At 70.1% G+C, this 46,339-nt stretch carries 33 protein-coding genes, 1 tRNA gene and 1 rRNA gene; 26 read left to right on the plus strand and 9 right to left on the minus strand.

Annotated elements, in window-relative coordinates; genetic code table 11:
• Nucleotides 1-76 (plus strand): 16S ribosomal RNA (locus tag HNQ61_RS27030); the annotation flags it as partial.
• 84 nt (nucleotides 77-160) lie between these two features.
• A tRNA-Ile gene (locus HNQ61_RS27035) sits at nucleotides 161-234 on the plus strand.
• 534 nt (nucleotides 235-768) lie between these two features.
• Here HNQ61_RS27035 and HNQ61_RS27040 read toward each other — a convergent pair.
• Nucleotides 769-1,776: a hypothetical protein gene (locus tag HNQ61_RS27040; protein ID WP_170038970.1), complete on the minus strand. Its 1,008-nt coding sequence runs from the start codon at nucleotides 1,774-1,776 to the stop codon at nucleotides 769-771.
• Between the two features lie 667 nt (nucleotides 1,777-2,443).
• On the opposite strand from HNQ61_RS27040, the gene HNQ61_RS27045 reads away from it, so the two are divergent.
• The 7 genes from HNQ61_RS27045 (at nucleotide 2,444) to HNQ61_RS27075 (ending at nucleotide 7,395) form a co-directional block, all read left to right on the plus strand.
• Nucleotides 2,444-3,529 carry a sensor histidine kinase gene (locus HNQ61_RS27045; protein ID WP_170038968.1) on the plus strand — a complete coding sequence of 362 codons (1,086 nt, stop codon included), beginning with the start codon at nucleotides 2,444-2,446 and terminating at the stop codon, nucleotides 3,527-3,529.
• Nucleotides 3,522-4,703, plus strand: a complete 1,182-nt coding sequence (locus tag HNQ61_RS27050) for a sensor histidine kinase (protein WP_170038966.1) — start codon at nucleotides 3,522-3,524, stop codon at nucleotides 4,701-4,703. Before HNQ61_RS27045 ends, HNQ61_RS27050 begins: the two co-directional genes overlap by 8 nt.
• A gap of 253 nt (nucleotides 4,704-4,956) precedes the next feature.
• Nucleotides 4,957-5,718 carry a LytR/AlgR family response regulator transcription factor gene (locus tag HNQ61_RS27055; RefSeq protein ID WP_170038964.1) on the plus strand — a complete coding sequence of 254 codons (762 nt, stop codon included), beginning with the start codon at nucleotides 4,957-4,959 and terminating at the stop codon, nucleotides 5,716-5,718.
• Nucleotides 5,719-5,833: 115 nt separating this feature from the next.
• Nucleotides 5,834-6,484, plus strand: coding sequence for a hypothetical protein (locus HNQ61_RS27060; RefSeq protein ID WP_170038962.1), 651 nt, complete (start codon nucleotides 5,834-5,836; stop codon nucleotides 6,482-6,484).
• A gap of 180 nt (nucleotides 6,485-6,664) precedes the next feature.
• Nucleotides 6,665-6,820, plus strand: coding sequence for a hypothetical protein (locus HNQ61_RS27065; RefSeq protein ID WP_170038960.1), 156 nt, complete (start codon nucleotides 6,665-6,667; stop codon nucleotides 6,818-6,820).
• A 237-nt stretch (nucleotides 6,821-7,057) separates the two neighbouring features.
• On the plus strand, nucleotides 7,058-7,204 hold the full coding sequence (locus HNQ61_RS27070) for a hypothetical protein (protein ID WP_170038958.1): 147 nt from the start codon (nucleotides 7,058-7,060) through the stop codon (nucleotides 7,202-7,204).
• A gap of 44 nt (nucleotides 7,205-7,248) precedes the next feature.
• Complete coding sequence (locus tag HNQ61_RS27075) at nucleotides 7,249-7,395, plus strand: hypothetical protein (protein ID WP_170038956.1); 147 nt, start codon at nucleotides 7,249-7,251, stop codon at nucleotides 7,393-7,395.
• Nucleotides 7,396-7,561: 166 nt separating this feature from the next.
• Here HNQ61_RS27075 and HNQ61_RS27080 read toward each other — a convergent pair whose 3' ends face one another.
• A complete protein-coding gene (locus HNQ61_RS27080) occupies nucleotides 7,562-8,185 on the minus strand; it encodes a TetR/AcrR family transcriptional regulator (RefSeq protein ID WP_170038954.1) in 624 nt (207 codons plus the stop codon).
• 130 nt (nucleotides 8,186-8,315) lie between these two features.
• Here HNQ61_RS27080 and HNQ61_RS27085 point away from each other — a divergent pair, with 130 nt between their 5' ends.
• Nucleotides 8,316-9,026, plus strand: a complete 711-nt coding sequence (locus tag HNQ61_RS27085; RefSeq protein ID WP_170038952.1) for an SDR family oxidoreductase — start codon at nucleotides 8,316-8,318, stop codon at nucleotides 9,024-9,026.
• An 82-nt stretch (nucleotides 9,027-9,108) separates the two neighbouring features.
• Here HNQ61_RS27085 and HNQ61_RS27090 read toward each other — a convergent pair whose 3' ends face one another.
• Nucleotides 9,109-11,112, minus strand: a complete 2,004-nt coding sequence (locus HNQ61_RS27090) for a PKD domain-containing protein (RefSeq protein ID WP_170038950.1) — start codon at nucleotides 11,110-11,112, stop codon at nucleotides 9,109-9,111.
• Nucleotides 11,113-11,782: 670 nt separating this feature from the next.
• Here HNQ61_RS27090 and HNQ61_RS27095 point away from each other — a divergent pair.
• Nucleotides 11,783-12,181 carry a hypothetical protein gene (locus HNQ61_RS27095; protein WP_170038948.1) on the plus strand — a complete coding sequence of 133 codons (399 nt, stop codon included), beginning with the start codon at nucleotides 11,783-11,785 and terminating at the stop codon, nucleotides 12,179-12,181.
• 329 nt (nucleotides 12,182-12,510) lie between these two features.
• On the opposite strand, the gene HNQ61_RS27100 is transcribed toward HNQ61_RS27095, so the two are convergent.
• Together HNQ61_RS27100 and HNQ61_RS27105 are read right to left on the minus strand one after the other, a co-directional pair.
• A complete protein-coding gene (locus tag HNQ61_RS27100) occupies nucleotides 12,511-13,266 on the minus strand; it encodes a LytR/AlgR family response regulator transcription factor (RefSeq protein ID WP_170038944.1) in 756 nt (251 codons plus the stop codon).
• Nucleotides 13,263-14,450 carry a sensor histidine kinase gene (locus HNQ61_RS27105; RefSeq protein ID WP_170038942.1) on the minus strand — a complete coding sequence of 396 codons (1,188 nt, stop codon included), beginning with the start codon at nucleotides 14,448-14,450 and terminating at the stop codon, nucleotides 13,263-13,265. The genes HNQ61_RS27100 and HNQ61_RS27105 overlap by 4 nt, the downstream gene beginning before the upstream one ends.
• Before the next feature lie 503 nt (nucleotides 14,451-14,953).
• Here HNQ61_RS27105 and HNQ61_RS27110 point away from each other — a divergent pair.
• From HNQ61_RS27110 to HNQ61_RS27120, 3 genes are all read left to right on the plus strand, one after another.
• Nucleotides 14,954-16,135 carry an acyl-CoA desaturase gene (locus HNQ61_RS27110; protein WP_170038940.1) on the plus strand — a complete coding sequence of 394 codons (1,182 nt, stop codon included), beginning with the start codon at nucleotides 14,954-14,956 and terminating at the stop codon, nucleotides 16,133-16,135.
• A gap of 177 nt (nucleotides 16,136-16,312) precedes the next feature.
• Entirely contained in the window at nucleotides 16,313-16,930 is a 618-nt protein-coding gene (locus tag HNQ61_RS27115; RefSeq protein ID WP_170038938.1) for a TetR/AcrR family transcriptional regulator, read from the plus strand.
• Between the two features lie 496 nt (nucleotides 16,931-17,426).
• Entirely contained in the window at nucleotides 17,427-17,810 is a 384-nt protein-coding gene (locus tag HNQ61_RS27120; protein WP_170038936.1) for a hypothetical protein, read from the plus strand.
• A gap of 241 nt (nucleotides 17,811-18,051) precedes the next feature.
• Here the strand turns inward: HNQ61_RS27120 and HNQ61_RS27125 are convergent, their stop codons facing one another.
• Together HNQ61_RS27125 and HNQ61_RS27130 are read right to left on the minus strand one after the other, a co-directional pair.
• Nucleotides 18,052-18,222 (minus strand): hypothetical protein, encoded by a 171-nt coding sequence (locus HNQ61_RS27125; RefSeq protein ID WP_170038934.1) that lies wholly within the window; start codon nucleotides 18,220-18,222, stop codon nucleotides 18,052-18,054.
• Between the two features lie 125 nt (nucleotides 18,223-18,347).
• The gene (locus HNQ61_RS27130; RefSeq protein WP_170038932.1) at nucleotides 18,348-18,647 is read right to left on the minus strand and encodes a hypothetical protein; all 300 of its coding nucleotides are present in this window, start codon (nucleotides 18,645-18,647) and stop codon (nucleotides 18,348-18,350) included.
• Between the two features lie 558 nt (nucleotides 18,648-19,205).
• Here HNQ61_RS27130 and HNQ61_RS27135 point away from each other — a divergent pair.
• From HNQ61_RS27135 to glk, 4 genes are all read left to right on the plus strand, one after another.
• Nucleotides 19,206-23,873 (plus strand): PAS domain S-box protein, encoded by a 4,668-nt coding sequence (locus HNQ61_RS27135; protein WP_170038930.1) that lies wholly within the window; start codon nucleotides 19,206-19,208, stop codon nucleotides 23,871-23,873.
• 1,032 nt (nucleotides 23,874-24,905) lie between these two features.
• Entirely contained in the window at nucleotides 24,906-27,944 is a 3,039-nt protein-coding gene (locus HNQ61_RS27140; RefSeq protein WP_170038928.1) for a SusC/RagA family TonB-linked outer membrane protein, read from the plus strand.
• Between the two features lie 26 nt (nucleotides 27,945-27,970).
• Nucleotides 27,971-29,467, plus strand: a complete 1,497-nt coding sequence (locus HNQ61_RS27145; protein WP_170038926.1) for a RagB/SusD family nutrient uptake outer membrane protein — start codon at nucleotides 27,971-27,973, stop codon at nucleotides 29,465-29,467.
• A gap of 142 nt (nucleotides 29,468-29,609) precedes the next feature.
• Nucleotides 29,610-30,656 (plus strand): glucokinase, encoded by a 1,047-nt coding sequence (gene glk, locus HNQ61_RS27150; protein ID WP_205762086.1) that lies wholly within the window; start codon nucleotides 29,610-29,612, stop codon nucleotides 30,654-30,656.
• On the opposite strand, the gene HNQ61_RS28390 is transcribed toward glk, so the two are convergent.
• Nucleotides 30,632-30,907: a hypothetical protein gene (locus tag HNQ61_RS28390; RefSeq protein WP_183685860.1), complete on the minus strand. Its 276-nt coding sequence runs from the start codon at nucleotides 30,905-30,907 to the stop codon at nucleotides 30,632-30,634. The two genes, glk and HNQ61_RS28390, sit on opposite strands and share 25 nt — an antisense overlap.
• A 298-nt stretch (nucleotides 30,908-31,205) precedes the next feature.
• Here HNQ61_RS28390 and HNQ61_RS27155 point away from each other — a divergent pair, with 298 nt between their 5' ends.
• A complete protein-coding gene (locus tag HNQ61_RS27155; RefSeq protein ID WP_420816141.1) occupies nucleotides 31,206-32,498 on the plus strand; it encodes a sugar MFS transporter in 1,293 nt (430 codons plus the stop codon).
• 5 nt (nucleotides 32,499-32,503) lie between these two features.
• On the plus strand, nucleotides 32,504-33,952 hold the full coding sequence (locus HNQ61_RS27160) for a glycoside hydrolase family 30 protein (RefSeq protein ID WP_170040451.1): 1,449 nt from the start codon (nucleotides 32,504-32,506) through the stop codon (nucleotides 33,950-33,952).
• A gap of 850 nt (nucleotides 33,953-34,802) precedes the next feature.
• Here the strand turns inward: HNQ61_RS27160 and HNQ61_RS27165 are convergent.
• The gene (locus HNQ61_RS27165; protein ID WP_170038924.1) at nucleotides 34,803-36,704 is read right to left on the minus strand and encodes a glycoside hydrolase family 3 protein; all 1,902 of its coding nucleotides are present in this window, start codon (nucleotides 36,702-36,704) and stop codon (nucleotides 34,803-34,805) included.
• A 159-nt stretch (nucleotides 36,705-36,863) separates the two neighbouring features.
• On the opposite strand from HNQ61_RS27165, the gene HNQ61_RS27170 reads away from it, so the two are divergent.
• From HNQ61_RS27170 to kduD, 6 genes are all read left to right on the plus strand, one after another.
• A complete protein-coding gene (locus tag HNQ61_RS27170) occupies nucleotides 36,864-37,745 on the plus strand; it encodes a glycoside hydrolase family 16 protein (protein WP_205762080.1) in 882 nt (293 codons plus the stop codon).
• Nucleotides 37,746-38,303: 558 nt separating this feature from the next.
• Nucleotides 38,304-40,166, plus strand: a complete 1,863-nt coding sequence (locus tag HNQ61_RS27175) for a hypothetical protein (protein WP_170038922.1) — start codon at nucleotides 38,304-38,306, stop codon at nucleotides 40,164-40,166.
• Between the two features lie 671 nt (nucleotides 40,167-40,837).
• Nucleotides 40,838-42,721: a hypothetical protein gene (locus HNQ61_RS27180; RefSeq protein ID WP_183685863.1), complete on the plus strand. Its 1,884-nt coding sequence runs from the start codon at nucleotides 40,838-40,840 to the stop codon at nucleotides 42,719-42,721.
• Nucleotides 42,722-42,754: 33 nt separating this feature from the next.
• A complete protein-coding gene (locus HNQ61_RS27185) occupies nucleotides 42,755-43,975 on the plus strand; it encodes an ROK family protein (protein WP_170038918.1) in 1,221 nt (406 codons plus the stop codon).
• An 882-nt stretch (nucleotides 43,976-44,857) separates the two neighbouring features.
• Nucleotides 44,858-45,199, plus strand: a complete 342-nt coding sequence (locus HNQ61_RS27190; protein WP_170038916.1) for a cupin domain-containing protein — start codon at nucleotides 44,858-44,860, stop codon at nucleotides 45,197-45,199.
• A 34-nt stretch (nucleotides 45,200-45,233) separates the two neighbouring features.
• Entirely contained in the window at nucleotides 45,234-45,995 is a 762-nt protein-coding gene (gene kduD, locus HNQ61_RS27195) for a 2-dehydro-3-deoxy-D-gluconate 5-dehydrogenase KduD (RefSeq protein ID WP_170038914.1), read from the plus strand.
• The last annotated feature ends 344 nt before the right edge of the window (nucleotides 45,996-46,339 follow it).

The following is a 46,339-nucleotide window of genomic DNA, read 5'->3' on the forward strand; positions in this document are numbered from 1 at the left end:
GAAGGCGAGCTCGATGACTGGGGCGAAGTCGTAACAAGGTAGCCGTAGGGGAACCTGCGGCTGGATCACCTCCTTTCTGGAGACAACGAGTAACCTTCTTCGGAAGACGAAAGTTTCTCACAGGTCGACTCGGACAGACATCCCGGACACACTGGTTGAAGGGCCTGTAGCTCAGTTGGTTAGAGCGCACGCCTGATAAGCGTGAGGTCGGCCGTTCGAATCGGCCCAGGCCCACTGCCCTAGGCAAAACCCCCGCAACGGTTTCCGTTGTCGGGGGTTTTGTTTTTCCGGCACTCCCGCACACCGCGGCTTCGTCGTTCGGGCATCGGTGTGCCTCTGAGTGCCGATCAGATCAGATCGGGGAAGGCGCTGGACCACGTGCTCTGCGCCGACGCAGGATCTCCGGCCGTCTGGCGTAATGATCGATCCGGAACTCAAACGGGTGAAACCGGTTCAGCGCGGCGGCTAGGACCTCGTTCACGCAGCAGGGGCGCACCAGGATCGCCCCGTCGCGGGCGCCGGAGAGAGGGCGCGTAGTGCTTCCACATGGCTGGGAAGCGGACGCTGCTTGAAGGTGCCGTGGTCGCAGGCATCGTTCGCCTCTCCCGCGGCGTCCCGGACGCCGATGAGTTCATGACTGATCTGCAGCGCGCGCGGGCGCAGGTGCAACGGCGTCCCGCGCAGAACTCCACAGGGACAAAACCGCCCCGGCTGCCAGCAATGGCGCCCGGGGCGGCTCTCTTCCGTTACTCTCTCACCACCGGGTGATTACCGCTCCGGCTTGAGCAGCACCGCTTCTTCCTTGCCGTCGGCGAGCGTGGCGAGGCCGAGGATCCACCCGTGGTTGTTGATGTCGAGCGCATTCGTCAGGCGCAGCCCGGCGTCCGCGGGGAGCAGTTCGTCCAGGTAGATTACCCGCCCGCCGTCCCACAGCACCGGCCGCCCCCTGCCTTCCATGGGGGAAACTTCGCCGACCACCTGCCCCGAGTCGTTGAGCGCCGCGGCCGAGGCCATCATTCCCGGCGGAGTGAGGTCCTTCATCCGGCCATTTTCCCAGAGAAAGGCGCTCACCAGGAGATCCCCCATCATCGATCCCACCACCTGTCCCCGCTCGTTCAGGTCGGACGGCATGTAGGTGCCGCCTGTGGACGGTGCCAGGTCCTCCACCCGGCCGTTGCGCCAAAGGACCGCGTGCAGCTCTCCGTCCGAGCCCTGTGCGGTTCCGAGGACCCACCCGGCATTGTTGATGGCGACGGCGCTCGCGAGCCCGCCGGTCACCAGAGGGGCAAGGATCCGCACCGTTCCGCCGCTCCACAACAGCGCTACGGGAGGTGCTCCCGGTCGCGCGCCGCTGCCGACCGCGTCGCCCCGCCCGTTGATCCCGAACCCCGTGCTCGTGAAGAACCCCTGGGGCACCGGCAGGCGCGTTGTCCGGCCCTCCTGCCACAGGTACGCGAAGGACCCCGACAGCGATTCCCGCCCCGTCCCCACCACCGCGCCCGCCTCGCTCACGCGGCTGGTTTCCCCGGCAAACCCCTCGAGATAACGAAACTCCCCGCCCACGTGCAGGAACGGCCGCGCGTGCATCATCCTCCCTTGCGTCCCCGCGACCCATCCGGAGTCGTTCATGCTCAGGTTGCCCAGGATGCTGACGTCGCCAAGGTCGCCGAAGTCGCCCAGCCGCTCGACCGTGTACCGAGGCGGGGGCTGCGACGCGGCGGCGGCCGGCGTGAGCGCCAGGAGGACGAGGAGGGAGCGGATCGAAGGCATGAGCATGATGGCCGGTCGGGAAAGGAGAGAATGAATTACGGCTGGATTTGACGCTCGCCACAGGTCGACGGCGCCGGGGGTGAACATCCATGGTGCCGGACGCGGGCGCAAGGTCCTTTGCTGGGTACCCGCGGCGGGGAAGTGGCTGCCGTCGCGGGAGACAGCACCGGGCGACGGTGGTCGCGCCACGCTGTGAGATCCTGATCTCAGGCGACGGCGGGCGAGCAGTTCCGCACGCCCCCGCTCGACGACTCGCCCGATCCCCGCACTGTCCGCCAAGCGTGCCCTGCCGCGGACTCCTCGCGCGAGGATCTCATGGCCAAGCGAGGCCGGCCGTTCGAATCGGCCCAGGCCCACTGCCCTGAGCGAGCAACCGCGACAGATTCCGTTGTCGGGGGTTTTGTTGTTCCGGCATCTTCGCGCACTCCGCGCCCGCCCGCCTCCGCCCGTTGCCACGAACCGTCCGCAACCAGATCGCTCTTCGGTCCGTCTTACCTACGATCATTCCTGGACCAGGCCGCGGCGTACGGGGTCTCTACAGGATTGCGGACGGAACAATGGAGGGTGAAGGCGGCTATCTGTTTCCGCCACCGTAAACATCATCCACGAACCCTGATCCCCAGGAGCACGGCGAGTGCAGCCGGAAGCCGCGGGCCTATCGAATCTTGTTGGCATGGCGGGCCCGCGCGAGCCGGCTATTCTGCGCCCGCGCACGCTCGCCGCATTCTACCTGGCCTTCTGGGCGGGGGCGTTCTGCTTTTCTCTCTTCGCCTATCATTTCGCAGGCACCTTCTCCCATCCCACGCAGTCGGCGGTGTTCGACATGGGCACGTGGATGGTGGTGAGTGCGCTGGGCTGCTCCATCGGCTACATGCTTCCCATGGAGCAGGGTCCCACCTGGCGCCAGGCGTTTGCCCTCGCGGCGGGGGCGCTGGCCGTGGGCTTCGTGCGCGCGCTGCTGATTGAACTGCTGGCGTCGCGCTATGGATGGGTCACCGGCGGTCTGCTGAACCTGTACCTGGTAGGCATCGGCGCCGATCTGCTGATCAACGTGTCGTTCGTGGGGATGGGAAGCGCGCTGTCCGGCGCCATCCGCAACCACCACGAGCAGGTGCGCATGGCCGCGCTGGAAGACGAACTCGCCGCCTCCCGCGCGGCGGCCATGCGCGCGCACCTGCGGCCCGGAATCGTGCTGCGGGCCATGGAGTCCATGGCGGACCAGCTCTTGTCCGATCCCGACGGGGCCACCGGCCGCGTGATGTCGCTGAGCGCGCTGCTGAACCTGCAGCTTCAGCGCGCCCGCCAGAGCCGCGTGTCCGTGGATGAGGAACTGGAGTTCATCCACGCCTACGTGGAGATGGACCGCGCCGCCGCGGGCTCCACCATCCACCTGCGTGTCCAGGCCGGCGACGCGGCGCTCGCCCTCCCCATCCCGCCCAACTGCATCTCCATTCTGCTGGAATCCGTGCTGCGTGCCCGCCCGGAAGCCGCCACAGACGTCGTGGTGGAGATCGAAGTGCGCGTCGTGGGGGAGCGGCTGGAGATCGTCGTGCGCGACGATCTGGCGGTTGGGGCGAGCGCCCGGAACGCGCAGGGGTGGGAGGCCGTTTCGGACCTGTCGGCCAGCCTGGCCGCCCAGTTCGGGCCCGGCGCGATCCCCCGGTTTGCCGACCGGGCGGAGGGCGTGGAGAGCCGGGTGAGCATCCCCATCGGCCGGCTGGAGGAGCGTGCCGGGTTGCGGGAGGACGCGGATGGCTGATCAGACGCTTGCCGGCGCGCAGGCGCCGTCCGGGACGACGGGGCGATTCAGGGCCGCGGTGCTGGGATGCTGGATGCTGCACGCGGGACTCGGGCTCGCCACCGACCTGTACCGCGCCGAGGGCGGCCTGGAGGGGCCGTACTTCGTGGACGCGGCGCTGAGCAACGCCGCGTCGTCGGGGGTGTGGCTGGCGATTTTCGTGGTCGCGTTCACCGTCACCCGCGCCGGCCGGGAGGTGCGCGGCGGGGTGGCTTCGCTGATCCTCCTGGTCGTGCTTCTGACCGTCGCGCGGCAGTGGCTGGACGACGCGGTGTGGTGCCTGTCGCGCTACGCGGAGTGTCCCGGCGGCCGCCTTCGCCTGAGCTACCGGCTGCTGACCGGGCCCACGACCATCGCCACGGTGGCGAACATGTTCGCGGTGGGCTGGGCCATGCGCACCATCACGCTGTCGCGCGAGTTCGGGCAGCGGCGCCGGGCGGCGCGCGCGGAGCTTCTGCGCGCGCAGGCGCGGGCGCTGGAGAGCAGCCTGCGGCCGCACTTTCTGTTCAACGCGCTGCAGTCGGTCACCACGCTCATGCACCGCGATCCGCACTCCGCGCGCGCGATGATGCTGGGAATGCGGCGCCTGCTGGAGCACTCCGTGGAATCCGCGGAGCACCCGGAGGTCGCCGTGCGCGAGGAACTGGAGATCGTGGAACTGTACCTGGGAATCGAGGGCCTGCGCTTTGGCGGGCGGCTGCAGGTGCGGATCGACGCGGATCCGGCCGCGCTGGCGGGGAGCCTTCCGCCGTTCGTGCTTCAGCCGCTGGTGGAGAACGCGGTGCACCACGCGATCGCGGTGCGTGGCGGAGGGCGAATCGGCGTATCGCTGGCGCGGACGGGCGGCAGGCTGGAGGTGGCCATCACCGACACGGGGGCGGGCGGGGAAGTGCGCGCGGCGCGCAGCGGGTCGGGGATTGGCCTTCAGAACGTGCGCGCGCGGCTGGAAATGCTGTACGGGCGCGACTGGCAGCTGCAGGTGAACGCGGCCAGCGGCGGAACATCCACCACGCTCTCCATCCCCTTTCGCGCCTTGGCCGTGCCCAGCGGCGCCGAGACGGAGTCCGCTGCCGCGTGGGTGCCCTTGTCCGCCGCGCGTGTGGTCCCGCTGGGTCCCTCCGCTACCGCGACCTGACCGGCGGAGTCGAACGGTGTACGGCGGGTCATCTGATCCGACTCCGTCGACGGGCCGTGCGAGGGCGGGCCACACAATCGTTCTCGGAGCCGGAGATCCGTGCGGCGACGGAGAATCTGATCGTCCGCGGAGGAGAAGGAGATCGCGCGACGGGCGATCCCATCGTCATCCGCATCCGTGAAGGCGCGTTCCGCATCGCATTCCCGCCTCGCGGCCCATCGCCGGCGCGGCCACTTTCTGATCCGCATCTGCCATGAACGCCCTCCGCACGCTGATCGTGGACGACGAGGCACTCGCGCGCGAGCGGCTGCGGGTGCTGCTCGCGGATGAGGACGAGGTCGAGGTCGTAGGCGAATGCGCGGGCGGCGCCGAGGCCATCGACCAGATCCGGCGCCTGCGGCCCGACCTCGTCTTTCTGGACGTGCAGATGCCGGAGGTGGACGGATTCGACGTGATCGCGGAGGTCGGCCCGGAGGAGTGCCCGGCGGTGGTGTTCGCCACCTCGTACGACCATTTCGCGCTGCGTGCGTTTGAGGCCAACGCGGTGGATTACCTGCTGAAGCCGGTCTCGGCCGAGCGGCTGCGGACGACGCTGCGGCGGGCGGCGGCGCGTGCGGCGATGCCCGCGGGCGAACGCTTTCCGCCATCCATCCCCTCGCTGGTGGAGGGCGCGGGGGCGGCGGGGTACCGCGAGCGGCTGTCGGTGCGGGTGGGCAACCGCTTTCAGATCCTGCGCACGGAGGAACTGCTCTGGATCGAGGCCGCCGACAACTACGTGCAGCTCCGGACGGCGGGCGGCGAGTTTCTGTATCGCGCGACGATGGCGGAGATGCTGAAGGTGCTGGATCCCGGCCGGTTCATCCGCATCCACCGCTCCATGATCATCAACGTGGACGCGGTGCAGTTCATTGAGCCATGGGGGATGGGCGAGTACCTGTTCACGCTGGCGGACGGGCGAAAGGCCGGCTCCACGCGGACGTACCGCGACCCCATCCGTATCGCGTTCGACCTGTGACGCGGGGGGATGGCGGGACGTCCGGCGCATGACGTGCAATCATCCGCGCACTCCCGATCCTCCGTCCGGGCTGCGGATGGATGATCTCCGGCTCGCCCCCGCACCGTGAACCTTGATGCCGCCACAGGAAACCGCCGCCTTTGACTGGACGCGCTACCGCGACGCCACGCTCGCCGGCCTTTCGGTGCTGATTCCGGTGCCGTTCGTGGATGACGCGTTCGAAGCCTTTTTCCGCGGCCGCATTCCGGGCGCGGTGGCGCGCTCCCGCGGGCGCGCGATTCCGGACGACGCCCGCGCCGTGCTGCGCGAAGGGGAGGGCGGGGGCGGCTGCCTGGCGCTTCCCGTGCGCCTTACGGTGGGCCTGCTGAAGCGCCTTTCGCGAAAGCTGCTGTATTTTCTGACGGTCAAGACGGCCACGGACCGCCTGGCGCACTACTGGTACCGCGCGTTTCTGATCGACCACATGCTGATGTCCGGGCATCTGGCGGATGCGGCGTCCGCGCGGGTGGCGCGAAATGCGATGGATGAGGTGCTCGCGAACGCCTCGGGACCGCTGCCCCGCCTGGCGCGGCAGGTGATTGCCAGCAGCCGCAACGTGTGGCCGGTGCTTCGGCGTGCGCGGCGCGGCGAGGAAGCCCCGGAGGTGCGGGAGGTGCGATCGGAGATGGAGGGGCGCTGGAACGACGTGGGCGAGGAGCTTCGGTCGATGGCGGCGCGGTACGATGCGGCGTGGGCGCGGCTGGGCGGATCCGGCACGGAGCGCTGATCGGCGTCCGCGCGGCTGATTGTCCGCGTTATCGATGAGATGCGGCGCCGCTCCAAAGAACGGGGTGAACCGCCGGAATTCTGGGGTGAGCGCGCTTCAACCGCGCGGAGGAAAGCCTAGATTTGTGAGTGCCGGGAATGCCTGTCGGCACCCACGAATCTCCTTTCCGCAGAGGTCCAGATGAAGCTTCGCAAGCTGCTGCTCGCCGCCGCCGTGCTGTTCTGCGCGTCGTCCCTGTCCGCCTGCGGAGGCGAGTCGCCGACGCATGCGGCGCCCGCCGAAGCGTCGCTCGAGTGCGGTATAATCGGCTCCGGGATGGGCAAGGCGTGCTCCTGACCCGACGGACGCGGTTCGGCCGGGCCACATTCAGAAGCCCCGCGAGCGGTTGCTCGCGGGGCTTTTCGTGTTTTTCCCACCAAGCGGAAATCGGCGTTCAGGCTGTGGCGCGGGAAAATGGGGCGAACGTGCTGGATCGCGGGGTGAACGCGCTTCACCCCAGCCCGGCGGAAATCTAGATTTCTCAAGTCGGGATCGCCGACCGGCACCTCCACGCTTTTCTCTCGCGAGGACCTCATGACGCTACGCAAGCTCCTTCTCGCGGCCGCGCTGCTGACCAGCTCCGTTCTGGGCGCGTGCACCGGCGCCACGCCCACCGTTCCCGACACGGCTGAAACGTGCAGCGGCGCCCTGGGATCGGGCGGCGGACGGGTATGCTCGTAACCGCCGACGCACGCATCGCCTTCCTTTCATCCTCAGAGGTTCAGATGAAGATCCGCAGACTGCTGCTCGCGCTGGCGCTCCTCGCCGCTCCGGTTCTGGGTGCCTGCACCGGCGCCTCGCCTACGATTCCCGATACCGCCGAGGGATGCGGCGGGTACATGGGATCGGGCGGCGGACGGACCTGCTCGTAACCGGCGGCTCCCGATCGCGATTCCAAGGAGGTGGGGGGCCGCCGAGATCGGGCCGGCTGCTCGTCATCATACAAGGGAAAGCCCCGGACCGCGCAGATCGCGCGGTCCGGGGCTTTCTGTCATCCAGCATGCACGGATTCGTCCAGATCCGCCATCCGCCGCGCGATCAGGCGGGTGCGTCCGCGGGCCAGGCTCGCATGGCGGCGCGACCCAGCGCGAGAAGCTTTTCGCGAGGGGCACCGTCGCGCGCCTGGTTGGACATGCCCTGGACCAGCGTCATGTACATGGCCGCCAGCGCCGGCGCGTCCGCATCGCGCGGGAGCAGGCCGGCGTCGACGTCGCGCTGGATGCGGTCGCGGACGCGACCTTCCGTTTCCCGGCGGATCGCGGCGAGTTCCGCCTGCACGTCGGCGGATGCCGCGGAGCAGTTGGTGGCCGCGCTGATGATGAGGCACCCCGCGGGCGTGTCCGGGCCCGTGAAGCCGATGGCCGCGCCCTCCAGCAGCGACTGCACCGCATCGCGCGCGGTAGCCGCCGCGTCCACGCTGTCCATCCAGCCCGCCAGGCCGGCGCTGTAACGACCGACTGCCTCCTGAAACAGCTGCTTCTTGTCGCCGAACGCGGCGTACAGGCTGGGCGGCGAAATGCCCATTGCCGACGTCAACTGGGCGAGCGAGGTGGAATCGTATCCGTATCGCCAGAACAGGAGCATGGCCCGCTGCAGCGCCTGCTCGCGGTCAAACGAGAGAGGGCGGCCGGTCCTGCGGCGGGGGGCGGAAGCGTCTTTCATAGTGATCGATAGTAAAGGCATTGACAGTTCCGGGCAAGTGCTCTAGCTTCGGATTGTGTATCGATCGATACACAATTGAGCGCATCACCGTTCCCGCCCGGAACGGTCCTCCACCGGCCAGGAGACACACGTGAAGATTTCAGGTTCCGTCGCCCTCGTCACCGGCGCCAACCGCGGCATCGGACGCCACTTTGCCCTGCAGCTGCTGGAGCGCGGCGCCAAGGTGTACGCCACGGCGCGCGATCCGCAGTCCGTCAACATCCCCGGCGTGCACGTGCTGCAGCTGGACATCACTGATCCCGCGTCGGTGGCCGCGGCCGCCGCGCAGGCCGGGGACGTGGATCTGGTGATCAACAACGCCGGAATCAGCCTGTACCAGAACCTGGTGACGGGCGACATGGACAAGATCCGCCTGGAGATGGAGACGCACTTCTTCGGCACGCTGGGCGTGGTGCGCGCCTTTGCCCCGGTGCTGAAGGAGAACGGCGGCGGCGCGATCCTCAACGTGCTTTCGGCGCTGTCGTGGTTCTCGTACAACGGCGCCAACGCGTACTGCGCGGCCAAGTCGGCGGAGTGGAGCCTGACCAACGGCATCCGGCTGGAGCTGGCGGGGCAGGGAACGCTGGTGACCGGCCTGCACCTGGGCAGCACGGACACCGACATGATGGCGGGATGGGACGGCCCCAAGAACGATCCCGCGGACGTGGTGCGCGCCGCGCTGGACGGCATTGAGGCGGACCTGCTGGAGGTGCTGGTCGACGACACCAGCCGCCAGTTGAAGGCCGGGCTCTCCGCCGATCCCAGCGTGCTGTATCCGGAGGCGGTCCCCGCCGCCCGGTAGTCTATCCATCGGCCGGAAACGACGATCGCCGTCGCGGAAGCCCGCGGCGGCGATCGTCGTCTTTCATCCCGCCTGATGCGGATCAGGGACCTTCGTAGATCCAGATCGTGGCGTTCTTGGTCTTCATGGATCGCTGCCCGGAGCTGTCGATGACCGTGAGCGTGACCGGGTACTCGCCGTTTCGGGCGTACGAGTGCCGCGCCACGCGCCCTTCGCTGGTGGTGCCGTCGCCCCAGGACCAGATGAAGCGCACCAGGCCGAAGTCGTCATCCGAGTAGACCTCGTCGTTGCCCGCCCACAGCGGTTCGTCGATGTAGCTGCTGGCCTCGCGGCCGCTCACCTTGAGGTCGAAGCCGGCCTGCGGCTCCTCGTCGTACACGTGCAGCGGGGCCAGCTGCTGCGGCGTGGTGAACGACTGCTCGTGGTGGCCGCCGTTGCCCAGCTGGCCCAGGTTCTCGCGCCCCCAGCAGTACGCCTCGCCCAGTTCGCGGGTGACGCCGCAGCGCACGCGGCTGCCGCCGGGGCGCAGTTCACGCCACGCGTAGCCCGGCGCCATCGCCTTGACGGTGCCGTACGGATCGCCGTTGCCCACGCCCCAGCAGAAGCCCTCGCCGTCCGCGCGCACCGCGCACGTTTCCCGCCCGGCCGCGGCGATCGTCACGAAGCGCTCCTGCGTGGGCAGCGCGATGGGCGTGAGGATGCTGTCGGTGTTCGCGCCGGGGCTGGCCTCGTATCCCACGTTGCCGCCCCAGCAGAACGCCTTGCCCTGCGCCGTGAGCCCGCACACGTGGTCGGTGGTGCCGGCGTCGATGGCCGTGAACGCCACGTCCGTATCCACCTTGACCGGCACGTTGCTGCACAGGTAGGTGAACGACTGCCCGCAGATCTGCGTTGATGGCGCGCCCAGCGCCCGGTGCCGGTTGCTGCCCCAGCACCATACCTCGCCGCCGGCCTTGAGCCCGCAGGCGTTGTACGCGCCGGTGGTGATGGCGGTGAAGCGGTGGTCGCCCGAGACCAGGGCGGGCTCCGGCTGGCTGGTGAACGTTCCGTTGCCCACCTGCCCGTTGTCGTTTACGCCCCAGCACCAGGCGCGGCCGTCACTGGCGAGCCCGCAGGTAAAGGCCGGGCCCACGTCCACCGCGTCCCACCGGATGCCGCCGCGCACCAGCGCGGGCTCCGGGTTGTGGCGCGTGTTGCCGTAGAACTGGCCTTCCACCACCACGGTGGGCGGCGCGCCTACCTCGCCGTGGTCGTTGCGGCCCCAGCAGTACAGGTCGCGCGACGTGGTGACGCCGCAGGTGTGCGCGGACGAGGCGATCTGCTTGAACTTGTGCCCGCCGGTGACCGGAACGGGATCGGTGAAGTTGCGGGTTCCGCCGTATCCCAGCCTGCCCTGGCCGCCGTATCCCCAGCAGTACGCGTCCCCGTTCACCAGCAGCCCGCAGCCGCCGCCCTCGGGCGCCACCTGCTGAAAGATGCCGTACACCGGCGGCGGGCGCGGCCCCTGGCGCGGCGCCTCGACGTACACGCTGAAGGCGAAGCCCTCCACGCTGTTGGGAACGTTGAACTTCCACGTGCGCGCCGGGCTCACCTGGTTGGGCTGCAGCACCGCGGCGTAGGAAAAGAACGGCTGCTCCGCGTCGGTAAACGAGCCGGCGCCGTCCATGTTGGCGGTTTCCACGCTGCCCTGGCCGGCGGTCGCGGTGGGCTGGCGGTGAAAGAAGACGTTGATGCCGGCGATCTGGTCGCCGTGGTACGTGCCCAGCACGCCCGTCCCCAGGTTCTGCACGGTGACGTCCACGCGCATCTCCTGCGTGGCGGAGTCGTAGACCAGGTTGCTGGACGCCAGGCGCACGTTTACGCCCTGCCCGCCCAGAATGGCCTTCCGCGGCCCGCCCGCGCCGCCCTCCTGGCTGCACCCCAGCGTGCGCGCGCGAACGTTCACGCGGCACTCCAGTTCGCTGGAGCGGCCCGTCCCGGGGTCAGGAACGGAGCGCACGGGGCCGGTCACACGGTCGGCGCAGGCGGCCAGCAGCAGGGGAACTACACCGATCCGGACCGCGCGGAACAGAGAATCGGCACGCATGGGAGGTCTTCCATCAGAGAGGGGCGGCGCCGCGGGCCGGAAAGGGCGTACCGCGGCGCGTCCGAACGTGCCTGGGAGCGGCACGCCGGCGTGGGTCGACACGGCTGTTTTCGCAAGTTCCGTGCGGATTGTCGTCAATCTGCGCGGGCTGAAAATCGGCCCGTCCGGCGCGCTCGCGCGGACGCTTCCGGGCGCCGCGGGCGGGACTTTCACCCCGATGTCAGGTCGCGGATGATCATCATCCAACGTGTTGAACGGCAGATGGATGGCGGAGAGGATGGCGGGATGAGGAAGATGCCGGAGGCGCGGTTTCCGACAGAATCAGGCCGAGGAGCGGATTTCGTGATGGATGGCCTGACCGGGCGGGCGGCGACGCCGTCCGCGCGTCCTGCTGCACCGCCGCGTCGGCGTGGATCGGAACGGGACCGCGCGGCGTGCGTATGGATGCCGCGGTGGATGTGCGGATGGATGGGGCCCTAATGCGGGTCCGCGCGGACGATGGCGGGAGGATCGCCGGCGGAGGAGCGTGCCCGGAGCGGCGACCGGGCGGTCCGGAGCGGACGCGGATGGCGGGCGGGGGCTGTGCGGACGAGGCGCGACGGATAGGTTGTGCGGCAATGAGGCCGGCCCCGGCCGGCCGGGTGCACAGAATCGGTGGAATCAGAGAACGATGATCAAGAACGCGGAAGCATTGTCCGTGGGCGACCTTCAGCTCCTGGGCGAGGTGGAGTGGGTGGTGGAGGCGGCGGAGATGCAGGATGGCAAGATGCAGGTGCTCTGGCGGCACGACGAGGAGCGCCGGTGGGATGAACTGCAGCCCGGAACGCCGGTGGTGGTGTCGTCCACCCCCGCCGAACCGTCGGTGCGGATGATCAAGAACGCCTCCGCGCTGGTGCCCGGCGACCGCCGCGTAGGGCCCGACAATCCCCCGTACGAGGTGGCGGGCGTGGAGAATTCCGGCACCACGGTGATCGTGGAATGGACCAACGGCACCGCCATCCGCGTGCGGGAATACGACGCCAACGCGGGCGTTCTGGTGGAGAGCCGGCCCGTGGTGCAGGACGTCTGACCGCCCGGCCGGTGATCGGCTTTCCGTGATCGACGGCTGACGCTCCGCCGCGCCGCCGGACGGCATTCCTGAACAGTGGCAGAGCCCGCTTCCGCGATTTCGCGGAGGCGGGCTCTGCGTGTGCTCCCGCGTGAGAACGGGCGTACTCGTCGCGACGTTGGCTCGGCGGATAGTAGATCCTTCGGTGGCGCACGACTCGGCGCGGCGGAGGGGGCGTCGCGCGCTCCCTCAGGATGACGCCTTGGGGCGGGAACGGGGCGGGGAGCGGGTTTCGAGCGGGTCGAGCGGGTTGCGAGACCTGCGCGGACGGCGCTCAGCGCATCCCGTGTTCACAGGTGCAGCACGGCCTGGATGCGGGCGCGGTACGTCCGCGTGGAGGTGAGGCGGGCGCCGCAGGTGAGAAACACCACGTACTCGCCGGAAAATCCGGGCTCCACCTCCTGCACGCGCGCCACGTTCACAATCAGCGAGCGGTGGATGCGCACGAAGCGCGAAGGCGGCAGCCGGCTTTCCAGCGCGCTCATGGTTTCACGGATCAGGTACGACCGCTCGCCCACGTGCAGCCGCACGTAGTTGTCGTCCGCCTCCATGTAATCCACGTCGGCCAGGTCCACGAACCGGGTGCGCGGCCCTACCCGGACGGGAATGCGGTCCATCCGCACGGCCTGGCTGCTCATCTCGTGCACCAGGGCGCGCAGCCGCTCCTCCATGTCTGCGCGGCCGCCGCTGAGCTGTGCCCGAACCCGGTTCAGCGTGCGCTGAAAACGCTCCTCGTCAAACGGCTTGAGCAGATAGTCGATGGCGTGCGCGTCAAACGCCCGCAGCGCGAACTCGTCGTAGGCGGTGGCGAACACCACCATGGGCATCTGGTCCGCGCCGATCTCCTCGGCCACGCCGAACCCATCCACCTCCGGCATCTGCACGTCCAGAAACACGAGGTCGGGATGGATCTCGCGGATGGCGCTGACCGCCTCGCGTCCGTTTCCGCACTCGCCCACCACCGCGAAATCCGGGTGCCCCTCCAGCAGCGCGCAGATGCGCTGGCGCGCCGGCCGCTCGTCATCCACCACCAGAACGGAAATCATCGCGCCTCCTCGTCGTAAGCCGCGGCGCCGGAAAGGACGCCGGCCATCATCTCTGCCTCCGGGGCGGTGACCCGCACCGCGCCATGGTCCCCGCCCGGCATGTCGTCTTCCTCGTCCGTGGCGCGAAGGGGAAGAGTGATGCGGATTTCCACCCCGCGCCCCGGCGCGCCCTGCACTTCAATGGTGTGCTGCGCGCCGTACAGCTGCCGCAGCCGGGCGCGCGTGTTGGAAAGGCCCACGCCGGTGCGCGCCGTTCCCGGATCCATCCCCACGCCGCGGTCGCGGACCACGAGTTCCAGCCGTACGCCGCGCCGCCGCGCCTCGATCTCCACCCTGCCGCCCGCCGCGCGCGGCCCGATGCCGTGGCGGATGGCGTTTTCCACCAGCGGCTGCAGAATCAGGTGGGGGACGCGCGCCCGGATCACGGCGGGGTCGATGTCCCACCGCACGCGCAGCCGTTCGTCGAACCGCGCCTGTTCGATTTCCAGGTAACTGCGCAGAAAGCGCAGTTCATCCTCCAGCGCCACCTCGTGCACGCCGGCGTGCTGCAGCGTGTGGCGCAGCAGCTCGCTGAGGCGCGCGATCATCCGCTCGGCCACCAGCGGCTCGGTGCGCACGAACGCGGTGATGGCGTTGAGCGTGTTGAACAGAAAGTGGGGATGCAGCTGCATCTTGAGCGCGCTCAGCTCGGCGCTGGCCAGCTGCTCTTCGCGGTCGCGCGCGCGCCCGGCGTACACCAGCGCGTGCCCGAAGCCCACCAGGATCAGGTACAGAAAGGTGTTGTTGGCAAAGCTGGTGACGACCACTTCGCGAAAGGGCGGAAGCACATCGTACCAGCCGATCCACGGGTTGAGCGCCACCACGGCGGCCGCGCGGGCCACGACGACGGCCACCAGGATGGCGGCGTGCACGGGGGCCAGACGGCGCCAGCTGTGGCGGTCCAGCGGAAAGCGCCGCGCCGTCCACAGCGCCAGCATGGTGGGCGGAATCCACATGAGCGCGCTGGGCATGCCGGTGCTGAGCGCGTGGCCCCACGTGGCCGGCTCGCCCGCCTTGCGCGCCATGCGGATGTAGCTGCCCGCGGCGGTGACGCCGTCCAGCGTCCACCACACCGACACGGCCGCCCACCAGAATCCCCAGTGGCCGGCGTGTGAGGTGGATGGCGTTCCGCGCGTTCGTGTCATTCCGGCGCTCCCGGTGGGCGCATTCCGTTTTCCGCCTGTCGTGCGGATTGTGTGATGGACGTGCGAACGCGGAAAATTGTTACGCGGAAGGGCAGACCCGTGCCCGCGGGAGTCCCCGGCGGCCACGGGCGAGTATAGGGTCACGCCGGATCAGGCGGCGACGCAAAAGGGGTGAACTGTATGGATGGTGGGGTGAACCGTATCGCGGGGTGGTGAAACGACGTGGAGCGTCGTCTGTGCGGCAGGGGCGGGTGACGGTCGGGCGTGCGTGTGGCGACGTTGGCTCGGCGGAGAGCAGATCCTTCGGTCGCGCGGAATGCGGCGCGACGGAGAGCGTGGCGCACGCTCTCTCAGGATGACGCCTTGGGGCGGGTCTTCACGTGGCGAGAGTGGCCGGATCAACGCGACGGGTTGACCATTGACTTTCGGGTCAATAGCTTTGGGTACGCGCCGGACCCTGAGGGGGCCGGTCGTTCCTTCCGCTGCTCGAACCCGGAGCCTCGATGTCCGCACACCAGCCCGCCGCCGCCGCGCACAGCGACGACGAATTCCACGACGACATCATCTACCCGGCCACCATCCCGTTCGTCCTGGTGCACCTGGCGTGCTTCGCGGCGTTCTGGACCGGGGTGACGGTGAACGCGCTGATCGTGTGCATGGTGCTGTACGTGGTGCGCATGTTCGGCATCACCGCCGGCTACCACCGCTACTTTTCGCACCGCTCGTTCAAGACCAGCCGCGCCGGGCAGTTCGTGCTCGCGTGGATCGCGCAGAGCTCGGCGCAGCGCGGGGCGCTGTGGTGGGCCGCCGTCCATCGCCATCACCACCGCCACAGCGACACGGAAATGGACGTGCACTCGCCCCGCATGCGCGGCTTTCTGTACTCGCACGTGGGCTGGATCTTTGACCGCAAGCACGCCGAAACGGAGATGGACGCCGTTCCGGATCTGGCGAAGCACCGCGAACTGGTGCTCCTGGAGCGCTATCCGCTGATTCCCGCCATCGTGCTGGCCGTGGGCTGCTTCGTGTTCGGCGGATGGACGGGGCTGGTGGTGGGCTTCTTCTGGAGCACGGTGCTGCTGTTTCACGGCACGTTCTTCATCAACTCGCTGGCGCACGTCACCGGCAGCCAGCGCTACGTGACGGGCGACGACAGTCGCAACAACTGGTGGCTGGCCATCATCACGCTGGGCGAGGGGTGGCACAACAACCACCACGCCTACCAGCGCTCCACGCGCCAGGGCTTTCGCTGGTACGAGTTCGACCCGACGTTCTACGCCCTGCGCGCGCTGTCGTGGGTGGGGCTGGTGTGGGAACTGGGCGAGCCGCCGGCCGAGGTGGTGAACAACGAGCGCAAGCTGGGCGCGGCCGTGGTGGAAAAGGTGGCCCGCCAGCTGGCCGCGTCGTTCCCCATCGACGGGATCGCCGCGCAGGCGCACGCCGCGCTGGCCCACGCGCCGCACCTGGAAGACCTGCGCGCCGCCCTCCGCAGCGCGCAGTCGCAGGCGGCCACGGCGATGGCGGCCATGCACCTGCCGCACGTGCCTTCGGTAGATGAGGTGCGCCAGTACGCCGAGCGCACTCTGGCCCGCACCCCCAGCATGGACCAGATTGCGGAGCGCGCCCGCCACCTGGTGGTGGAAGCCGTCTGCGCGCGGCTGGCCGAGCGGTTGAGCCCCGCGTAACCGCGTTCCGCGCCACGGACGAACGCGGCGGGGGTGCCGGTCCGGTCTGGACGGCACCCCCGCCGCGTTTCTGTCCCCGTCCGCGCGGTGGCTGATGACGTGCGTGGATCTCCGCGCGATCCGCCACCCCGGCCCCGCGGCGCGCGCAGGCAGGATCATCCCGAACCACGAAGGCGAATGCCCGGTCGCAAGGTCCCCGAAGAACAGCGCAGGCTCGAGATCCTGAAGGCGGCGTACCGCGTGGCCGGGCGCGAGCGCCTGACCGGGCTGACCGCGCAGGCCGTGGCGGCGGAGGCCGGGGTGAGCAAGGGGCTGGTGTTTTTTCACTTCGGCAACCGCGACGGGCTTCTGGTTGCGCTGCTGAAATGGCTGCTGGGCATTACGCTGGTGGGGCCGGACATGCCGGAGCTGCTGGCCGGCCGCACGCCGGGCGAGCGGCTGATGTCCGCCCTGCGCCGCGACGTGGAGGCCCTTCCGCGCCAGCGCGAGCGCGTGGAGCTGTTCTTTGACTTCTGGGTGATGGGAACGCGCCACCCGGAGGTGCAGCGCGCCATTCGCGCCGCGCTGGACGGCTACCGCGACGCGTACCGGCCGCTGGCGCAGGCCGTGGTGGACGCGGACCCGGCGCGCTTCGGCGGGATCGGGGCGGAGGGGCTGGCGGGGGTGGTGGCGGGGTTCATCGAGGGGTGCGCCATTCAGGCCGTGATGGACCCGGAGCGCTTCAACGTGGAAAGCTACATGCGCACCCTGGCCGCGCTGGTGGCGGAAGCCGGAAATCCGCGCCGCGCGGAATAGGCCCTCCCGCCGCCCGCCGGCGCCGTCCTCCCGCGGCCGCCGGTCATCCGCCAAGCGTCGCTCGGCCCGCAGGCGTGGACGATTCGTGGCGGAGATGGACATCCGCGCGGCCTCGCGCTTCCTCCCCATCCGTCCTCCTGCCCGTGCCGCAACTCCCTTCCATCACGCCCGGCCGCCGGACGACGCCAGGCTGCCCGCGTGAGGCGGCGATCAAGCGAAAGAAACTCGTCAAGTGACAGGCGGCGCGGAGAGCCGGATTCCGCACCTGCTCGGGGCGGAAATCGTCCGCGCCCGCGCCGCCCGTTTTTCCCGACGCTGTTTCCGGATCGCGGGCAGAACCGCCCGTCGCCTGTGGGGAAATGCCTTACCCAAGCGTCGGCGGACGGGCGGCGGAGAATGGTGGACAGGAGGCTTTCACAGGTGGCAAGGCACGACGTACCTTGTACTGACATTCATCTGCCTGAAGCCCTGTCCCACGTCCGCGAGCCTGACCCGTATGCCGCTCACCGCCGCACTCGATCCCACCGGAACCGTCCGGATCATCACCTATGTTGGCGAGATCGACGACGATTCGCTCGTGCGCGGATTCGAGGCGGTGTGGAGCCAGCCCTGGTACGTGCCGGGGATGGCGGAACTGAACGACCTGAGCGGGCTTACGGAGGTGAACGTGACTACCGCCGGCATGCGCGCCCTGGCCTACGCCGCCATGGATTACCATCGCGAAGAGCCGGAGGGCAAGGTGGCCATCTACGCGCCGGCGGTCGTAACCTTTGGCATGGCGCGGATGTACGAGGCGCTGGTGGACGCGGAGCCGGAGCGCTACCGCGTCTTTCGCGAGCCGGGCCCGGCTCGCGCGTGGGTGGGCCTGCCGCCGGAGTGATCCGCGAGCGCTCTTCGATCCGCGCTTCCCGGATCGACGGTCCGCCGGCGCGATCCTCCGCGGGCACCCGTCCGGGACGGATCGGCGGCGCTGATCCGTCCGAAGAATCGCGCGCGAGATCGAGTCGTCATCCCCGCACGGAAACGCGAAAACCCCGGCCATCCTTGGAGATGGCCGGGGTTATTGTCCATCTGCCCCGCCGCGCGTCCCGCGAGTCATGCAGGCACGCGGAGGCGGGAGGTCAGCAGCACTCGGTGTTGTGGTGCGACGGGCAGCGGCAGCTGGCGGCGCAGCTGTACAGGCCGGTGTCCACCATCGCGTTGGCCTGCACGGTGCCGCGAGGCTCGGCTTCCGCGCCGGTCGCGAACGAATCCACCGTCAGGGCGTCCGGGTCCAGGCTCAGCTTGCGCATCGGCTTCTCCATGCGGGTTGGTGCAAGGTCAGCGTGTCTGACGTTTGCGGACACAAGATCATCAACATCCGTGCCCTGTGCATCCGCGGGGACGGGCCGGTGCCGGCTCCGCCCCGCGGCGGCGGTCAGCAGTTGGGAATGAGTGTGTCGATGTCGCACCCGTCGGCCGTCATGATCACACAGCCGGGGCCCGTTTCAAGCTCGCACTCGCGGCTGAGGCAGTAGCTGGTGTCGCAGCCATAGTCGAAGCGCGTGCCCAGACAGTTGCCGCTTTCGATGTAGCAGACCGGAGGCTTGCTGACGGTGGCGGGGCCCTCCACGACCTGGTCTTCCGCGCCCTGCACGGTGCCGCGTCCGGAGGCGGCTTCGGCGGTGGCGAACGACTGCACGTCCAGATCTTCGAGCGCGAGACGGATCTTTCCCATGGTGTCCTCGAGAAGAGCGGTTGGAGAGTGCGACGGGATTCATCTCACGATACCTGATCCGCCGCTTTTTGTCCATCCGCCATCCCCCGCCGGATGATCCCCGCGGCATCCCCGGCCGGCGCACCGGGAGGGGAGAACCGCCGCCGCGCGGGGCGGGCCGACTGCCTGGCGCGTCGCATCGCCGTCCCCGCCTGCCGCTCAGACCCCGCCCTGCGCGCGGCCCTGCCGAACGTCATCACGGGATCGTTCCGAAACGGGTACAACCCGCCGGCCGCGCGGTCTCTCCCGTGCACATGTGCACGCCCGTGGTGCGCGCCCGGGTCGTGGGCGTGCGGCCTGTGCCCCGCGCGATCCGCAAGCTGTTTCCGGCCCCGCGGCGGCATTGGGCGGCTCCCCGCGGCGGGGGCGCCAAAAAGCCTGTCGGGAACCGCAATCCCGTGATCTGCATGCTGTTGTGCGGGTTGCACGACCCCGCCGCGCCACGCGCCGCGCCCGCTCCGCCGCGACACTCCGTCCCCGCCCCCCGCTCCCTCCGATACCGGCCGCAGAGTTCCGCTCATGAACCCCACCCACTCGGTCCCGCTGGTTCTTCTTTCCCTCGCCATCGCCATCGTGGCCTCGTACGCCGCGCTGGTGCTGGCGGGGCGCGTTACGGCGTCCCGCGGGAGCGCCCACCAGCGATGGCTGGTTGCGGGCGGGATCGCGCTGGGCACGGGGATCTGGAGCATGAACTTCGTGGGCCTGCTCGCGTTGCGCCTCCCCGTCCCCATCGGCCACGACGTGCCGGATTCGGTGTTCGCGCTGATGGTTGCGATCGCCGCTTCGCTGGTGGCGCTGCACACGGCCACCGGCCCCACGCTCCCCGGCCGGCGCTTCGGGATCGCCGGGCTGGTGATGGGGGCGGGGTTCACGGGAATGCTGTTCCTGAACCTTTCGGGGATGGACGGCCCGGTGGTGGTGCACTTTGAACCCGAGCGGGTGCTGCTTTCCGGGCTGGTCATCACCGTCGTTTCCCTGTGCGGCCTGTGGGTGGCGTTTCACCTGCGCGATCCCGAAGACCGCCGGCCGGAGTGGCAGCGCGGCGCGGCCTCGGTGGTTCTGGGCTGCGCCGTGGCGCTGGCGCACCACACGGGCACCTTTGCCGCGCGCTTCGGGGCCGTCGGCGCCGCCCTGCCCGTGCCGCGCGACTTCGTGCCGGGCAACACGGCGCTGACCACGGCGGTGGCGCTGGCGGCGGGCACCCTGCTGCTGCTGGCCGTGTACGGCGCGCGCATCGACCTGCGCGCGCGCACCCACGCCGCGGTCGTGCTGGAGCGCATCACCGACGGCTTTCTGGCCTTTGACCCCGGCGGGACCTGCACCTACGCCAACCGCGCCGCCGAGGAACTGCTGGGGCGCCCGCGGCAGGCCATGCTGGGACGGCGGCTGCACGACATCATTCCCGGCGCGGAAAACTCGGCGCTGGAGCAGGCGTGCCGCCGCGCCATGGCGGAGCAGGCGACCGCCAACGTGGAGGAGTTCAACGACGCGCTGCAGCTGTGGCTGGAGGTGCACGTGTATCCGTCGGACGACGGGCTGTCGGTCTACGTGCGGGACGTGACCTCGCGCCGGAAGGCCGGCGACGCGCTGCGCCGGCGCGAGCAGCAGCTGGCCGACGCGCAGCGCATCGCCCAGCTGGGAAGCTGGGAGAGCGGCGGGCCGGGCACCCCCATCACCTGGTCGCGCGAGGCGTACCGCATCTTCGGGCAGGACCCGGAAACATTCGTGCTCACGCGCGAAAGCTACATGGCGTGCGTGCACCCGGACGACCGCGAGCGCATTCAGGCGGAGTTCGCGCGTGCGGCGGCCACGGGCGAGGAGTTCGGCTTTGAAAAGCGCATCGTGCGCCCCGACGGCGAGGTGCGGGTGATCTTTGCCCACGGCACCGCGGCCGTGGACCCCACGGGCGGGCCGCCGCGCTTTACCGGGACGGTGCAGGACATTACCGACCGCAAGGCGGCCGAGCAGCGGCTGCGCGAAGCCGACCGCATGCTGGACGCGGTGATCCAGTCGTCGCCGCTGGCGGTGATGGCGGTGGACACCGCCGGGGCCGTGACCCTGTGGAACCCCGCGGCGGAGCGCGTCTTCGGGTGGAAGGCGGACGAGGTGCTGGGACAGCCCGTGCCCGTGATTCCGGAAGAGCAGGGCGAACTGCTGCGCACGCTGCTGGCGCAGGGCCCCGCCGCGCCCGGGATCCGGCTGCGGGAGCTGCAGCGGCGGCACCGGGACGGGCGGATGGTGGACGTGAGCCTTTCCGCCGCGCCGCTCATGAACCCGGGGGGCGAGGTGGCCGGCGCGGTGGCCATCGTGGCCGACAACACCGCCCAGCGCGCCGCCTCCGAGGCGCTGCGCAACAGCGAAGAGCGCTTTCGCGAGCTGGCGGAAAACATCCGCGAGGTGTTCTGGATCAAGGGCCCGGGGGACGGCCCGGTGCTGTACGTGAGCCCCGCCGCCGAGCAGGTGTGGAACATGTCGCCGGACACGCTGATGGGCGATCCGGATCGCTTTCTGGCAAAGGTGCACCCCGACGACCGCGGGACGGTGCTGCGCGCCCGCACCGCGGTGCAGGCCGACGCCACCGAGTTCGAGTACCGCATCGTCCGGCCGGACGGCGAGGTGCGCTGGGTGCGCGACCGCGGCTTTCCCGTGCGCGACGCGGCCGGCGCGGTGGTGCGCGTGGTGGGCGTGGCCGAGGACATCACCGCCCGGCGCGCGGCGGACCAGGCGCTGCGCGCGGGCGAGCGGCAGGCGCACAAGATGGCGGAGCGCATGCGCGCCGTGGCCGCCGCGGCGGGCGCCACCATCGGCGCGCAGTCGCGCGAGGCGCTGCGCGACGTGCTGGCCGAGGCCGTCCGCCGCGTCATTCCCTCCGACACCTTCACCTTCGCCACGCTGCTGCCGGACGAGTGGGCGCTCTGGTACCTGGGCGACTACGACGCGGGGGTGTACGGCGGCAGCCGCCCGGTGCCGCTGGCGGGAACGCCGGGCGAGGGCGTGATCCGCGGCCGCCGCCCGCTGCTCATCCGGCGCTCGTCCGAGGCGGCGGCGCGGGGCGGCATCCTGTGGGGCACCGGGGTGCGCTCGGAAAGCAGCATCCGCGTCCCCATCCTGAGCGGCGGCGACGTGCTGGGGATGATCACCGTGCAGAGCTACACGCCGGAGCTGTACGACGAGCAGGACGTGGAGGTGCTGGAGGCGCTGGCCGCGCTGGCGGCCACGGCGCTGCGCAACATCCGCCTGCGGGAGGAGCAGAACGCCGCGCAGGAGGCGCTGCGCCGGAGCGAGGCGGACTACCGCGGGCTGTTCGAGAACGCGCACGACGCCATCCTCATCATCGACCCCGACGGCGAGCGGGTGCTGGACGTGAATCCGCGCGCCTGCGAGCTGTACGGCTATCCGCGCGAGCAGTTCGTGGGGATGGCCATGGAGGCGGTGTCGGTGGACGCGGAGATGGGGCGGGCGCGGGTGCTGGAGGCGCTCAAGCCGGGGGTGCCGCGGCACTTTGAGCTGGTGCAGCGCGTGGCCGGCGGGGCGGAGCTGCACGTGGAGGTGATCGCCACCGCGGTGCCGTACCGCGGCGGGCGGGCCATTCTGTCCATCAACCGCGACATCACCGAGCGCAGGCAGGCCGAGGACGCGCTGCGGGCGTCGGAGCTCAAGTTCCGCTCGGTGACGCACTCCGCCGCCGACGCCATCGTGACCATCGACTCCGAAGGGTGCATCGTGTCGTGGAACCGGGGCGCGGAAACCGTCTTCGGCTACTGCGAGGCCGAGGCGCTGGGGCAGGCGCTGGAGATCATGATGCCGGAGCGGTTCCGCGAAAGGCACCGCGCCGGGGTGCAGCGCATGGCGCACACCGGCGACCTGTCGCTGCAGGACACCACGCTGGAGCTGGTGGGAATGCGGCGCGACGGGACGGAGTTTCCGCTGGAGGCGTCGCTGGCGCTGTGGGATGTGGGGGGGCGCCGCTTTGCCACGCGCATCATGCGCGACGTGAGCGAGCGGCGGCGGAGCGAGGAGGCGCTGCGCCGCAGCCAGCAGAAGCTGGCGCAGGCGCAGAAGATGGAGGCGGTGGGGCGGCTGGCGGGCGGCGTGGCGCACGACTTCAACAACCTGCTCACCGTCATCGGCGGCAACGCGGACCTGCTGATTCTGGACCGCGGCGGCGACGACGACCTGTGCGAGCAGCTGGGGGAGATCAAGCAGGCGGCGGACCGGGCGGCGGCGCTCACCCGGCAGCTGCTGGCCTTCAGCCGGCAGCAGGTGCTGCAGCCCCGGCTGCTGGACCTGGACGCCGTCGTTTCCGGGATGCACAAGATGCTCAGCCGGCTGATCGCGGAGCACGTGGATGTGGTGCTGCGGCTGCACGGGTCGCTGCCGCCGGTAAAGGCGGACCCCACGCAGATGGAGCAGGTGATTCTGAACCTGGCCGTCAACGCGCGCGACGCCATGCCCGACGGCGGGCGGCTGCTGATCCGCACGGACGCGGTGCGGCTGGAGCAGCCGGAGCTGCGCGCCGGGTTCGAGCTTCCCGCGGGGCCGTACGTCGTGCTGTCCGTGACCGACACGGGGCACGGGATCGAGCCGGCGGCGCTGGGGCGCATCTTCGAACCGTTCTTTACCACCAAGGCCGAGGGGCACGGCACGGGGCTGGGGCTGGCGACGGTGTACGGCATCGTGCAGCAGAGCGGGGGATGGATCGACGTGGCCAGCGAGCCGGACCGGGGCACGCGGTTCGAGGTTTTTCTGCCCAGCGTGGCGGCGGAAGTGGACGCGCCGGAGGCCGGTGCCGGCGCGGGGACGCACGCCGCGCGGGGAAGCGGCACGGTGCTGCTGGTGGAAGACAACGCCGCCGTGCGCCTGGTGGGCTCGCGCGCGCTCACGCGCAGCGGCTACACCGTGCTGGACGCGGGGGACGGCGAAGAGGGGCTGAAGGTGGCCGCGGCCTACGACGGGCGCATCGACCTGGTGGTGACGGACGTGGTGATGCCGCGGATGGGTGGGCGCGAGCTGGCGCGGCGCCTGTCCGAGTCGCGGCCGGAGACGCGGGTGATCTTTACCTCCGGGTTCACGGAGGATTCGGTGCTGCGGCCGGAAACGTTCGAGCCCGGCGCGCACTTTCTGCCCAAGCCGTACGGACCGGCGGAACTGGTGAGGCACGCGATGGACGTGCTGGCGGAGGTGTAGGGCGGGGGAGGGGTGGATGGATGGTGGGTGGTCGATGAGGGTGGTGCGGGCGGCGGGCTTCGGTGAGCGTCCCCCGGCCTCGCAGGCCCCACCCCCGGCCCCTCCCCGTGCAAACTGCCGCACGGAGAGGGGAGAACGGCAACTCAGTTCGTTCTCGGACGATGATGTGCCGCCGGAGAGGGCCCCCTCCCCCCAGCCCCCTCCACCCGCTCCGCGGGAGAGGGGGAGCCGTTCGGCGCGGGCAGGACTTCGGCTCGCGGCGCCACCCCCGCTGGATGTTCTCCGCATGCATTTGAAGCCCCGATCGTGGACGCGACAGCGGCCGCGAGTCGGGGCTTTGCGCTGTTCGAGCGGCGGATTCATCCGCTCAACGGGCTCCGCGGGTCCGCGCACCGCCTCCATCTACGCTATCGCGTCCCCCGCATCCGCTCGCCGCGGCACTCTTCGTGTCACCGACCGGGCCATCCGCCACGCCCAACCCTCCCCCAGTCTTTTTTGGGGGAGGGTGGGCCGGTGGTGCCGGCCCGGGTGGGGGCCGCCCGTAGGCCCGCCCGTCGCGTCCGCGTCCTCCATCCCGCCATCCCCCGATCCACCTCTCCGACCCAGTCCACTGATCCACCTCCCCTGATCGGCCGGGATGATGAGGCCGGCACCCGTCGTCCAGATTCATCTTATCACCTTTGAAACTTATCTCCCCAAACGACTTGCAGGCGCACGGCCCCGCCGGCCCCATCCACGGGGCACCGCCGGGGCCGCACGGCATTTGTCAGAGGTATTGACAAATGAATTCCCGAAGCACAATTGTTACGCACGTCGAATTTGTAAGAAGTTCTTCCAATATGGCCCGCGTGACCCGGCGGCCCCGCCGCCCGCCCCCGAGCCCTGCCGGAAGCACAGTTCCACGACCCCGCATTGCCGTTACTCCGGAGGGTGTCTCGTACTCACCCCTGGCTTTCCACCCAGCCCGCCACAACGGCCGGCCGGCGTTTTTTTCCCGCAGTCACACCACACCCTGCTCTCGGAGGTTCTGCAATGCGATGGGCCAAGATCCTGACCCTGGTCGCGGTCCTGCTCCCCACTGGCGTGTTTGCCCAGGGGACGAGCCAGGTTACCGGCCGGGTCACCAGCTCCGAGGGTGAGCCGCTGGCCGGCGCCCGCGTGGAAGTGGTGGGCACTCCCACCGGCGCCGTCACCACGGCGGACGGACGGTACCGCCTGACCACGGTGCCCGGCAGCCACACGCTGCGCGCCTCCCTGCTGGGCCACGCGCCCAGCCAGCAGACGGTGACCACCACGGCCGGAGGCACCACCACGGCGGACTTCCGCCTGAGCGCGCAGGCGCTGCTGCTGGACGAAGTGGTGGCGGTGGGATACGGAACGCAGTCGCGCCGCAACGTGACCGGCGCCGTGGCCTCGGTCACGGCCGAGGAGCTTGAGGCGGCGCCCGTGACCACGCTGGAGCAGGGGCTGCAGGGCCGCGTGGCCGGCGTGCAGGTGGTGACGGGAAGCGGACAGCCCGGCGCGGTTTCGTCGGTGCGCATCCGCGGCGGCAACTCCATCAGCGCCGGCAACGACCCGCTGTACGTGATTGACGGCGTGCCCGTGAGCAACAACCTGGGCGAGTCCACCACGGGAACGCTGATGAGCCAGGCCATGCGCGGCCTGAACCCGCTGGCGGCCATGAACCCCGACGACATCGAGTCGGTGGAAGTGCTCAAGGACGCCTCGGCCACCAGCATCTACGGCGCGCGCGGCGCCAACGGCGTCATTCTCATCACCACCAAGCGCGGCCGGGCCGGCGCCAACACCGTCACCTTCGGCTCCTACTACGGGATGTCGGAAGTGCGGCGCACGCTGCCGGTGCTGAACGCGCGGGAGTTCGCCGGGCTGGTGAACACGGCGGCCGTGAACGCCGGACAGCCCCGCCGCTACACCGACGCCGAGATTTCGGCGCTGGGCGCGGGCACCGACTGGCAGGACGAAATCTTTCGCCGCGCCCCCGTGCGCAACGTGGAACTGGCGTTCTCCGGCGGCAGCGAGGCCACGCAGTACCACATCAGCGGCAGCCTGCTGCAGAACGACGGCGTGGTCATCGGCACCAACATGGACCGCGGCACCTTCCGCCTGAACCTGGACCAGCGCATCAGCTCCCGGCTGCGCATCGGCAACCGCCTGACCTTCAGCCGCTCGGTGGGCAACGTGCTCCCCAACGGCGGCGCCGGGCAGGAAGTGCCGTCGGTGGTGCTGAACGCCATCATGGCGCCCCCCACGCTGGCCCCGTACACGGAAACCGGCGAGTTCTTCACCGGCACCAACGCGCTGTCGGGCCGCATGTTCGCCAACCCGGTGGCCTCGGCGCTGCTCATCACCAACGAAGAAAAGCAGAACCGCGCCATCGGCAACGTGTTCGGCGAGCTGGACCTGGTGCCGGGGCTGGTGTTCCGCACCACGCTGGGGCTGGACTACCTGAACTCCACGCAGAACTTCTTTTCGCCCAGCAACACCTACCCGGGCGTCAACAACAACGGCTACGGCAGCCGCGGGCAGGCGCAGACCACCAGCTGGCAGAACGAGAACACGCTGCGCTACAACACCGCCCTGGGCGCGCACGAGCTTGACCTGCTGGGCGGCATGTCGCTGCAGCGCATCAACGCCGAGTGGGTGTCGGGCACCGGGCAGAACTTTTCCACCGACGCGCTGGCCGAGAACGGGCTGAACACCGCCGGAACGTTCGTGGGCGTGTGGACGGGTGCCCCACACTCGTCGCTGCTCTCGTACTTCTCCCGCGCCAACCTGAACCTGTCGGACCGCTACCTTGTGACGCTCACCGGCCGCGTGGACGGCTCCAGCAAGTTCGGCGAGGGGAACCAGTACGCCTTCTTCCCGTCGGCCGCGCTGGCCTGGCGCGCCTCGCAGGAAGACTTCATCCGCAACCTGGGGCTGTTTGACGACCTGAAGCTGCGGGTGAGCTACGGCCGCACCGGCAACCAGGACATCGGCAACTACGCCTCGCTGGCCACCCTGGGCTCCACCGTGTACGCCTTCGGCGGCAGCCGCGGCATCGGCTTCGTGCCCAGCACGCTGGCCAACCCGGACCTGAAGTGGGAAACCACCGACCAGCTGAACGCGGGCATCGACGCGGGCTTCCTGGACAACCGCGTGTCGGTGACGGCGGACTACTACGACAAGCGCACGCACGACCTGCTGCTGTACGTGCCCATTCCGGCGACGTCGGGCTTCGGCACCTCGCTGCAGAACGTGGGCGAAGTGCGCAACCACGGCTTTGAGCTGGGCCTGCGCACGGTGAACCTGACCGGCCCGCTGGGCTGGGAAAGCTCGCTGAACCTGTCGTTCAACCGCAACAAGGTGGCGCGGCTGGGCGTGGAGAACGAGATCCTGGCCCCGGTGGGCGTGGGCTCGGGCGCCAACCAGAACCCCACCATTCTGCGCGTGGGCGAGCCCACCAACTCGTTCTTCGGGTTCCGCTACGCGGGGATGGAGAACGGCCAGCCGGTGTACGCCGACCTGAACGGCGACGGGCAGGTGAACAACTCCGACCGCGAACTGCTGGGCAACGCGCAGCCGGACTACATCGGCGGCTTCAACAACCGCCTCACCTACGGCCCGCTGGACCTGAGCGTCTTCATCCAGTGGTCGGTGGGCAACGAGATCTACAACATCAACCGCGCCCTGCTCACCAGCGCCGCCGGCAACGCCAACCAGCTCAAGGACGTGCTGGAAGGCGGCGAGGGCATTCCCACGCCGCGCATCGGCAACACCTTCGACAGCCGGCCCTCGGACCTGTTCATCGAGGACGGCTCGTACGTCCGCGGCAAGAACATCCGCCTGGGCTACACGCTGCCGTACTCGGTGCTGCGCCGCGGCGGGCTGGGCAACGTGGACCACCTGCAGGTCTACGTGAGCGCGCAGAACTTCTTCACCGTCACCGACTACTCGGGCTTCGACCCGGAAATCACGGAGTACGCCGGCAGCAACCTGGCCCAGGGCTTCGACTTCGGATCGTATCCGCAGCCCCGCCAGCTGACCATCGGCTTTTCCGCCACCTACTGACCTCCGACGGAGCCAGGCACAAGACCATGACCAAGCAGCCTTTCTGGCGGAGCGCCCTGCGCCGGCTCGCCCTGGCGGGAATGATTCCCGCCCTGGCGGCCACGGCCTCCTGCGACAGCTTTCTGGATCCGGAACCGGAAGACATGCTCGCCCCCGACAACTTCTACAAGACGTCGTCGGACGCAGTGGCGGCGGTGAACGGGGTGTACGAGCAGCAGAAGTGGATGCACCAGCTGGCCTACTGGTACATGTCGGACGTGGCCACGGACGACATCGACGCGAGCCCCAACTTCGGCTCCGACGGCCAGCGGATGAGCAAGTGGACGTTCGACGCCACGGAGTTCCCCATGGGGGACGTGTGGGGGAACGGGTACAAGATCATCAACCGCGCCAACGCGGTGCTGGACCGGGTGCCGGGCATCACCATGGAAGCCCCGCTCAAGGCGCGGCTGCTGAGCGAGGCCCGCTTCCTTCGCGCGCTGGCCTACTTTGACCTGGTGCGCTTCTACGGCGACGTGCCGCTGCTGGTGCACGAGGTGACCTCGCTGGACGACGTGACGCCGTCGCGCTCGCCGGCGGACTCGGTGTACATGCTGATCGAGGCGGACCTTACGGAAGCCGCGGGCACGCTTCCGGCCCGCCACGAGGGCGCCGACGCGGGACGCGCCACCTCGGGCGCGGCGCTGGCGCTGCTGGCCAAGGTGCACCTGCAGCAGCACGAGTACGGGCCGGCGGCGCAGCGCGCCGCGCAGGTCATCAACAGCGGCCGCTACGGGCTGCTGGCCAGGTGGAAGGACGTGTTCGCCATCGGCAACGAGTTCCAGCCCAGCAACACCGAGAACATCTTCGAGCTCAACTACGACGGCACGCTGGACCCGGGCGCCGGGAGCGTGGTGACGCTGTTCGCGCTTCCCGCCACGTATCCGGGCGGCGACGCGTACGGGCTCATGTACCTGCCGGGTTCGGTGACGTCGCTCTTTGCGGCCAGCGACCAGCGCGGCCTGGGCAACACGTTCATCACGTCGCCGTACACGGACCGCACGGGGCGGGTGATCACCTTCTCCCTCCCGTCGCAGAACGGCATCAACAAGTACCTGGACGAGGGCGACACCCGCAACCGCACGCAGCGCGGCTGGGGCGCCAACGACAACAACTGGATCATCCTGCGCTACGCCGACGTGCTGCTGATGTACGCCGAGGCGGTGAACGAGGGCGGGGCGGCCAGCGGGATGTCGGCCGAGGCGGCGCTGAACATGGTGCGGGTGCGCGCCGGCATCGCCCCGGTGAGCGGGCTGGGCCAGGGCGGGCTGCGCGACGCCATCCGCGCCGAGCGCCGCCGCGAGTTCATCCTGGAGGGGCAGCGCTGGTTCGACCTGGCGCGCTACGGCACGCTGGAGCAGGCCATCGCCGCCAAGCTGGTGGAGATCGGCGCGCCGGCACACCCGCTGCGGGGCAAGCTCTTTCCGCTTCCCGCGGGCGAGCTGGACCGCAACCCCAACCTGGTGCAGAACCCGGGCTGGTAAGCGGCGCTGGGCGGAAAAAGGCGGGGCGCCCGTGGGCGCCCCGCCTTTCGCGAGCGTGAACGGATGATTTCCAAAGACCGGCGGGGCGGCCCGTGCACCGGGCCGCCCCGGACGTACCAGACACTCTGAATCGCTGGATTGAATGAGCGTGCAACTGCGGGAAGCGGCGGGCGTGGAGCGGGTCGCGTCGCCCGGGCCGGCTCCCGGGCCGCTGCTGCTGGCCGGCGACGTGGGCGGCACCAAGACGATGCTGGCCCTGGTGAACGGCGGGGGCGAGGTGCTGGCGGAAATGACCTTTGCCAGCCGCGACCACGCCGCGCCGGATGACGTGATGCGCGCCTTTCTGGGCCGCGTCTCCACCCCGGTGGACGGTGTGTGCCTGAGCGTGGCGGGCCCCGTGATCGACGGGCGGGCGAGCATTACCAACCTGCCCTGGGTGCTGGATGAGGAACGGCTGGCCGCGTCGCTGGGCACGGGGCCGGTGCGGCTGATCAACGATCTGCAGGCCACGGCGTACGCGCTGTCGTCGCTGCGCCCGGACCAGCTGTGCACGCTGCACCCGGGCGCGCCGGAGCCCTCCGGCACGCGCGCGGTGATCGCGGTGGGCACCGGGCTGGGCGAGGGCGCGCTGCTCAGCGACGGCGACGGGCGCGAGGCCGCGCTCCCCAGCGAGGGCGGGCACACCGACTTTGCGCCGCGCGGCGCCACGCAGCGCGGGCTGCTGACCTGGCTGCAGCGCCAGTACGAGCACGTGAGCTACGAGCGCGTCTGCTCCGGCCACGGCATTCCCAACCTGTACCACTACCTGCGCGCGCGCACTGGCATCGCCGAGCCCGCGTGGCTCACCGCGGCGCTGGCCGCGGCCGACGACCCCACGCCGGTGATCGCCGACGCGGGGCTGCGCGGCGCGTGCCCGGTAAGCCGGCGCACGCTTTCGCTCTTTGCCGCCATCCTGGGCGCGGAGGCGGGCAACCTGGCGCTGCGCACGCTGGCCACGGGCGGCGTGTTCGTGGGCGGCGGCATTCCGCCCAAGCTGCGGCCGGTGCTGCGGGGCCGCGCGTTCCGCGAGGGCTATCTGCGCAAGGGCGTGATGTCGGACGTGGCGGCGCGCTTTCCCGTGCACCTGATTCTGGAGCCGCGGGCCGCGCTGCTGGGCGCCGCGCGCTACGCCGCCGCCGCGCGCGTGTGATCGTGCGGGTGGATGACCCGCGGTTCGCCGCATTCCATCCACCCCCGCATCTCCGCCGCCCGGACGACCGTTGTCCGCGGCGGGCGATGCGCTGCATCCGGTCGATCCAAGGAAGCGCTGATCGGCATCGGCTGATCGGGCTTGGCCTGACGGGGTTGATCGATGGAGGCGGTTGATCGACTGGATTCGATCCATCGGCCTGATCGACTGGAGGCGACCGGATCGTCCTCGATCGACGGGCGCTTCTCCATCGACCGAATCGCCTCGATCGACCGAATCGGCTGAGTCCACTGATCGGCCCGGCGTCTCGATCAACCGGATCGTCCCGATCTGCAACACGACGGAGGGAGGCGCGTGAAGGAGACGCCGGCGGGCTCGTGCCGCGGCGCTCCACGGCCGGTGAAGCACCGGACGAACGCGCGCCTGCCCTGAACGGACGGTTCCCGCGTCTGCCCTCCCTGCCTCACCGGTGGCGGGGCGGGGCAGGGGGACCGCGCCCCACAACTCTTTACCGGTGGCTTGAACCCCGATCCCGGAGGCCCGTTGTCCATCCCTACCAGTACGGCCGCGCCCAGGCCCGCCGCCCGCGCGGGCACCGTGTCCGGCACGACCGACTACCGCACCGCCTTTGCGGCGGTCACCGGCCTGTTCTTCATCTGGGGCTTTCTCACCTGCCTCAACGACATCCTGATCCCGCACCTGAAAGGGGTGTTTGATCTGGACTACGTGCAGGCGGCGTTGGTGCAGTTCACCTTCTTTGGCGCGTACTTTCTGGTCGCGCTGCCTTCCGGCTGGCTGATCCGGCGGCTGGGCTACAAGCGCGGCATCGTGGCCGGGCTGGTGACGGCCGGCGTGGGCGCGCTTCTGTTTCTTCCCGCCGCGAACGTGCAGTCGTATCCGCTGTTCCTGCTTGCGCTGTTCGTTCTGGCGAGCGGAATTACGGTGCTGCAGGTGGCGGCAAACCCGTACGTGACGGTGCTGGGTGACCCGGCCACCGCCAGCAGCCGGCTTACGCTGACGCAGGCGTTCAACTCTCTGGGCACCACCGTGGCGCCGCTGGTGGGCGGCGCGCTGATCCTGGGCGCCACCGTGCCGGGGCAGTCCAAGGAAGCCGCCGCGCTGGCGGACGCGCGCGCCGTGCAGGTGCCGTATCTGGGCATTGCCATCGCGCTGTTCATCGTCGCCGGGCTGATGGCGGCGTTCAAGCTGCCGCGCATCTCGGAGATCGAGCGTGAGGCGGGCGGCGAGGTGGTGAGCGACCACATGCCCACCGGGCGCGCGTGGCACCGCAGCCACCTGGCGCTGGGTGTGGCGGCGATCTTCGTGTACGTGGGCGCCGAGGTGTCCATCGGCAGCTTCCTGGTGAACTTCTTTGCCCTGCCGGAAATCGCGGGGATGGACGAAAAGACGGCCGCGGGCTACGTGTCGTTCTACTGGGGCGGCGCCATGATCGGCCGCTTCGTGGGCTCGGCGCTGCTGCGGCGCTTTCGCCCCGGCATGCTGCTGGGCGGGTTTGCCGTGGGCGCCGCCGCCTTGACCGCGCTGGCCGCGGTGAGCAGCGGACAGGTGGCGTTCTGGGCGATTCTGGCGGTGGGCCTGTGCAACTCCATCATGTTCCCCACCATCTTTGCCCTGGCCATCGACAGTCTGGGCCCGCTGACCGGCGAGGGTTCGTCTCTGCTGGTGATGGCCATCGTGGGCGGCGCGCTGATCCCCGTGGCGTTCGGCGCCATGGCGGACTCGTCCGGGCTGCAGGCGGCTTTCCTGCTTCCCGCGCTCTGCTACCTGTACATCGTGTTCTACGGATTCCGCGGATCGCGCGTGAAGGGGAGGGCCGCGTGAGCGGGATGACGACGGGCCGGCTGGGAGTTGCGGCGCTGGTGGCGCTGGCGGCGTGCGGCGGCAACGGCGGCGGGGGCACCACGCCCACCGTTCCGCCGGTGCCGGTGGACACCACCACTGCGCAGGTGCGGGCGTTCGTAACCACGGGGAACCGCACGAAGTTCCTGGACAGCGCGGGCGTGCGCTTCACCACGGCGGCCGCGCCCGAGCTGGTGATCAACGTGGATACGTCGCGGACGTACCAGACCATGGTGGGCTTCGGCGCGGCGTTCACCGATGCGTCCACGTGGCTGATCCAGACGAAGATGCGGGCCGACCAGCGGCAGGGGCTGCTGAACGACCTGTTCAGCCCCACCAGCGGCCTGGGGCTGAGCTTCATGCGGATGACGATGGGCTCGTCGGACTTTTCGCGCGAGCACTGGTCGTACGACGACGCACCGGGCGGCGCGGACGATCCCTCGATGACGCACTTCAGCATTCAGCGTGACCGCGAGGCCATGCTGCCGGTGATTCAGCAGTCGCGCGCCATCAACCCGCAGATGATGCTGGTGGCCTCGCCGTGGAGCGCCCCCGCGTGGATGAAGACGACGCGCAGCATGATCAAGGGCCACCTGCGTCCGGAAGCGTATCCCGCGCACGCCAACTACTTCATCCGCTTCCTCAAGGCGTACCAGGCGGAAGGCGTGACGGTGCAGGCGCTTACGATTCAGAACGAGCCGCACTTCGAGCCGGACAACTATCCCGGGATGCGGATGGACCCGCCGGAGCGCGCGGCATTCATCGGCGGGCACCTGGGGCCGGCGCTGCAGCGCGAGGGATTGAACACGCTGATCTGGGACTGGGACCACAACTGGGACGAGCCCAACTCGCCGCTGGGCACGCTGAGCGACGCCACGGCGCGCGGCTACATCGACGGCGTGGCGTGGCACTGCTACGGCGGCGACGTGAGCGCGCAGAGCACCGTGCGCAACGCGCATCCCGACAAGGACGTGTTCTTTACGGAGTGCTCGGGCGGGCAGTGGGCCACCAACTTCGGCGAGAACCTGGTCTACTTTAGCCGCACGCTGATCGTGGGGACGACGCGCAACTGGGCGCGCGGCGTGGCGTTCTGGAACCTGGCGCTGGACCCGCAGGGCGGGCCGCACCTGGGCGGCTGCGGCAACTGCCGGGGCGTGGTCACGATCGACCCGGTGAGCGGCGGGTACGTGCGCAACGAGGAGTACTTCGCCCTGGCGCACGCCAGCCGCTTCGTGCGGCCGGGCGCGGTGCGGGTGGAGTCGGGGAGCGGGCTGAGCGGAATGGAGAGCGCCGCGTTCGTGAACCCCGACGGCCGCAAGGCGCTGCTGGTGGTGAACACGACCACGCAGGAGCGCACCTACGGCGTGCGGCAGGGCGGGCGGATGTTTACGCACACGCTGCCCGCGCAGTCCGTGGCCACGTTCACCTGGCGCTGATCCGCGGCGGGTGAAGGGCGGATCGCGGGCGGGCAGGTCCGCGATCCGCAGCGATCCAGGGACAACAGACAGCCCCGCGACGAGCATCGTCGCGGGGCTGGTTTGCGTGGTGGAGCTGTAGATGATGAGATGATGATGATCAGCCCCGATTTCCTTGGATGGCGATCAGCCTGGATGCAGTGGATGAGTATCGGGCCGGGAACGGAGGGTGGCGCGGCCGCGGGCGGGGGCCCTCACCCCGCTTGCTGCGCACGACGACCCTCTCCCACGAACGGATGTGGGAGAGGGAGCACACGGCAACGACGGTCTGTGGGCGACGGGGTTCGGTGAGCGTCCCCGGCCTCGCGGGCCCCTCCCCCGGCCCCTCCCCGTGCAAACTGCCGCACGGAGAGGGGAGAACGGCAACTCATCGCGTTCCGGATGGCGTGGCGCGGCCGGATGGGGCCCCCTCCCCCCAACCCCCTCCACCCGCTCCGCGGGAGAGGGGGAGCCGTTCAGCGCGGGGGCGGGTTCGGCTCGCGGCGCGGTGTGCCGTGGTGGTGTTCCCCGACGCAGTTGAAGCCCCGAATCGGACGCGCCAGCGGCCGGTGTCGGGGGTTAGCGCTGTTTGAGCGGCGGATTCATTCGCTCAACAGACTTCGCGCACATGCCGGTCTCCGCTCCACGCACCGAACCATCCGCCCTCCCCAACCCTCCCCCAGTCTTTTTTGGGGGAGGGTGGGCCGGTGGTGCCGGCCCGGGTGGGGGCCGCCGTGGAGCCCGCCAACCGAACGAAAACGGCCGGCTCCCCGTTCGGGAAGCCGGCCGTTGATGAGGCCCGGAAACGGGCCTCAGACTGCGTGGACGGGCGTCAGTACGTCAGCCCGAAGCCGAACGGGAAGAGCGGACGGTAGTCCGCGTCGCCCACGTTGATGGGGATCTGCGCCATGGATGCCGGCCAGCTGTACGACAGCTTGCCCGTGGGCTTGTACGCGCCGAACAGCACGTCCGCCACGCCGTCACCCTCCGTGCCCGGCAGCCACGCGGCCACCAGCGCGTCCGCCTGCTCCAGCACCGGGCCCAGGATCATCGGGCGCCCGGAAATCAGCACCACCACCACCGGAATCCCCGCCGCCTTCATCGCCGCCACCGAAGCCGCGTCCGCCGGGTCCAGCGACAGGTCCGCGCGGTCGCCCTGGCCCTCGGCGTAGGGCGGCTCGCCGATCACCACCACGCCCAGGTCCGCGCCCGCCGCGCCGGTGCCGTTCTGCGCGAACGTCACCTGCGTGCCGCTTCCCGCCGCCTTGCGGATGGCCGCCAGCACCGTCGTTCCGCCCGGCATCACCTCGCCGCTCTTGCCCTGCCAGTCCACCGTCCAGCCGCCGGTCTGGAAGCCCAGGTTGTCGGCGCTGCGGCCGGCCACGTGAATGCGGCGCAGGCCGGAGCGGATGGGCAGCGCGCCGCGATCGTTCTTGAGCAGCACCATCGACTCGCGCACCGCCTGCCGCGCCACCGCCCGGTGCTCGGCCGATCCAAAGCGCGAGCGCGCCGCCGCGTCCGGCTGCGGCGTCCAGCTGGGGTCCATCAGCCCCATCGCGATCTTGACGCGAAGGATGCGAACGACCGCGTCGTCGATGCGCGACATGGGCACCCGGTTCTCATTCACCAGCTCGGTGAGCAGGCGGATGAACTCCGGGTAGCGGTCCGGCACCATCACCATGTCCATCCCGGCGTTGATGGACTTTTCAATCGCCGTCTTGTAGTCCGGGTCGATCTGGTCCACCGCGCGGTAGTCGCTGATCAGGAAGCCGCCAAAGCCCAGCTCGCCCTTGAGCACGTCGGTGAGCAGGTAGCGGATGCCGGAGACCTTGACCCCGTTCCAGCTGTTGTACGAGGGCATGATGCTGCCCACGCCCGCGTCCACCGCCGCCTTGTAGGGGAAGATGTGGATGCGGCGCAGGGTGGCCTCGTCCATCCGCGCGTCGCCCTGGTCCAGGAAGCGCTTGTCCGGCCCGCCGGTGCCCATGCTGGTGGCGCCGTCGCCGGCGAAGTGCTTGGAGCTGGCCAGAACCGTGAGCGGATCGTTCAGGCTGCGCCCCTGCAGGCCGCGCACGGCCGCCTCGCCCAGCGTGGAGACGAGCTGAGGATCTTCGGAAAAGCCTTCGTACGTGCGGCCCCAGCGCTCGTCGCGCGGCACGCAGATGCACGGCGCGAACGCCCAGTTGGGGCCGGTGGCGCGCACCTCGTCGGCGGTGATCTGCCCGATGCGCTGCACCAGCTGCGGATTGCGCGTGGCGCCCAGCCCGATGTTGTGCGGAAAGACGACGGCGCCCAGCACGTTGTTGTGGCCGTGCACCGCGTCTACCCCGTACAGCAGCGGGATCTTGAGGCGCGTGCCCACCGCGATGCGCTGGTAGTTGGTGTACATCCCCTCCCAGTCGCGCGGGTTGTTGCCGGACGCCGGATCGGAGCTGCCGCCGCTGAGCACGGATCCCAGGAAGTACCGCTGCACGTCCGCGGGATCCTTGATGAATTCGTGGTCGGCCTGCGTCATCTGGCCGATCTTTTCCGCCAGCGTCATCTGCGCCAGCAGGCGGCGGGCCTGCGCGTCGTACGGCGCGAACGCGCCGGCGCCGCCCGCGCGGGCCGGGCCGGCGTTCTGGGCCGTGGAGCCGATCTGGCTGCCGGGAGTACACGAGGCGGCCGCGATGCCGGCTAGCGCCACAGACAGCATGAGCGCCGCCCGGGGCGGTGAGGAGAGCCGTGCGTTCATCGTGACAGGTGTTCGGGGAGGGGATTGCGGGGCTCCGCTGAATTTGGCAGAATCCCTGACAAATGAATTGCAGAACAGATACAGCGCTGTTGCCCCTTCCCGCAAGAGCCTTGTTGCGCCCCCGCCGCGGGACGCGATCCCCTCACCGGAAAACCGCACATGATCACACGGCACACGGCCGCCGCACTCGCACTGGCGGTGATGGCGGGGTGCACCCGCACGGACGGCGGAAGCGGCGTACCGGCCCCGCCGCCCGCGCCGCAGGTGCTGTTCGAGGACGAGTTCGCCGGGGCCGCGCCGGACCGCTCGCGGTGGACGGTGGAGGTGTGGGGCGGCTCGGTGAACAACGAGCAGCAGGCGTACGTGGACAGCGCGTCCACGCTGTACGTGGCGCGCGGCGCCCAGGCGGAGGGCGCGGGGGACGGCGCGGCGCTGGTCATTCACCCGCGCTGGCGGCCGGGGTTCGTGACGGGCGAGGGAAACCGGTTCGACTTCATCAGCGGGCGGCTGATTACGCGCGACCACTTTCAGTTCACGCACGGAACGGCGTCGGCGCGCATCCGGCTTCCGGCGGGGGCGGGGCTGTGGCCGGCGTTCTGGCTGCTGGGCGCGGGCGACTGGCCGGCCACGGGCGAGATCGACGTGATGGAGAACGTGGGCGACGCCGGGTGGACGAGCCAGGCGCTGCACGGGCCCGGGTACTCGGGCGACACGCCGCTGGCCAAGCGGTCGCCCTTTCCCGCGGGGCAGGACGCCACGGGATGGCACGTGTATACGGTGATCTGGGGGACGGCGTCCATCGTGTTCCTGGTGGATGGGCAGGTGGTGTACTCCGTCAACCGCGCGGAGGTGGAGCGCTACGGGCGATGGGCGTTCGACAATCCCAAGTTCCTGATCCTGAACTTTGCGCTGGGCGGCGGATACCCGGCGGCGGTGAACGGTGTGAAGGAGCCGTACTTCGGGCTGTCGGAGCCGGCGGTGCGCATGGTGAAGGCGGATGAGGCGCGGATGCTGGTGGATTGGGTGCGCGTCACGCGGTGATCTTCAGGGCGGCCCCCACCGGGCTCGTACTACTCGCCCACCTCCCCCAAAAAAGACTGGGGGAGGTTGGGGGCGGCGGAAAGTTGGGGCGCGGGAGGCGCAGTATCGTCCTGCGCGAAGTCTGTTGAGCGAATGAATCCGCCGCTCAAACAGCGGGAACCCCCGACACGACGCCCACAGGCGCCGTTCGGGGCTTCAACTGCATTGAGGCGCGACAATGCCCGTCCGCGGAGGCGGACATCGTGTTTTTCGAGGCGCGGTTTCAACCGCCGGGCGAGAGCGGCCGACCCACACCGTCATCTGCGCCCGCGCTGAGGTCTCCCCCTCTCCCGCTTGCGGGAGAGGGGGCCGGGGGGTGAGGGCTGCCCGCGGCGGCGCAAATGCCCGCTTATCCCGCGGATTTCCTCGCCAGGATCGCGCGCTGATCCCTCGCGTCGTGATGCGGTGTTGCACGGCCGTGACCGTCGCTGTAGGTTTTGTTTGAAGATGCAGCAAAAGACCCGGCCGCCCTCTTTCCCGGCGGCCGGGGTTGCGGAACCCCTGTCTCTGAGGGCTGCGATGCGCCGGATCGAGGTCGCGTTCGTGATGCTGGGCCTGTGCGCGCTGTGCGCGGCGGCCGGATGCGCCTCCGCCGGGCGCGCCGCCGCGCCGCCGCCCGCCGAGCGGACGATGCAGGGCATCATCGACGACCGCGTGGTTCCCCACCTGGAGCACTACTTCGAGCGGATCGCCGCGGAGCGCGGGGCGCTGGCCATCGACGGCGTGCCCGCCTTTTCGGAGAGCGACCACTTCGTCGGCGGCAAGGTGATCAGCAGCATGGCGTACGTGCTGGAGCGCACGCCGCGCGGCACGCCGGAGTTCGCGCGGCGGGTGGAGATGATGCGCGGCATCGTGGATTTCGTGTCTCGCCAGCCGGGCTACGCGACGTGGAACCACCTGTACGCCATCAAGGGGCTCCATCGGCTGGAGCGCGCCGGCCTGCTGGACGACGTGGCGCCGGACAGCATTCTCAACCGCCTGCGCACGCAGCTGGACTGGCGCGGATTCGTGGATCCCACGGACCTGCACCTCATCAACCTGCCCACCAACTACTACGGCGTGGCCTTCGGGATCGCGCGGTACCGCGAGCTGCTGGGGTGGGACCGGCCCGGCGACAGCGAGCGCATTCTGGCGAAGCTGCTGACGCACGTCCGCGAGTATTCGGCGGAGGGCTACATGGATGAGACGCCGGGCGACGGGCGCTTCGACCGCTACACCGTCCTCATCCCGTCGGAACTGGCGATTCTGCTCACGGCGACGGAAACGCCGGTGCCGCCCATGATCCGCGACATGCTGCGGCGCAGCAGCGAGATCGCGCTGCAGCTGGCGAACCCGCGCGGGGACGGCTTTCCGTACGGCCGCAGCATCGGGCTGTACGGCGATCTGGCGACGGTGCAGGTGCTGTCGATCGCGGCGCGGCTGGGCGTGCTGACGCCCGAGGAGAGCGCGGCGGCGTACGCGTACAACACGCGGATGGTGCAGAAGTACGCGGATTTCTGGATCGACCCGGCGATGCGCAGCGTGAACATGTGGGATCACGGGCGCCGCACGGACGAGTACCGCAACAAGGGCCGCATTCTGGGCGAAAACCTCAGCACCGCGATGCAGATCGTGGAGGCGGAGGAGGATTGGGAGGCGGCGGGATTCACCGGCGCGCCCTCGGCGGCGGCGCTGGACAGGTTTCTGGCGGGGCTGCCGCGCTACCGCCTGTTCCGCTTCAGCACGGGCGAGTACGAGCGCGCGCTGCTGATTGCGCGGAACGGCGGGCGGGTGATTGCGCTGCCGCTGATTTCGGGCGCGCGCGGCTACTACGCGTCCACGCCGTACCTGCCCGCGCCGGCGGCCGTGGGCTCGCTGGAGACGCCGCCGAACACGCAGCTGCCGCACCTGGTGCCGCGGTGGACGCTGGCGGATGGCGGGGCGCGGATGCCGGTGGTGTACATGCGCGCAATCCGGACGGAGGAGCGCGGGGATACGCTGTACCTGCGCGTGAGCCAGGACGCGCTGGCGCGCGTGGGAGACGCGGCGCCGCGGGCGGATTCGTCGATGTCGGTGAACACGACGTTCGTGTTCGCGCCCGGCAGCATGGAGCGGCGCGACGTGTTCCGCGCGGCGCGGCCGGTGACGGCGCGCGCGCTGGAGATGGAGTTCGTGACGGCCTCGAGTGGAGGTACGGCGCGCGGCGGGCGGGTGGAGTTCGCGGCGGGGCCGGTGGCATCCATCGAGGCGTGGGGCGCGGGCGAGCCGGTGGTGGAGGCACTGAGCGGGCCGCAGGCGCTGGGCGGGCCGAACGGGCCGCTACGCTCGCATGTGCGGTGGAATCGCGCGAACCCGACGCTGGGGGGCAGCGCGGAGGTGCGCTGGCGGATGACGTGGCGGTGAGTTGCGCTCCGCTCCGGAACTGGCGCCGGCGCTGAGTTTCTGTTGTCTGTACGACGACGTGACTCCATCGCGGAGCGATGTGGCGAGGTTCTACGGCGGCCCCCACCCGGGCCGGCACCACCGGCCCACCCTCCCCCAAAAAAGACTGGGGGAGGGTTGGGGGAGGCGGTCGGTGCGGTGCGTGGGGCGAAGTGCCGGCGTGGCCGCGAGTATCTGGAGCGGATGAATCCGCCGCTCGGACAGCGGGAACCCCCGACTCGCGGCCGCTGTCGCGTCCACGATCGGGGCTTCAACTGCATCGGGAGGCACGATGCGTTTTCTTCCGTCTGCCGCGGCGCGGGTGAGGAGGTGTCCGCCCGGTGGGAAGCAGCCGGAGGGTGCAGGAGGCCGCGTCAAGCTGATCCACCTGATCGCGATCGGTAAGAGTTTGAGGGCGAGCGAGGGGCGCGACGCGGGGGATATCGGCCCACGGGCGCGCGGTTTCGGCCATCGATCGAACGAACAATGATGGTCGAAGCGAAGGACTTTCATCCAGTCGATCCAGCGTGATCCGCCCGCGTGAAAGGGCGGATCCGTGGTTGTCACCCATCTCCCATGGTGATCCGAACATCCCGCAATCCGCCGTACCCGCTGTTCTTTCGTACCCGCATCACCCCTGACGTCACGTGACCATGAAACCACTCCGCAGCCTTTCCCTGGGGTTCCTGGCGCTGTTGGCCGCCGCACCCGCGGCCGCGCAGACCGCCCCGCCCGTGGCGCCGGTGGACTGGAGTGCCCATCCGCTGTCGCAATTCGCGGATGACGAACTGACGCTGCCGTACTACCTGCAGCACTTTGCCCGCTTCGCCAACAGCGTGCGGATGGAGGGCCCGGACCGCGGCTTCATCGACATCTCCGTGTGGCGCAACGAGAAGGACAATCGCCCGTACAACGCGCGCATCATGGAAAACGCGCTGTCGCTGGCGTACTTCTACACGACGGACCGGCCGTGGAACCCGTACCGCGGCGACCCCGCCGTACGCGCGCGGCTGGAGGCGGCGCTGGACTTCTGGTCGCGCAGCCAGAGCCCGGCGGGGCGATTCAGCGAGTATGGGCCGCAGCAGTGGAACCTGGCCGCCACCGCCTTCGCCACCAAGTTCATGGGCGAAACGCTGCGCCTGCTGCACAACGGCCCGCCCATCGACAGCGCCGTGGTGCGCCGCGCGACGGAGGCGGACCGCCGCGCCATCATGGCCGTGCTGCAGAGCCCGGACTTCTACGAATCCGGCCGCTTCTTCAGCAACCAGTACGGAAACGTGTGGCCCGGCGCGCTGGCGTACCTGGCGCTGCATCCCGACCCGGAGATGCGCACGCTGCTGGAAACGCAGTTCCGCCGCGCATCCACCGACCACCAGAGCCCGGCGGGGTACTTCTACGAGGCGGATGGCGCGGACTGGAGCTACAACCTGGGCACGCACCACAGCAACGTGCAGATGGCGTGGAGCTATGCCCGCGGCACGCCCATGGGCGACCAGTTGGCGGACGAGACGGCGCGCTGGTACGAGTGGTTTGCGTACAACGCCGCGCTGGAGCCGGACGGATCGGGCTTCGTGCTGAACCGGGCGATCGAGACGCGGCAGCAGTCCGTGTTCATCACGCGGGCGGGGCAGGGGGAGACGGGCGGAGTGTTCTCGCCGGCGGAGCGGGTGGAGATGGCGCGCGTCACCGGCCCCACGCGCGAGTCGCAGGTGGCGACGCGCGCGCAGCAGCGGGCCGCGCTGGCGGACGGCTGGCCGGCGGTGGATTCGCTGGCAACGGGGACGTTCAGCGCGTTTTCGCCGTACGCGTTTCTGCATCGCCCCAACCTGCAGTGGGTGCCCACAGACGCGCAGCAGCGGGCGGCGCGGGCCAGACTGCCCTATCTTGCCCGAACCCGCTTTACGCACCAGCGTGTGGACTCGCGCAAGCCGGTGTCGTACACGTTCGTGCGCGTGCCCGCCTACTACGCGGCGTTCAACGCGGGCGAGGCGTGGCGCGAGCAGCAGCGCTACGGGCTGGGGTTGATGTGGACGCCGCGCGCCGGCGCCATCCTGCAGTCGCAGACGGGGACGGCGGACGCCGCGTGGGGCACCCGCTCCGCATCGGGCGCGGCGGTGTATGAAGCGCGCGGATTCGTGCCCGAGTTCCGGGTGAACGGGAGCGCCGTGACGGTCACGCCGGGGACGCGCGACCTGCCCGCCGGGCCGCTGTCGGTGCAGTACGCGCTGGGCGCGTTCGGCACGAAGAACGTGGAGTTCACGGACGGCGCCATCCGGGTGCGGGTCCGCCACGTGGAGCCGTTCATCGAATACATCCCGCTGCTGGTTCTGCCGACGGACGTGGTGGAGCAGGGCGCGGGGCGGCTGGCCATCACCCGCGCGGGAACGCGGATTACGGTGACGTGGCCGGCGGCGGTGGCGGGGGAGCTGCGCCGCACGGAGCGGATGACGGGCGCCAAGCAGGTGGCGGTGCTCACCATTCCCGCCAGCGGCGAGCTGGAGTACGCCATCGCGGTGCAGGACGGCGGGCGCGACTGACGGCCGCCGCGGACGGGACCCAACCGGAGCCACGTGAGAAAGATCGACGTACGCGATTTTGAGCGCGCCACGCGCACCACGTCGCGGCGCATCAACCTGCAGATCGCGCTGAACCTGATCCGCGAGCACCAGCCCATTTCCCGCGCCGACCTGGCGCGGCGGATGGACCTGAACCGCGGAACCATGACCGCGCTGGTCAGCGAACTCGTGAGCGACGGCTCCGTGGTGGAGGGGGAAACGACCAGCACCACGCGCGGGCGGCGTCCCAAGATGCTGTTCGTGCGGACGCGCGACCGGCTGGTGCTGGGCATCGACATCCGGTTCAGCCGCACGTACGTGATGGTGAGCGACTTCGCCGGACAGCGCACCGCGCTCGAATCGTTCGAAACGCTCTTTTCCCCGCCGGACCTGGTGAAGGAACTGGGCGTGCGCATCCGCCGCATGCGCGCGCAGTACGACGAGGCCGGGGAGATCGAGGGGATCGGGCTGGTCATCCCCGGGATGGTGGACCAGGCCACGGGGCGGGTGCTGAACGCGCCGCAGCTGGGATGGAAGGACGTGGAGATCCGCGGCTCGCTGGAGGAGGCGACGGGGCTGCCGGTCGTCATCGAAAACGCCTCGGTGGCGTGCGCGCTGGGGCACATGTGGCTGGGGCGGCGGGGCGGCGACAGCGTGGGCGACCTCGTGTACGTGATGGTGAGCGACGGCGTGGGCGTGGGCGTGGTGGCCAACGGCGAGGTGATGCGCGGCTCGGGGAACACCGCCGGCGAGTTCGGCCATCTGCCGGTGGACCTGAACGGCCCGCGCTGCCTGTGCGGCGCGCGCGGATGCTGGGAAACGTACACCTCCAACCTGGCCACGCTGGCGCGCTACCTGGGCCGCGAGTTTTCGCCGGAGACGGCGCGCAACCTGTCGGGGCACCCGGGGCTGACCGTACAGCAGGTGGTGGACCTGGCGCGCGCGGGCGAGGCGCAGGCGCTGAGTGCGGTGCGTGAGACGGGCTACTACCTGGGCGTGGGGCTGGCGGGGATCATTACCGTGGCGAACCCGGCGCGCATCGTGATCGGCGGCGAAATCATCGGCGCGTGGGACCTGATCGAGGGGACCGTGCGGGAGATGGTGGAGGAGCGGGCGCTGACGCCCCAGGCCGCGCGCACGCCCATCATCCCCGAGCCGATGAACGAGTTTCCGCGGCTGCGCGGGGCCGCGGCGCTGGTGGCGGCGCCGTTCTTTGCGGCTCCGCGCGTGGCGTAGGCCACGATCCGCCTGCAGAAGACAACAGCAGAGCCTGGTGGGTGAGGTTGGCGCGACGGGCGGAGTCCAGGGCGGCCCCCACCCGGGCTCGTACTACTCGCCCACCCTCCCCCAAAAAAGACTGGGGGAGGGTTGTTGGGGCGGATGGTTCGGTGCGGGTCGGTGAGTTCCGGGCGTGAGCCGGTTCTGTTGAGCGAATGAATCCGCCGCTCGGACAGCGGGAACCCCCGACACGGCGCTATTCGCGCCCCGTTCGGGGCTTCAACTGCATGGTCATGCGCGTCGAGGTCGCCATCCGCAGTCCGCGGAGGCGGACTTCGCGTTTTTCGAGGCGCGGTTTCAACCGCCGGGCGGAAGCCGCCGACCCGCGCCGCGGTTGGCCCGGCGCTGGGGTCTCCCTTTCTCCGCGGAGCGGGGGAGAGGGCCGGGGAGAGGGGGCCTCTCCGAACGCGCGGCACCCTCCGGAACGAGCTGAGTTGCGTCTCCCCTCTCCGCGCTTCTGCTTCGGCCGGGAGGGGAGCGGGGAGGGGCCGGGAGCGGCCTCACAGCCCGGCGACGCGCCGAACCATCCGGCCCGCGCCGAACCCGCCGACGCGCTGAGGTCTCCCCCTCTCCCGCTTGCGGGAGAGGGGGCCGGGGGGTGAGGGCTGCCCGCGGCCGCGCGGAGTCGTCCGAAGCCCATCCGTCACCCATCCCCACGTGCCGTGCGCTGTTGCACCGGGGAAAGTTCGCGCTGTTCGATCGTGACTCTTGCGAAACGGGACAGAATCCCCATTTTGCTGGAAGATGAAACAAATGCGATTTCGAGACCTCGGAACCGCGCGCGGCAGGGCGGGGCGCTACGCCGCGCACCATCACCAGAACGGATCGTCAGGCATCAGGATGACAGAAGTATTCGTGCAGGGAAGCGAGCGGGAGTGGCAGGAACTCGGCGACGGCGTACGGCGCCAGATCCTGGGCCACGACGGGGAACTGATGATGGTGCGCGTGCAGTTCATCCAGGGCGCCATCGGCACCGCGCACCAGCACCCGCACCGCCAGGCCACGCTGGTGGAAAGCGGCCGGTTCGAGGTCGCGATCGGCGGCGAGGTGCGTGTACTGGGCGCGGGCGATGGCTTCATCGTGCCGCCGGACGTGGTGCACGGCGTCATGGCGCTGGAGGCCGGCGTGCTGGTGGACGTCTTTACCCCCGCGCGCGCGGATTTCCTTTCGCCGCAGTCGTAGCGGCATCCTTTCTCGCAAACGGGACGGAGTGCGGATGAGCGGCATGTTCAGGCTGGACGGGCGCCGGGCCGTGGTGACCGGCGCCGGGGCGGGGCTGGGGCGTGGAATGGCGATCGGCCTGGCCGCGGCGGGGGCGGACGTGGTGTGCGTGGACCGCGACGCGGAAGGCGTGCACACCACCGCCGCCGCCATCCGCGACGCGGGATCGCAGGCGTGGGCGCTCACCGCGGACCTGTCTGACCGCGACGCACTGCACGCCATGGCGGACGAGGCGGAGAGCGCGGCGGGGCAGATCGACATCCTCGTCAACAACGCGGGCACCATCCGCCGCCACCCGGCCGTGGAGTTTCCGGACGAGGCGTGGGACGCGGTGATGGCCATCAACCTGGACGCGCCGTTCCTGCTGAGCCGGCGCTTCGGGCGCGGGATGGTGGAGCGCGGGCGGGGCAAGATCATCAACGTGGCCTCGCTGCTGGCGTTCCAGGGCGGCATCCTGGTGCCCTCGTACACGGCCAGCAAGCACGCCGTCGCGGGGCTCACCAAGGCGCTGGCGAACGAATGGGCCGGCCGCGGCGTGAACGTGAACGCGCTGGCGCCGGGGTACATGGCGACGGCCAACACCGCCCCGCTGCGCGCGGACCCCGTGCGCACGGAAGCCATCCTGGGCCGCATTCCCGCCGGGCGCTGGGGCGAGCCGGAGGACCTGGCCGGCGCCGCCGTCTTTCTCGCCTCGCCCGCCAGCGACTACGTGAACGGGCACGTGCTGGTGGTGGATGGGGGATGGATGGCGCGCTGAGCGCCATCCAGCGGAGCGATCGGTTGATGGATTCGGCGCGACGGGCGGAGTTCGCGGGCGGCCCCCACCCGGGCTCGTACTACTCGCCCACCCTCCCCCAAAAAAGACTGGGGGAGGGTTGGGGGCGGCGGCGGGTCCGGTGCGTATGGCGGAGGCCGTTCCGGTGAGCGGGTTGGGCGGGTGGAGCGGGCGGAGGATCCGGTGCGGGAGGCGGAGATTGGCGCGTGAGCGGATCGGGTTGAGCGAATGAACTAGACTTTAGCACTTTACGCGGCGAAGCTGAGGAGATCTTCCCAGCGTCTCCAAAGGGCAGAAGGAATTAATACGACATCGTCGTTGTCGAC

It is taken from the genome of Longimicrobium terrae, assembly GCF_014202995.1.
Lineage (GTDB): Bacteria > Gemmatimonadota > Gemmatimonadetes > Longimicrobiales > Longimicrobiaceae > Longimicrobium > Longimicrobium terrae.

Excerpts from the sequence above, each read along its gene's own strand:
- HNQ61_RS27040 (WP_170038970.1), bottom strand. The coding sequence starts at position 1,776 with ATGCTCATGCCTTCGATCCGCTCCCTCCTCGTCCTCCTGGCGCTCACG.
- HNQ61_RS27045 (WP_170038968.1), top strand. The coding sequence starts at position 2,444 with ATGGCGGGCCCGCGCGAGCCGGCTATTCTGCGCCCGCGCACGCTCGCC.
- HNQ61_RS27050 (WP_170038966.1), top strand. The coding sequence starts at position 3,522 with ATGGCTGATCAGACGCTTGCCGGCGCGCAGGCGCCGTCCGGGACGACG.
- HNQ61_RS27055 (WP_170038964.1), top strand. The coding sequence starts at position 4,957 with ATGAACGCCCTCCGCACGCTGATCGTGGACGACGAGGCACTCGCGCGC.
- HNQ61_RS27060 (WP_170038962.1), top strand. The coding sequence starts at position 5,834 with ATGCCGCCACAGGAAACCGCCGCCTTTGACTGGACGCGCTACCGCGAC.
- HNQ61_RS27065 (WP_170038960.1), top strand. The coding sequence starts at position 6,665 with ATGAAGCTTCGCAAGCTGCTGCTCGCCGCCGCCGTGCTGTTCTGCGCG.
- HNQ61_RS27070 (WP_170038958.1), top strand. The coding sequence starts at position 7,058 with ATGACGCTACGCAAGCTCCTTCTCGCGGCCGCGCTGCTGACCAGCTCC.
- HNQ61_RS27075 (WP_170038956.1), top strand. The coding sequence starts at position 7,249 with ATGAAGATCCGCAGACTGCTGCTCGCGCTGGCGCTCCTCGCCGCTCCG.
- HNQ61_RS27080 (WP_170038954.1), bottom strand. The coding sequence starts at position 8,185 with ATGAAAGACGCTTCCGCCCCCCGCCGCAGGACCGGCCGCCCTCTCTCG.
- HNQ61_RS27090 (WP_170038950.1), bottom strand. The coding sequence starts at position 11,112 with ATGCGTGCCGATTCTCTGTTCCGCGCGGTCCGGATCGGTGTAGTTCCC.
- HNQ61_RS27095 (WP_170038948.1), top strand. The coding sequence starts at position 11,783 with ATGATCAAGAACGCGGAAGCATTGTCCGTGGGCGACCTTCAGCTCCTG.
- HNQ61_RS27100 (WP_170038944.1), bottom strand. The coding sequence starts at position 13,266 with ATGATTTCCGTTCTGGTGGTGGATGACGAGCGGCCGGCGCGCCAGCGC.
- HNQ61_RS27105 (WP_170038942.1), bottom strand. The coding sequence starts at position 14,450 with ATGACACGAACGCGCGGAACGCCATCCACCTCACACGCCGGCCACTGG.
- HNQ61_RS27110 (WP_170038940.1), top strand. The coding sequence starts at position 14,954 with ATGTCCGCACACCAGCCCGCCGCCGCCGCGCACAGCGACGACGAATTC.
- HNQ61_RS27115 (WP_170038938.1), top strand. The coding sequence starts at position 16,313 with ATGCCCGGTCGCAAGGTCCCCGAAGAACAGCGCAGGCTCGAGATCCTG.
- HNQ61_RS27120 (WP_170038936.1), top strand. The coding sequence starts at position 17,427 with ATGCCGCTCACCGCCGCACTCGATCCCACCGGAACCGTCCGGATCATC.
- HNQ61_RS27125 (WP_170038934.1), bottom strand. The coding sequence starts at position 18,222 with ATGCGCAAGCTGAGCCTGGACCCGGACGCCCTGACGGTGGATTCGTTC.
- HNQ61_RS27130 (WP_170038932.1), bottom strand. The coding sequence starts at position 18,647 with ATGGGAAAGATCCGTCTCGCGCTCGAAGATCTGGACGTGCAGTCGTTC.
- HNQ61_RS27135 (WP_170038930.1), top strand. The coding sequence starts at position 19,206 with ATGAACCCCACCCACTCGGTCCCGCTGGTTCTTCTTTCCCTCGCCATC.
- HNQ61_RS27140 (WP_170038928.1), top strand. The coding sequence starts at position 24,906 with ATGCGATGGGCCAAGATCCTGACCCTGGTCGCGGTCCTGCTCCCCACT.
- HNQ61_RS27145 (WP_170038926.1), top strand. The coding sequence starts at position 27,971 with ATGACCAAGCAGCCTTTCTGGCGGAGCGCCCTGCGCCGGCTCGCCCTG.
- glk (WP_205762086.1), top strand. The coding sequence starts at position 29,610 with ATGAGCGTGCAACTGCGGGAAGCGGCGGGCGTGGAGCGGGTCGCGTCG.
- HNQ61_RS28390 (WP_183685860.1), bottom strand. The coding sequence starts at position 30,907 with ATGGAGAAGCGCCCGTCGATCGAGGACGATCCGGTCGCCTCCAGTCGA.
- HNQ61_RS27160 (WP_170040451.1), top strand. The coding sequence starts at position 32,504 with ATGACGACGGGCCGGCTGGGAGTTGCGGCGCTGGTGGCGCTGGCGGCG.
- HNQ61_RS27165 (WP_170038924.1), bottom strand. The coding sequence starts at position 36,704 with ATGAACGCACGGCTCTCCTCACCGCCCCGGGCGGCGCTCATGCTGTCT.
- HNQ61_RS27170 (WP_205762080.1), top strand. The coding sequence starts at position 36,864 with ATGATCACACGGCACACGGCCGCCGCACTCGCACTGGCGGTGATGGCG.
- HNQ61_RS27175 (WP_170038922.1), top strand. The coding sequence starts at position 38,304 with ATGCGCCGGATCGAGGTCGCGTTCGTGATGCTGGGCCTGTGCGCGCTG.
- HNQ61_RS27180 (WP_183685863.1), top strand. The coding sequence starts at position 40,838 with ATGAAACCACTCCGCAGCCTTTCCCTGGGGTTCCTGGCGCTGTTGGCC.
- HNQ61_RS27190 (WP_170038916.1), top strand. The coding sequence starts at position 44,858 with ATGACAGAAGTATTCGTGCAGGGAAGCGAGCGGGAGTGGCAGGAACTC.
- kduD (WP_170038914.1), top strand. The coding sequence starts at position 45,234 with ATGAGCGGCATGTTCAGGCTGGACGGGCGCCGGGCCGTGGTGACCGGC.